51 protein-coding genes and 1 tRNA gene (1 of these 52 cut by a window edge) are annotated in these 57,671 nt (G+C 38.3%); 12 read left to right on the top strand and 40 right to left on the bottom strand.

Translation table 11 applies throughout. The features are described 5' to 3' along the window. Positions 1 to 1,284 carry the 5' portion of a murein L,D-transpeptidase gene (locus HMPREF1320_RS09025; protein WP_009418453.1) on the bottom strand. It extends 432 nt beyond the left edge of the window, so the window shows 1,284 of its 1,716 coding nt (coding positions 1-1,284); the start codon lies at positions 1,282 to 1,284; its stop codon lies off the left edge, out of view. Between the two features lie 583 nt (positions 1,285 to 1,867). Here HMPREF1320_RS09025 and ffh point away from each other — a divergent pair. Genes ffh through HMPREF1320_RS09000 form a run of 5 tightly spaced genes read left to right on the top strand, consistent with a single transcriptional unit; the run spans position 1,868 to position 6,806 of the window. After that, positions 1,868 to 3,199: a signal recognition particle protein gene (ffh, locus tag HMPREF1320_RS09020; protein ID WP_009411396.1), complete on the top strand. Its 1,332-nt coding sequence runs from the start codon at positions 1,868 to 1,870 to the stop codon at positions 3,197 to 3,199. A gap of 29 nt (positions 3,200 to 3,228) precedes the next feature. Then, positions 3,229 to 3,684: a DUF2750 domain-containing protein gene (locus HMPREF1320_RS09015; protein WP_009418326.1), complete on the top strand. Its 456-nt coding sequence runs from the start codon at positions 3,229 to 3,231 to the stop codon at positions 3,682 to 3,684. Positions 3,685 to 3,705: 21 nt separating this feature from the next. Beyond that, positions 3,706 to 4,581 (top strand): bifunctional methylenetetrahydrofolate dehydrogenase/methenyltetrahydrofolate cyclohydrolase FolD, encoded by an 876-nt coding sequence (gene folD, locus HMPREF1320_RS09010; protein ID WP_009418347.1) that lies wholly within the window; start codon positions 3,706 to 3,708, stop codon positions 4,579 to 4,581. Then, complete coding sequence (locus HMPREF1320_RS09005; protein ID WP_009418397.1) at positions 4,578 to 5,717, top strand: AAA family ATPase; 1,140 nt, start codon at positions 4,578 to 4,580, stop codon at positions 5,715 to 5,717. Before folD ends, HMPREF1320_RS09005 begins: the two co-directional genes overlap by 4 nt. Continuing rightward, entirely contained in the window at positions 5,718 to 6,806 is a 1,089-nt protein-coding gene (locus HMPREF1320_RS09000; RefSeq protein ID WP_009418341.1) for a CapA family protein, read from the top strand. Positions 6,807 to 6,907: 101 nt separating this feature from the next. Here HMPREF1320_RS09000 and prmC read toward each other — a convergent pair whose 3' ends face one another. The 7 genes from prmC to rho all read right to left on the bottom strand — a co-directional run bounded on the left by prmC (position 6,908) and on the right by rho (position 14,003). Further along, entirely contained in the window at positions 6,908 to 7,753 is an 846-nt protein-coding gene (gene prmC / locus HMPREF1320_RS08995) for a peptide chain release factor N(5)-glutamine methyltransferase (protein WP_009418378.1), read from the bottom strand. Next, a complete protein-coding gene (locus HMPREF1320_RS08990; protein WP_034554454.1) occupies positions 7,753 to 8,787 on the bottom strand; it encodes a glucosaminidase domain-containing protein in 1,035 nt (344 codons plus the stop codon). The genes prmC and HMPREF1320_RS08990 overlap by 1 nt, the downstream gene beginning before the upstream one ends. Beyond that, a complete protein-coding gene (locus HMPREF1320_RS08985) occupies positions 8,771 to 9,709 on the bottom strand; it encodes a 1-aminocyclopropane-1-carboxylate deaminase/D-cysteine desulfhydrase (protein WP_009418409.1) in 939 nt (312 codons plus the stop codon). Before HMPREF1320_RS08985 ends, HMPREF1320_RS08990 begins: the two co-directional genes overlap by 17 nt. A 2-nt stretch (positions 9,710 to 9,711) precedes the next feature. Continuing rightward, positions 9,712 to 10,953: an ABC transporter permease gene (locus tag HMPREF1320_RS08980; protein WP_009418268.1), complete on the bottom strand. Its 1,242-nt coding sequence runs from the start codon at positions 10,951 to 10,953 to the stop codon at positions 9,712 to 9,714. A gap of 3 nt (positions 10,954 to 10,956) precedes the next feature. Further along, positions 10,957 to 11,856: a lipoyl synthase gene (gene lipA / locus HMPREF1320_RS08975; protein ID WP_009418403.1), complete on the bottom strand. Its 900-nt coding sequence runs from the start codon at positions 11,854 to 11,856 to the stop codon at positions 10,957 to 10,959. A gap of 252 nt (positions 11,857 to 12,108) precedes the next feature. After that, positions 12,109 to 12,196, bottom strand: a tRNA-Ser gene (locus tag HMPREF1320_RS08970). Positions 12,197 to 12,353: 157 nt separating this feature from the next. Beyond that, positions 12,354 to 14,003, bottom strand: coding sequence for a transcription termination factor Rho (gene rho / locus HMPREF1320_RS08965; RefSeq protein ID WP_009418434.1), 1,650 nt, complete (start codon positions 14,001 to 14,003; stop codon positions 12,354 to 12,356). 673 nt (positions 14,004 to 14,676) lie between these two features. Here rho and HMPREF1320_RS08960 point away from each other — a divergent pair. Further along, positions 14,677 to 15,633, top strand: a complete 957-nt coding sequence (locus tag HMPREF1320_RS08960) for an acyltransferase family protein (protein WP_009418421.1) — start codon at positions 14,677 to 14,679, stop codon at positions 15,631 to 15,633. A gap of 23 nt (positions 15,634 to 15,656) precedes the next feature. On the opposite strand, the gene HMPREF1320_RS08955 is transcribed toward HMPREF1320_RS08960, so the two are convergent. The 9 genes from HMPREF1320_RS08955 to HMPREF1320_RS11495 form a co-directional block, all read right to left on the bottom strand. Continuing rightward, the gene (locus HMPREF1320_RS08955) at positions 15,657 to 16,385 is read right to left on the bottom strand and encodes a DUF4369 domain-containing protein (protein ID WP_009418454.1); all 729 of its coding nucleotides are present in this window, start codon (positions 16,383 to 16,385) and stop codon (positions 15,657 to 15,659) included. Positions 16,386 to 16,433: 48 nt separating this feature from the next. Continuing rightward, the gene (locus HMPREF1320_RS08950) at positions 16,434 to 17,501 is read right to left on the bottom strand and encodes an isochorismate synthase (RefSeq protein WP_009418302.1); all 1,068 of its coding nucleotides are present in this window, start codon (positions 17,499 to 17,501) and stop codon (positions 16,434 to 16,436) included. 28 nt (positions 17,502 to 17,529) lie between these two features. Further along, positions 17,530 to 19,275: an ABC transporter ATP-binding protein gene (locus tag HMPREF1320_RS08945; RefSeq protein ID WP_083835391.1), complete on the bottom strand. Its 1,746-nt coding sequence runs from the start codon at positions 19,273 to 19,275 to the stop codon at positions 17,530 to 17,532. A gap of 68 nt (positions 19,276 to 19,343) precedes the next feature. Continuing rightward, positions 19,344 to 19,973, bottom strand: coding sequence for a trimeric intracellular cation channel family protein (locus HMPREF1320_RS08940; RefSeq protein WP_002675733.1), 630 nt, complete (start codon positions 19,971 to 19,973; stop codon positions 19,344 to 19,346). 47 nt (positions 19,974 to 20,020) lie between these two features. Beyond that, positions 20,021 to 20,674, bottom strand: a complete 654-nt coding sequence (locus HMPREF1320_RS08935; protein ID WP_009418355.1) for a hypothetical protein — start codon at positions 20,672 to 20,674, stop codon at positions 20,021 to 20,023. Further along, positions 20,671 to 21,582 (bottom strand): DUF5655 domain-containing protein, encoded by a 912-nt coding sequence (locus HMPREF1320_RS08930; protein WP_002671599.1) that lies wholly within the window; start codon positions 21,580 to 21,582, stop codon positions 20,671 to 20,673. Before HMPREF1320_RS08930 ends, HMPREF1320_RS08935 begins: the two co-directional genes overlap by 4 nt. A 133-nt stretch (positions 21,583 to 21,715) precedes the next feature. Further along, positions 21,716 to 23,029, bottom strand: a complete 1,314-nt coding sequence (gene mtaB, locus HMPREF1320_RS08925) for a tRNA (N(6)-L-threonylcarbamoyladenosine(37)-C(2))-methylthiotransferase MtaB (RefSeq protein ID WP_009418425.1) — start codon at positions 23,027 to 23,029, stop codon at positions 21,716 to 21,718. 38 nt (positions 23,030 to 23,067) lie between these two features. Beyond that, positions 23,068 to 23,427: a hypothetical protein gene (locus tag HMPREF1320_RS08920; RefSeq protein ID WP_009418329.1), complete on the bottom strand. Its 360-nt coding sequence runs from the start codon at positions 23,425 to 23,427 to the stop codon at positions 23,068 to 23,070. Between the two features lie 300 nt (positions 23,428 to 23,727). Then, positions 23,728 to 23,913: a hypothetical protein gene (locus HMPREF1320_RS11495; RefSeq protein ID WP_157446764.1), complete on the bottom strand. Its 186-nt coding sequence runs from the start codon at positions 23,911 to 23,913 to the stop codon at positions 23,728 to 23,730. A 132-nt stretch (positions 23,914 to 24,045) separates the two neighbouring features. Between HMPREF1320_RS11495 and HMPREF1320_RS08910 the strand changes: the two genes are divergently transcribed. Continuing rightward, the gene (locus HMPREF1320_RS08910; RefSeq protein WP_034554450.1) at positions 24,046 to 26,181 is read left to right on the top strand and encodes a S46 family peptidase; all 2,136 of its coding nucleotides are present in this window, start codon (positions 24,046 to 24,048) and stop codon (positions 26,179 to 26,181) included. Positions 26,182 to 26,233: 52 nt separating this feature from the next. Further along, positions 26,234 to 27,622, top strand: coding sequence for an MATE family efflux transporter (locus HMPREF1320_RS08905; protein ID WP_009418279.1), 1,389 nt, complete (start codon positions 26,234 to 26,236; stop codon positions 27,620 to 27,622). Between the two features lie 90 nt (positions 27,623 to 27,712). Here the strand turns inward: HMPREF1320_RS08905 and HMPREF1320_RS08900 are convergent, their stop codons facing one another. From HMPREF1320_RS08900 to HMPREF1320_RS08880, 5 genes are all read right to left on the bottom strand, one after another. Further along, positions 27,713 to 28,321 (bottom strand): hypothetical protein, encoded by a 609-nt coding sequence (locus tag HMPREF1320_RS08900; protein ID WP_009418358.1) that lies wholly within the window; start codon positions 28,319 to 28,321, stop codon positions 27,713 to 27,715. 140 nt (positions 28,322 to 28,461) lie between these two features. After that, positions 28,462 to 28,830, bottom strand: coding sequence for a 3-hydroxyacyl-ACP dehydratase (locus tag HMPREF1320_RS08895; RefSeq protein ID WP_009418442.1), 369 nt, complete (start codon positions 28,828 to 28,830; stop codon positions 28,462 to 28,464). Positions 28,831 to 28,846: 16 nt separating this feature from the next. Continuing rightward, positions 28,847 to 29,452 carry a DUF3261 domain-containing protein gene (locus tag HMPREF1320_RS08890; protein WP_009418366.1) on the bottom strand — a complete coding sequence of 202 codons (606 nt, stop codon included), beginning with the start codon at positions 29,450 to 29,452 and terminating at the stop codon, positions 28,847 to 28,849. Continuing rightward, complete coding sequence (locus HMPREF1320_RS08885; protein ID WP_009418292.1) at positions 29,430 to 30,044, bottom strand: LolA family protein; 615 nt, start codon at positions 30,042 to 30,044, stop codon at positions 29,430 to 29,432. Before HMPREF1320_RS08885 ends, HMPREF1320_RS08890 begins: the two co-directional genes overlap by 23 nt. Further along, entirely contained in the window at positions 30,041 to 30,772 is a 732-nt protein-coding gene (locus HMPREF1320_RS08880; RefSeq protein ID WP_009418336.1) for a polysaccharide deacetylase family protein, read from the bottom strand. Before HMPREF1320_RS08880 ends, HMPREF1320_RS08885 begins: the two co-directional genes overlap by 4 nt. Positions 30,773 to 31,422: 650 nt before the next feature. On the opposite strand from HMPREF1320_RS08880, the gene HMPREF1320_RS08875 reads away from it, so the two are divergent. Continuing rightward, positions 31,423 to 32,349 carry a leucine-rich repeat domain-containing protein gene (locus tag HMPREF1320_RS08875; RefSeq protein ID WP_034554448.1) on the top strand — a complete coding sequence of 309 codons (927 nt, stop codon included), beginning with the start codon at positions 31,423 to 31,425 and terminating at the stop codon, positions 32,347 to 32,349. A 58-nt stretch (positions 32,350 to 32,407) separates the two neighbouring features. On the opposite strand, the gene HMPREF1320_RS08870 is transcribed toward HMPREF1320_RS08875, so the two are convergent. From HMPREF1320_RS08870 to dnaN, 10 genes are all read right to left on the bottom strand, one after another. Continuing rightward, positions 32,408 to 33,370, bottom strand: a complete 963-nt coding sequence (locus HMPREF1320_RS08870) for a beta-ketoacyl synthase chain length factor (protein WP_009418352.1) — start codon at positions 33,368 to 33,370, stop codon at positions 32,408 to 32,410. A gap of 54 nt (positions 33,371 to 33,424) precedes the next feature. Beyond that, a complete protein-coding gene (gene ccsA, locus HMPREF1320_RS08865; protein WP_009418311.1) occupies positions 33,425 to 36,169 on the bottom strand; it encodes a cytochrome c biogenesis protein CcsA in 2,745 nt (914 codons plus the stop codon). Between the two features lie 337 nt (positions 36,170 to 36,506). After that, positions 36,507 to 37,424 carry a UDP-3-O-(3-hydroxymyristoyl)glucosamine N-acyltransferase gene (locus tag HMPREF1320_RS08860; protein ID WP_009418324.1) on the bottom strand — a complete coding sequence of 306 codons (918 nt, stop codon included), beginning with the start codon at positions 37,422 to 37,424 and terminating at the stop codon, positions 36,507 to 36,509. Between the two features lie 2 nt (positions 37,425 to 37,426). Beyond that, the gene (efp, locus tag HMPREF1320_RS08855; protein WP_002671577.1) at positions 37,427 to 37,993 is read right to left on the bottom strand and encodes an elongation factor P; all 567 of its coding nucleotides are present in this window, start codon (positions 37,991 to 37,993) and stop codon (positions 37,427 to 37,429) included. Between the two features lie 39 nt (positions 37,994 to 38,032). After that, a complete protein-coding gene (gene lpxA, locus HMPREF1320_RS08850; RefSeq protein ID WP_002671575.1) occupies positions 38,033 to 38,827 on the bottom strand; it encodes an acyl-ACP--UDP-N-acetylglucosamine O-acyltransferase in 795 nt (264 codons plus the stop codon). 6 nt (positions 38,828 to 38,833) lie between these two features. Continuing rightward, positions 38,834 to 40,222 (bottom strand): bifunctional UDP-3-O-[3-hydroxymyristoyl] N-acetylglucosamine deacetylase/3-hydroxyacyl-ACP dehydratase, encoded by a 1,389-nt coding sequence (locus HMPREF1320_RS08845; protein ID WP_009418308.1) that lies wholly within the window; start codon positions 40,220 to 40,222, stop codon positions 38,834 to 38,836. 7 nt (positions 40,223 to 40,229) lie between these two features. Continuing rightward, positions 40,230 to 41,249 (bottom strand): UDP-3-O-(3-hydroxymyristoyl)glucosamine N-acyltransferase, encoded by a 1,020-nt coding sequence (gene lpxD, locus HMPREF1320_RS08840; protein WP_009418353.1) that lies wholly within the window; start codon positions 41,247 to 41,249, stop codon positions 40,230 to 40,232. Positions 41,250 to 41,409: 160 nt separating this feature from the next. After that, on the bottom strand, positions 41,410 to 42,627 hold the full coding sequence (locus HMPREF1320_RS08835; protein ID WP_009418299.1) for an HD domain-containing protein: 1,218 nt from the start codon (positions 42,625 to 42,627) through the stop codon (positions 41,410 to 41,412). Further along, on the bottom strand, positions 42,611 to 44,701 hold the full coding sequence (locus HMPREF1320_RS08830) for an LTA synthase family protein (RefSeq protein WP_009418437.1): 2,091 nt from the start codon (positions 44,699 to 44,701) through the stop codon (positions 42,611 to 42,613). The genes HMPREF1320_RS08835 and HMPREF1320_RS08830 overlap by 17 nt, the downstream gene beginning before the upstream one ends. Before the next feature lie 106 nt (positions 44,702 to 44,807). Further along, positions 44,808 to 45,932, bottom strand: coding sequence for a DNA polymerase III subunit beta (gene dnaN / locus HMPREF1320_RS08825; RefSeq protein WP_009418359.1), 1,125 nt, complete (start codon positions 45,930 to 45,932; stop codon positions 44,808 to 44,810). A gap of 569 nt (positions 45,933 to 46,501) precedes the next feature. Here dnaN and HMPREF1320_RS08820 point away from each other — a divergent pair. Next, on the top strand, positions 46,502 to 46,798 hold the full coding sequence (locus HMPREF1320_RS08820) for a thioredoxin family protein (protein WP_009418423.1): 297 nt from the start codon (positions 46,502 to 46,504) through the stop codon (positions 46,796 to 46,798). Positions 46,799 to 46,839: 41 nt separating this feature from the next. On the opposite strand, the gene HMPREF1320_RS08815 is transcribed toward HMPREF1320_RS08820, so the two are convergent. From HMPREF1320_RS08815 to HMPREF1320_RS08790, 6 genes are all read right to left on the bottom strand, one after another. Then, on the bottom strand, positions 46,840 to 47,895 hold the full coding sequence (locus HMPREF1320_RS08815) for a DUF3810 domain-containing protein (protein WP_009418391.1): 1,056 nt from the start codon (positions 47,893 to 47,895) through the stop codon (positions 46,840 to 46,842). After that, positions 47,895 to 48,506, bottom strand: coding sequence for a DUF2911 domain-containing protein (locus HMPREF1320_RS08810; RefSeq protein WP_002671558.1), 612 nt, complete (start codon positions 48,504 to 48,506; stop codon positions 47,895 to 47,897). The genes HMPREF1320_RS08815 and HMPREF1320_RS08810 overlap by 1 nt, the downstream gene beginning before the upstream one ends. Before the next feature lies 1 nt (position 48,507). Next, complete coding sequence (locus tag HMPREF1320_RS08805; protein WP_009418404.1) at positions 48,508 to 49,230, bottom strand: porin family protein; 723 nt, start codon at positions 49,228 to 49,230, stop codon at positions 48,508 to 48,510. A 17-nt stretch (positions 49,231 to 49,247) separates the two neighbouring features. After that, positions 49,248 to 49,982 (bottom strand): bifunctional demethylmenaquinone methyltransferase/2-methoxy-6-polyprenyl-1,4-benzoquinol methylase UbiE, encoded by a 735-nt coding sequence (ubiE, locus tag HMPREF1320_RS08800; RefSeq protein ID WP_009418459.1) that lies wholly within the window; start codon positions 49,980 to 49,982, stop codon positions 49,248 to 49,250. 106 nt (positions 49,983 to 50,088) lie between these two features. Beyond that, the gene (locus HMPREF1320_RS08795; protein ID WP_009418327.1) at positions 50,089 to 50,907 is read right to left on the bottom strand and encodes a 5'-nucleotidase, lipoprotein e(P4) family; all 819 of its coding nucleotides are present in this window, start codon (positions 50,905 to 50,907) and stop codon (positions 50,089 to 50,091) included. A gap of 14 nt (positions 50,908 to 50,921) precedes the next feature. Then, a complete protein-coding gene (locus HMPREF1320_RS08790; RefSeq protein WP_009418381.1) occupies positions 50,922 to 51,872 on the bottom strand; it encodes a 2-hydroxyacid dehydrogenase in 951 nt (316 codons plus the stop codon). A 179-nt stretch (positions 51,873 to 52,051) separates the two neighbouring features. Between HMPREF1320_RS08790 and HMPREF1320_RS08785 the strand changes: the two genes are divergently transcribed. Continuing rightward, entirely contained in the window at positions 52,052 to 53,170 is a 1,119-nt protein-coding gene (locus HMPREF1320_RS08785; RefSeq protein WP_009418282.1) for a formimidoylglutamase, read from the top strand. A 769-nt stretch (positions 53,171 to 53,939) separates the two neighbouring features. Beyond that, entirely contained in the window at positions 53,940 to 55,334 is a 1,395-nt protein-coding gene (gene glmM / locus HMPREF1320_RS08780; RefSeq protein WP_009418296.1) for a phosphoglucosamine mutase, read from the top strand. An 85-nt stretch (positions 55,335 to 55,419) separates the two neighbouring features. Here the strand turns inward: glmM and odhB are convergent, their stop codons facing one another. Next, positions 55,420 to 56,658, bottom strand: coding sequence for a 2-oxoglutarate dehydrogenase complex dihydrolipoyllysine-residue succinyltransferase (odhB, locus tag HMPREF1320_RS08775; protein WP_009418335.1), 1,239 nt, complete (start codon positions 56,656 to 56,658; stop codon positions 55,420 to 55,422). Between the two features lie 29 nt (positions 56,659 to 56,687). Continuing rightward, complete coding sequence (locus HMPREF1320_RS08770) at positions 56,688 to 57,644, bottom strand: DUF4299 domain-containing protein (RefSeq protein ID WP_009418277.1); 957 nt, start codon at positions 57,642 to 57,644, stop codon at positions 56,688 to 56,690. Positions 57,645 to 57,671 lie beyond the last annotated feature (27 nt).

The raw sequence follows: 57,671 nt of genomic DNA, 5'->3' as shown, positions 1-57,671 counted from the left end.
CGTCCAATCTACCTCTAAGGGGTCTATCACCTTGCCATTTTCATACATAGTATAACCTCTATTTTTGTATCTTTCGGGGTCTTCTTGCAATAGCATTTGAGGAATCATTTCTTTTCTGATAATACTTTGAGGCACAGACCACGTAGGGCGAAATTCTATTGAACGAATAGAATCGGTGAAAATGGGAGTTGAGCTTTGAGCTCGCCCTACCACTACTTTGGTTTGATATATTAATGAGTCCTTATGATATAAAAAAAGTTTATAATCAGGAATATTCACAATTATATAATCATCACCTAAATCATTATTGAAAACACGCATACGCTCCATATTGAGCCTAAGTAAATCGCGCTGGCGTGCTTTATTCATATTCAGACGATTGAGTGTTTGGATACCTAAGGAACCATCGGGAGTAAGCCCATTACTGCGCTGAAATCTTTTCAATGCCCATATAAGGGTACTATCTACTTCCTGAGGGTCGATTTTGGGAACTGACCCAAAGCCTTTTTTAGCTAAGGCATTGCGCAAGCTCTCAACCTCAGGATCGGTATACCCGTAAACAAAGTTTTTAGGGTCTGAAAACTTAATGACACGAATAGTGTCAAGAGGCTGATTTTTGAGTTGTATATACTTATATTTCATTCGTCTATACTGTTCTCCTTTGGGATAAAGACTTGCTAATTTTGCTTCTAAATCATCGTTATCTCCCAAATGCAAGAGCATATCAATATTCCGATATTTATATTTTGGTTTTATCCACGTGTGTTTTCCATAGGCTCTTTTAGAAAAGCGACCAGAGGTAAGGTGCTTGGCAAAAAGCAAAAAAGAGGCGGTAATTTGTTTATCTAAATAAGCCTTATAATCATTAGGGAGTTTATATTTATAGGTACTATCTACCACTTTTTTCAAAGCAGAACGCCTATAAGTTTCGGGGTTTAGACCATCTTCTTCAATACATTTTAAAGCTTCTATATATTGTGAAAAGATGCGAGAAGGGATATCTTCGAAGAGCCAACGAGTTTTTCCTCCATTTTCTGTATAATAACTATGGGTTTCGGACTGTATTCCTTTTCTATAAGTAGCATCAAGAACTGTAAGATTTTCAAATGAAGTTACAGAGGTATCTACTGCAATAGTAAGAGCCTCAGTATAAACCTCTTTACCAGCCTCATTTAATGAAGAATTGGGGTGAGAAGTAGTGGGAGTAGTTTTTCTACAGCTTTGTAAGATGATAAAAATAGCTATTAAAACTGCAATTTTTATCTTTAAATCAATATGAATCATATTAAAGACATATTTTGGGTGCAAAGATAAGGATAATTAGGGAATTAGCAAATGTGGAAATTAGCAAATGATGGAGAGAGATTAAAATAGTTATTTGATTGGTCGGAGGAAGATGGAACTTTCGGAAGGAAACGAAAAATATCAGAAGTACATTGAGAGTAATTTTGGAGAGAAAAGGCTCTTAGGAGGGTATGCTTAGCTTATAGGAAGCTTATAGGAAGCTTATACGAATCTTGGACGATTGGTATAGAAAGGGTATATAAGAGATTGATTAATAATACAATACAACAACGCAAAAAATGCTAAAAACGGGGTTACGAGGCGAAAGAAAAGGTAAGGTGAGATATTGGAGAAATATGGAGGAACTCTAAAAAACTCGGAGGCAAAATATGCTTAGCTTATAGGAATCTTATACGGAATCTTGTACGATTATTATAGAACAGCCTTTTAAACTTCTATAAAATAAGGAGTTATATTATAGAAAAACAGCTTATTAACCGTATCAATACACTTTTTTAGCTGTTTAGTTTTTAGTTTCCACTTTTTTTCAGTACCTTTGCACAACTTTTTAAAATAGACAAAAATGTTTGATAATTTAAGTGATAAATTAGAGAAAGCCCTACATAACTTAAAGGGACACGGTAAGATTACCGAAATAAACGTAGCTGAAACACTGAAAGAAGTGCGTCGCGCTTTGCTTGATGCCGACGTGAATTATAAGATAGCCAAAGATTTTACCAATAACGTAAAAGAAAAAGCCTTAGGACAACAAGTGCTCACTACCCTACAACCAGGGCAGTTAATGGTGAAGATTGTAAAAGATGAGCTCACCCAGCTGATGGGAGGTGATGCTGCTGGAGTGAACCTATCGGGGAATCCTACTGTTATATTGATGTCGGGGTTACAAGGTTCTGGTAAGACTACTTTCTCAGGGAAGTTGGCTAACTACCTCAAAAATAAAAGAAATAAAAAACCATTGCTCGTAGCGTGCGACGTGTATCGTCCTGCTGCGATAGACCAATTACATATTGTAGGAGAGCAGGTGGGGGTACCTGTTTTTTCGGATAAAGGCAATAATAACCCTGTGGACATTGCCAAAAAAGGAGTGCAATACGCCAAAGAAAACCACTTGAACGTGGTGATTGTGGATACCGCAGGTCGGTTGGCAGTAGACGAGCAAATGATGACCGAAATATCGAATATCCACAAAGCACTGAACCCACAAGAAACCCTTTTTGTAGTAGATGCGATGACGGGGCAAGATGCTGTAAACACGGCTAAAGCCTTCAACGATGTGCTGAACTTCGATGGGGTTATCCTTACCAAACTCGACGGGGACACCCGCGGTGGGGCGGCTATCACTATTAAATCGGTAGTGAATAAACCTATCAAATTCGTAGGTACCGGAGAGAAAATGGACGCTATTGATGTGTTCTATCCCGACCGTATGGCTGACCGTATCCTCGGTATGGGCGACGTGGTATCATTAGTAGAACGCGCTCAAGAGCAGTTTGACGAAGAACAAGCGCGTAAATTGCAAAAGAAAATTGCAAAAAACCAATTTGGATTTGACGACTTTCTTGAACAAATACAGCAAATTAAGCGTATGGGTAGTATGAAAGACCTCCTTGGTATGCTTCCCGGTGTAGGCAAAGCAGTGAAAGACCTCGATATCAAAGACGACGCTTTCAAGCACATCGAAGCGATTATCCATTCGATGACTCCAAAAGAGCGCAATACGCCTGCTATCATAGATTTAAACCGCAAAAAACGAATTGCCAAGGGTAGCGGTCGCGATATTCAAGAGGTAAACCAACTAATGAAACAGTTTGAGCAAATGAGCAAGATGATGAAAATGATGCAAGGTGGCGGTGGCAGAAAGATGATGCAGATGATGCAGGGAATGAGAGGTTAGATAAAAGGTAAAAGGCAAAAAATACAAATATGTTACAAGAATTCATTGAAACTGTAGTAAAGAACAAAGAAGTGTTTTACCTAGAAGTAGACGAATCGTTTGCTATGTGTGGTTCGCAAGCCTTCTACATTGAGGAAACCAAAGAAGCTATTCCTGTAGCCCTCTTTTGGGAAGACGAAAAGAAAGCAGTAGCTTGTAAAGCCGACGAATGGGCTAAGGGAATTGTAAAATCGGCTACCTTAGAAGAGTTTATTGAGATTTGCTTTGGAATGCAAGTAGAAACAATGGCAGTGGGTATTGGGTTCAACGCTGATTTATCAGGAGGAGAAGAACTCGTACCTGTTGATTTGATAAAAGCATTGATAAAAGAAATTGACAGAACGAAAACTGCGGTTACTTTTAGTGACTCGTTCGAATCATTAGCCCAAGTAAAACAACTTTTGAACCAAATAGAGCTTGACATCACCGATGAAGAAGCCCTTTAACCACTAAAAACACAATCAGTAATGACTATCTTAGACGGAAAAAAGACTTCAGAAGCCCTCAAACAAGAAATTGCTGAGGAAGTAAAGCAACTAAAAGCTGAGGGAAAGAAAGTACCACATTTGGCTGCCGTATTGGTAGGCGACGATGGGGCGAGTCTTACCTACGTGGGGAGTAAGGTGAAAGCTTGCGAACAAGTAGGCTTTGAGTCTACTTTAGTAAAACTTCCTGCTAACATCAGTGAAGAGGCGTTACTGCGAGAAATTGAAAAGTTAAACGCTAATTCTGAAATTGACGGCTATATAGTACAATTACCACTACCTAAACACATCGACGAGCAGAAAATACTTTTAGCCATAGACCCTACAAAAGATGTAGACGGCTTTCACCCTGCTAACTTCGGTAGAATGGCACTGGATATGGAGGCTTTTATTCCTGCTACACCTTTCGGTATTATGGAGTTGCTGAAACGCTACGAAGTGCCTACCAAAGGCAAACACGTGGTAGTAGTAGGACGCTCACACATCGTAGGTCGCCCCATCAGCATATTACTCAGCCAAAAGGGAGCACAAGGCAACGCTACCGTTACACTTACTCACAGTCATACTCCTAACCTCGCTGAGCTTACACGTCAGGCAGATATTGTAGTAATGGCATTAGGTATTCCTGAATTTCTAAAAGGCAATATGGTAAAAGAAGGCGTAACCGTGATAGACGTAGGAATTACACGTCTAAAAGACGATAGCACCCATAAAGGTTATCGCATAGTAGGCGATGTAGCTTTCGATGAAGTAAAAGAAAAAGCGAGCTACATTACTCCTGTACCAGGGGGCGTAGGTCCTATGACCATAGCAATGCTCTTGAAAAATACGTTATTAGCTTATAAATGGTATCGATGAAAATAAAAGAATCTAAATATTATCACCCTGTAAACCTCTTGCAGATAGACTCCGATGACCACGTAGAGGTGTACGATAAATACAAACTTCTGACTTTCAGCAACCCGTACCGTTGTTTGTTAGACGACTTGATGGCAAGAATTTATATAGGAGGAGAGGATTTGGTTATCCAACGGGACAAACTGAAACACTTTGTGAAATGTACTGACTATTACACCATAGAATACGCCTCCAAACAAAATGAGCTATACGAATCGGAAGAATGCTATTTTCACCCAGAGCTCGAAATCTTTTTGGTAATAGACAAAAATCTCTCGAACGAGTACGATAACCAGATTTTTGAAGACGGATTATACAAAGTAAACTCAGTATACTACCAAAATGACAATCCAAAGGCTAAGGAACACCTCAACACCTTGTTTTCAGAATATATAGAAAAGTATATCTCTAAAGAATCTAAGGTTTCTATACTACTAAAAACGCAAATAGGATTAGAAATCAAAACCCATAGCATCAAGCCTTACCGCATAGATTTTGAAACGATGTACAACAATGATTTCTTCGAAGTACATACTCGAGTGAAAAATGCGCTAACGAATGACAACAAGGGCGTGGTACTATTTCACGGGATTGCTGGTTCGGGGAAGACAAACTACATCAAATGGCTTACGAGTCAAATCCCAAATAAAAAATTTATTTTTGTACCTACTACAATGATAGGGTCGCTCACCGACCCTGCTTTTATTAGTCTGCTCATAGGCAATAAGAACTCTGTATTGGTACTCGAAGATTGTGAGAACTACATAGCTGAACGCACCGCCTTCAACAGTAATACCGATGTAGTATCGTCTATCCTCAATATAGCTGACGGTATGCTTTCTGATGTATTAGAATGCCAGCTGATATGCACGTTTAACTCCGATATTTCTAAGATAGACTCGGCATTATTGCGCAAAGGCAGATTGATAGCCGAGTATAAGTTTAAAGAGCTAACTGTTGAGAAGTGCAATAAGTATTTGCAATCTACGGATAGAGATTTTAGAGTAGATAAGCCTTACTCATTAGCAGAACTGACCAATATAGACATAAAGGAACTCAAAGAACAAGACAAGCAAACTAAAATAGGTTTCAAATAAATGATACGTGTATTTCTGACTTTTCTCTTCTTCTCGATAACTTTTGCCCAAGAAACAGGTAATCGAATGTCATTGCTTTTTATGGGGGATATAATGGGGCACGTGCCACAAATAGAAGGAGCTTACGATATTGAAACGAAGCAATACAATTATATGCCTGTATTTGACAAAATCAAGCATAAGTTTGCGCAGGTAGATTTTGCTATTGCTAATTTGGAAGTAACTTTGGCAGGAGAACCTTATACAGGTTACCCTCAGTTTTCGTCACCCGATGCTTTAGCAGTTGCTTGTAGAGATAGCGGAATAGATGTATTGGTAACTGCCAATAATCACACTTGCGATAGAGGCAAAAAGGGAATTATTCGTACTTTAGACGTACTCGACTCTTTAAAAATAGCTCATACAGGAACCTTTCGCAACAAAGCAGACTTTGAGAAACATAATTTATTGGTGCTTTCCAAAAATGGGATTTCAGTGGGAATACTCAACTATACTTATGGTACTAATGGTTTACCTGTGCCTGAACCTACCATCGTAAATAAAATAAATCTCAACCTAATGAAGCAGGATATTGAGAAAGCTAAAAAAGTAAATCTTGATAAACTGATAGTAGTGATACACTGGGGGATAGAATACCAGCAAAAGCAAAACAAAAAACAGGAAGAAGTAGCACAATTTCTTTTTGACAACGGAGTAGACATTATTATAGGAAGTCACCCACACGTCTTACAACCTATGTATTACTATCCGCAAACGGGACTTCATAAGGAACAGATGGTAGTTTATTCACTGGGTAATTTTGTATCTAACCAGCGCAAAAGCTCAACAGACGGAGGTGCGATGGTAGAGCTGACTCTCTTCAAAGATGCTTATGGCACTCGTATCCTTGATAAAGGATATTATTTAGTTTGGGTAAATCGCACTCCAAAAACTAATAAGAAATATCTTTTTGAAATATTACCTTGCAAAGAATACGAAACTACTCACTACAAAGACCTTACTGAGAGCGTTAAGGATAGTATGAGTATCTTCATAAACAACTCCCGAAAGTTATTCAAATCTAATATTTTAGTTAAAGAGAAACTATAGCTTATTACAACATTTCTTTTATGTATCAGCTTTAGAAAATAAATAAAGACTTTCTAATGATCATTATTTAGATAGCCTTTTCTTCTATATTACTTTTATAGCTACTTAGCTTTTATCATACGATCATTTCCAAAAAGGTCTTGACGTAAAGTTATCTCAGTAAAATGCTTTTGTTCTAATAATGTTTGCATTTCTTGCCCTAAATACTGATTAATTTCAAAGAAAAGACTCCCATTAGGATTTAAACTCTGCTGAGCAAGAGTAGCTATTTTATCGTAAAATAATAATGGATTATTATCAGGGACAAAGAGTGCTAAATGAGGCTCATATTCTAAAACATTATGGTGTATCTCTTTTTTTTCTAACTCACGTACGTAGGGCGGATTAGAGATAATGATATCATATTTATCAGAAAGAGTTTCTATTCGCAAGATATCTTGTTGTAAAAAATGAGTAACTACACTGTTTAATTCAGCATTACGCTTAGCTACTTTCAAAGCTTCTTCCGAGACATCTATAGCTGTTACTACGGCATTAGGAAGAGCTTTAGCAAGTGAAATAGCAATACAGCCACTGCCTGTCCCTACATCTAATATTTTGATTTTCTCGCTTTTGTCAGGATATTCTTGAAGTACCCAATCCACTAGCTCTTCTGTTTCTGGTCGAGGTATCAATACATTTTCATTTACGAAAAAACGATTAGAGAAGAACTCAGTTTCACCCAAAATATACTGTATGGGTTTCGCTGTTTGTAATTCTCTAATCGCTTGCAAAATAGGTTGTGCTATATCTTCAGTAAGTAAAGTATCAGAATTTGCTAATATTGTAGCTTTACTGTACTTCCCATAATGCTCTAAAAGAATAAAGTAAAACGCATTTATTTCACTCTTAGGATAAAGTATTTCTAATTTATGATGTACATACTCTCTTAGCTCACTAAAAGTCATTAGTTCACACGAATTTGTTGTCCTACTTTTAGGTTACTACTAGTCACATCATCAAAATTATTAAGCTTCATCAATTGTTGTACAGGTACTTGTTGCTCCCGTGCTATTTTATAAAGAGTGTCACCTGTTTGTACTTGATAATAGACTTCAGCAATAGCCTCTTTTTCAATGGTAGTGGTATCAATAGTATTAGTAGGTTTAACGATTGTTTTTGTTACAGTGGGTTTAGACACCGATTTAATGGCTGTAGCTGGTTTAGATACTTCTTTTTTAGGGGTTGAAACAGTTGCTACTTGGGTATTAGAAGAAGTTATATCTCCTCCTTTAGCTGCTATTACTTGATTGTCATACTGATGTAATTCAAACTTTTTGATAAGAGCTATCAATTTTTTTGCATAAGTAGGGTCAGTGGCATAACCTGCTTTTCTGAGCCCGTGTGCCCAACCTTCATAATCTGTAGGACTAAGGTCAAACAGTGCTTTATAACGATTGCGATTTACAAGAAATTGTGAATGGTCTTCAAACGATTCGTATGCATATCTATATTTGCGAAAACATTCGCTCTTCTCATCGTCGTCGTGGGTGATAGTCTTACCGTCCCAAGTAGCGTGACATTTAATTCCAAAGTGGTTATTGCCATAACGTGCCAAGCGTCCTTGCCCCGAGCCACTTTCTAAAATGCCTTGTGCCAAAGTAATACTCGCAGGAATATTGTAACGTTGCATCTCTACCATTGCAATATCTTTATAATCCTGAATATACTTTTGAGTAACGGCTGCCGTAACTTGCACCGCAGGAGTTATCTCGTGAAAGCTGTCTTCTGAGATATCTATACGATTGTGTTTTGAATCAGCTAAAGCCTTATTTCTTTGGGCTATCTCCGAATGGGTAGGCTTTTTCATCTCCACTCTCGGTGTCGGCTTTTGTCCTCGATAGATTACCGAATGAGAATTTCTCCCTTTCCTGTAAGGCTGATCAGAGCACGATGATATTATAAAGAGAATTAGCAATAGCAAACTAAATCTTTTCATCATAATTCAATATACTTTTATGTTTTTTAATTCGTTCGTTATTAAAACCTTTAATCCCTTGCAAACCACCAGTATGAATGGCTAATATACGGGTATTAGGTGCAAAATATCCCTGCTTTGTGAGGGCAAAGATAGCAAAAATCATCTTACCTACATATATCGGGTCTAATAAAATTTTCGTCTGACTGTTAAAATCATTTAAAAAATCTACTAATTCATCAGTTACTTTAGCATAACCACCAAAGTGATAATCGTGCACTAATTCCCAATTGTTTTTGGTTGTATATTGTTTGATTACCTCACTTAAAAACGCTCCTTTCAAAGCTGGAAAACCAATGACTTTCTGATGATTAGCACTTGCATTGATAAGCCCTGAAATCGTCCCACCTGTTCCTACGGCACTGCATATCACATCAAAAGCGTTGTCCTCAGGAGTAAGAATTTCTTCACACCCCTTCACTGCCAGCTCGTTAGTACCTCCCTCAGGGGCTATATAGATGTTTTGTCCATAGCGTTTCCTAAGATTTTCCAGGAACTCTGGCGTGTGTTTTCGTCGGTAAGCCTCTCTTGTAACAAAATAAAAATCCATACCACAAGATTTAGCAAACTTTAACGTAGGATTAACATCTATTTTAGAACTTAACTCATCGCCACGAATCACACCTATGGTTTTCAAACCTACTATTTGTCCCGCAGCCGCTGTCGCAGCAATATGATTGGAATAAGCTCCTCCAAAAGTGAGAATCGTATCCTTGCCTTCCTGTTGGGCTTGTGCTATGTTGTACTTGAGCTTTCTGAGCTTATTCCCTGATACAAAAGGGTGATTTTTGTCCTCTCGCTTTATTGTAAGAGTAATCCCATCAGGCAACGGGATATTCACGGGTTCGTTTTCTATATGTAAGTTATTGAATAATAAAGGTTGCATAGTTATTCATATCTCAACGCTTCTACAGGATCTAATTTCGAGGCTTTTACTGCCGGATACAATCCTGATATTACCGCTACTATAAGAGCTATACATATAGCAATAATAATAACACCCCACGGAATGGTAAAATCAAACTTAACGGCTTTAGATATCAAATATCCTAAACTGATACCTAATACAATACCCGTAAGTGCTCCCAATTGAGCTATTATTAGGGTCTCGGTAAAGAACTGTAAGGTAATAGATTTGCGTTTAGCTCCCAACGCTTTGCGAATGCCTATCTCCTTAGTGCGCTCGGTTACCGAAACGAGCATAATGTTCAATAGGGCGATTGAAGACCCCAAGATGGTAATAAGCCCAATCACAAAACCAGCAACAGAAAGGGTACCCGTAATACTACCTATGCGTTGCAATAAGTCGTCACTGCGTTCTATCCCAAAATTATTTTCTTGTAAAGGTGCTAAGCCTCTCAGGTTACGCATCACTATGGTAGCATCATCTATAAGTCCGTCCAACTGGTCTTTGCTCTGAGCACTTATTTTGAGTTGAAAATTAGGATTATCTATGGGGAAAATACTGCGTGCAATACCTAAAGGAATCAACACTTGAAAGTTTTCGTAATTGCCAAAGGAGGAACTTTGTTCTTTAAGTATACCTATGACTTTGAACTTATAACCACGTACCGAAATAGTCTTTCCTAATGGATTTACATCTTTAAGTAGTGTTTTCTTAAAATCCGGACCTATCACGCACACATAGCTATTGTTCTGTATATCGAAATCGCTAAAATTGTGTCCCTCTTCCACTTCTAACCCCGAATTGCCAACGTAGTACTCATCTACGCCTATCACTACGGCTAATGGATCAGTTTTTTTGTTCTCGTACTTCACCTCAGCTGAGGAAGCAACATTCATAGAAATACTCGTTTTTGCAAACGGATTATCTAACTGTTGTTTAAAAGCTACTGCTTCTTGATAAGTAATTAAAGGGTGTGGCTTTTGGGTGGTACCACTCCCCTCAGCTCGCTGACTGTATTGATACCTTGTAATCGAAAAAGTATTAGCTCCCATACTCGAGAAATTGCCTTCAAGCGTATTGCGCAAAGCAGTAATCACACTCAGGATTCCTACCAATGCCGTAATGCCAATAGCGATGATGAGCACGGTGAGAATTGTGCGCAATAGTTGCCCTCTGATACTGTCAAGAGCTATTTTTATATTTTCACGAATTACAATCCACACGGTTTATAACAAATGCTTATGAGCGCGGTAAGATGAACGTACTAACGCTCCACTTTCTACGTGACGAAAACCTAATGATAAGCCTATTTCTTTGTACTTGGCAAACTGCTCAGGAGTAACAAAATTCTTTACAGGAAGGTGCTGTTTGGAAGGTTGCAAATACTGACCGATAGTTACAATATCCACTTTTGACTCTTTAAGGTCGTGCAAGGTTTCTATCACCTCTTCCTCAGTTTCTCCAAGTCCTAACATAATCCCCGATTTAGTACGGTTTGCACCGTTTTCCTTTAAGTAACGCAACACGCCCAAACTTCGGTCGTATTTAGCTTGTATACGCACTTCACGAGTCAATCGGCGTACCGTCTCCATATTGTGCGAAATGATTTCAGGTGCAGCTTTCAGTATACGGTTTAAGTTGCGTTCTACTCCCTGAAAATCAGGAATCAAGGTCTCCATTGTAGTATTAGGGTTCATTCGGCGCACGGCTCTCACCGTCTCAGCCCATATAATGCTTCCCATATCCTTTAAATCATCTCGGTCTACCGAGGTCAGTACTGCGTGCCTAATGTTCATCAGTTTGATAGAACGTGCCACCTTTTCAGGTTCTTCCCAATCCAAACTTTCAGGTCGCCCTGTTTTTACGCCACAAAAGCCACACGAGCGCGTACAGATATTCCCCAATATCATAAAAGTAGCAGTGCCTTCTCCCCAACATTCTCCCATATTGGGGCAACTACCCGAAGTACAAATTGTGTGAAGGTTATATCTGTCCACCACACTCCTCAGTTCAGTATACTTTTTACCAGTGGGTAATTTTACCCGTATCCACTCTGGTTTATTGCTCTTTAAGGTAGTAGTGGTAGTGGTTCCTATTTCATCTACAGCAAGTGTTTCTGCATTCATTATTTTTTAATGTTCTATATAATTTTTTACAAAGATACTACAAAATTGATGATTACAAAAGTTTTTAGACCGAAAAAATATCTATCCCCTATCGGAAGTACTGATTATAAGTGAAGCACAAAAAGCTATTTCTTATATCTAACCCAAGTTTTACCAAGGTAAAAGCCTATTTTTTCTTATATGAGAAAAGGCTAAAACAGAAACAAACGTTCTATTTTAGCCTTAAAAATAATTTTATCAACATTCTGACTTTGGCGGAGAGAGAGGGATTCGAACCCCCGGAGGTGTTACCCTCAACGGTTTTCAAGACCGCCGCATTCAACCGCTCTGCCATCTCTCCAAGTGCACAATCACAATTGTTTTCTCAATTATGCGGGTGCAAAGGTACAACTATTTTTATTATCTGCAAATTTTAAAGGCAAAAAATTAGATATTTTTTTTATCCTTTCTATAATTTATTGTTTTACAGATATGAACTATATTGCCTTTGTAAAAAACTAATTGTTCATCGTTGCCAAAAACTCTTCGTTATTGCGCGTTAGCTTAATTTGCTTTTCCATAAATTCCATCGCCTCTATCGGGTTCATTTCTGCCAAATACTTGCGCAATACCCAAGTGCGATTAAGCGTGTTTTCATCAAGCAACAAGTCATCTCTACGAGTAGACGAAGCTATTAAGTCAATAGCTGGGAAAATACGGCGGTTCGAGATACGTCTATCCAATTGTAACTCCATATTACCCGTTCCTTTAAATTCCTCAAAAATTACCTCGTCCATCTTTGAACCTGTCTCAGTAAGAGCCGTAGCGATGATAGAAAGAGAGCCGCCGTTTTCAATATTACGTGCTGCTCCGAAAAAGCGTTTAGGTTTGTGTAAAGCGTTAGCATCTACCCCACCAGTAAGCACTTTTCCCGAAGCTGGTTGCACTGTGTTATAAGCGCGAGCCAAACGGGTGATAGAATCCAACAATATAACCACATCGTGACCACATTCTACCAATCGTTTTGCTTTTTCAAGTACAATATTAGCTATTTTCACGTGTTCGGCAGCTTCCTTATCAAAAGTCGAAGAGATAATCTCTCCTCGCACACTGCGTTGCATATCAGTTACCTCCTCAGGTCGCTCATCAATCAAGAGTACCATTAGGTACACTTCGGGGTGATTTTTGCTAATGGCATTCGCAATATCTTTTAAAAGCATTGTTTTACCCGTCTTAGGTTGTGCCACTATCATACCGCGTTGTCCTTTCCCAATAGGAGCAAAAAGGTCTATCAAGCGAGTAGAAACAGTAGAGCCTTTGCCTGCCAACTCAAATTTTACATCAGGGAAAAGAGGCGTAAGGTGTTCAAATAGTACTCGGTCGCGCACCACTTGGGGGTCAAGTCCGTTTATCTTTATAACTTTTAGTAGCGGATAATACTTTTCGCCATCTTTAGGCGGACGCACTTCTCCATATACAGTATCTCCTGTTTGCAAGCCAAAAAGTCGTATTTGTGAAGAAGATACGTAAATATCATCAGGTGAAGCCAAATAGTTATAGTCCGAAGAACGCAAAAAACCATAACCGTCAGAAGTGATTTCTAAAACCCCTTCACAATCTACCACGCTGTCAAATTCAAAATCGGGGGCGCGATAACGGTTTTTCTTTTCTTTATCAAAATTCTCATTATTAACAATAGTATTACCATTGTTCACATTTTGATTGTAATTACCATTATTGCCATTGCCATTTTGTACAGGGGAACTGTAGTTTTTTGTTGGAGTAGCATTATTCTGATGATTGTTAGAAACCACAGAAGTAGTGTTTTTCTTCTGATACGTTTTAGATTCATCTGCCGAAGAAGCCTTTTTAACGGTTGGTGTTTTTGAAGTCTTTTCTTGTTTAGAACTGCCTACTTTTTGAGGTACTTCTATTTTCTTTTTACGACTGTTTTTTTTGGGTTCAATTGTGTTCTCAGTTGTAATAATAGGAGAATTGTCTTTTTGAACTTCTTCTTTTTTGTTGGGGAGTTCTTTTTTTTGATTTTTTAGAATTAGGTCTATGAGTTCAGGCTTATTTACATACCGAAATTTAGGTATATCCAAATGTTTTGCTATTTCCTGTAACTCAGTTAGCTTTTTAGATTTTAACTCTACAATGTTAAGCATTTTAAATAGTTATTATTAAAGTAAGTGATTTTTTTCAGTAGTCAAGATAAGTGAAATTCCTCTTTTTATATAGTTAAGATGGGATATTATTGAAAGTATTTTTTAATCAGAGGTACTGAAATCGGGTGCAAAGATATAAAACATTTAGCAATTAGCAAATTATTTTCTTTTTTTTATTGTCCCGCCAATTCCATTATCAAGTGCATTTTTTTTATTAGCTTCTGATAGAATAAACCTTTTTGCTTTTCAAAATCTAATACTTTTCTTGCTCTATACAAGTTCCCATCGCTACATTACCTTTGTCATTCGTCACCCGTCATTCGTCATTCCTTCCTTTTTCTTTCGTTTTAACATTTTCTACTACACACTCTTAATCATTCATTCCCAACTACTTAAATACCTTTTCTATACCAATCTTCCAAGATTCGTATAAGCTTCCTATAAGCTTTCTATAAGCTAATCCCATCTTAAAAGCACTTTCACACCTGCTACGATACCCTTCGTTTCCTTCCGAAAAGCCCCAATATGCCACTTTTGTAGTACACACTTTGTTAAAGTTTTTTTATTGCCTCAGGTATTTCGGCATTATTGGCATTATTGGCATTTCTGGTATGAATCAATTATTTTGTAGTATCAAAAAAAGAATGTATTTTTGCCTCATAAAGAAGTAACTATGAAAGAACGTAACCCTCTTATCGATGTGCTCAAAGGTTTTGCTATCATCTTGGTAGTGATAGGGCACGCTTCGCAATGGTTTTTGGGTGATGACCGCACCAACCCCTTGTATGTAACCATTTACGCTTTCCATATGCCCCTTTTTATGTTTCTTTCAGGCTATGTAAACTTCAATATTCGTGGCGAACTGAACCTCAGCAAACGCTTTCAGGTGTTGGTGATTCCTTTCTTTGTTTGGTTTTTAATTTCCGCCACCTATCACGGTTATATCCTCGATATAGAAAAAGTATGGGAACATCTTTGCGTGCTTATTTATAAACCCACACAAGGAATGTGGTTCTTGTGGTTGCTATTTTGGGAGTGTGCCTTGCTCTATCTGGCTTTGAAGATTAATAAACATCGTGAAATATGGGTGATGATAGGTCTCTGGAGCATTCTCATCTTCTTGCACCGAGTTACAGGAGCACAACCTATCTTTTATGGATTGCCCGAATTGTGTTGGTATTTCATCTATTTTTCATTGGGTTACGCCACACACAAGTACAAACCTCAAGCACTGAAAATCCTCCGCCCTATGGGTTGGGTGAGCCTTATTGCCTTTCCGCTCCTATTGCTCTTCCCTGTTGATAAAGCCCATTACATACTCCACTCTCTCCGTTTGTACGCTTTGGCACTTACGGGTATCGCTGCTTCTTATGTTTTATGGGAATGGTGCTGCCGTTCAGAAAATAAGGCAACACAATGTTTGAAGTATTTAGGAGGTATTTCTTTAGAAATATACGTCACCCACTATTATATGCGCTTCTTAGTAGTTTACATCAAAGAATATATAAGCGATAATTTCTATTTGAACGTAGCTATATTTACCGTTTTAGCCATCATCGCTTGCGATATAATACAACGATTGGTACAGCACGTAAAATGGCTAAGAAGAATACTCTACGGCAGATTTTAGATAGGTGAAAAACTCTTAACTTTTCACTTCTCCATTTCTTTTTCTGCCTTGCGAGCTTCTTCTATATAGTTTTTGAACTCTTTGCCGTATTTAGAATTGGCAACCTCTTTATTGAGCTTTCCATAAATAGAATCTAAGTATTTTACGCGAGTATTGGGGGCATCAACCAATACCACATAAGGGGTGATATACGAATCGGGGTGCGTGAGGGCATAGTTCAGCACAAAGAGGTGACGACGGAAGTTATTTTTCTCCGATGCTGCATTCAGCGAGTCGGCTAAGGTAGTATTACCCGCCTTAAAAGCATTCACTTGCTGTTCGAGGAGTTCAGCATTGCGCATTCCGAACTGTCGCATAGTGTGGGCATACTCTCCATAATCCTTTTGCGATTGTGAACCACTGATATTGGCTTTCACTTCAAACATATCATAAGAGCTGTTGATAGTAATCTGCTTAGGTTCACCAAAGAACATTAGGCGGTCACCGAGGTCGGTACCTGCTTGTTTTTTTAAATCGAGGTAAATAAAAAACACTTCAGGACTCTCTAAATGTCGCTTGAAGGTAAACTTACCATTGCCATTGGCCACTACCGAATCGATATTGGTGAGCTTATCGTTTACGAATTGTTGTAGGTAGATAGTACCTACTTTCAATCCGTCGATATTTCCTTCCACAATCATTGTGTTTTTGTCGTCCTTCTTGCAAGCTACTATCATTAATAGTGCTGAGACTACCATTACTATTCTTTTCATTATTGTTTAGTTTTTAGTTATTAAAAAGAGAGACAATTTTGCCAAAGTTTATATGATTGTCATCATTGTCATTGCTTTATTTTGTGTTTCTTCGTATTCTTTTTCAGGAATGGAGTCTTTGGTAATACCTCCACCTACATACAAATAGGCTTCGTTATCAGTGATTTGCATACAACGCAAATTCACATAGAATGCTTGGTTATTGTTGGACACCCAGCCACAATAGCCTGTGTAATATTGCCTTTTATAAAGTTCGTTTTCTATAATAAAAGTACGTGCTTCCTCAGTAGGATAACCACAGACGGCTGGTGTAGGGTGCAGACGTTTTATTAACTCATATACTTTATCAGGAGCTATCTTCCCTTTTATTTTAGTACATAAATGCATCAGACTACCTGCTCGCACAGTTTGAACTGCTGAAACTTCAAGTTCATTAACATACTCTTGTAACTGCTGCACGATGGTATCAGTAACTATTTGCTGTTCTTCTTTTTCCTTAGTATGCCAATGTATCTCACCTTCTTTAAAAGGTTGTGTACCTGCCAATGCCATTGTGCAAAAATCTTCGCCATTACTGCGGAAGAGCGTTTCGGGTGTAGCAGCTAGCCAAGTCCCTACTTTTGGGTGATAAAACAAATAGCAAAATGCCGAAGAATATCGTGTTACCATATTGGCAAAGCTCTTAAACGGATTTACGACTTCTTTGATAGTTATCTTGCGCGAAAGAACCACTTTCTCAAAATGACCTCTGTGTATCTCATCAATAGCTCTGGTTACTAAACCTATGTGCTTTTGTTTTTCAGCTTCGGTATCTTCTAAAATATCAATATTAGTATTTTCTACAATCGATTGTGTAGGCAAATGGCTTACGGTAACTTTGTTAGGAGTGATGATAACAGCAGGTTCATTAGCATCGAAAGGAGCGAAAACAAATCCCTCTTGTTCTTCTTTATCAGTGTTAAAAAAATGAAGTGTATCATCTTCTTGTTCCAACAATATTACTGAAGTGTGATGAGGGGGCTTGTAGCACACAAAAGGTAAGTGTTCAGCATATTTGTGCTGTACTTGTTTTAAAAGTTCTTCAAATGAAATATAATCTTCGGTTTTAATCTTCATATAAATAAAATGCTTGCCATACTACGGCTTATATCGTTTGTGAATCATAAAAAGCTTTAAAAACACCATTTTGTACCAATAGCTCATCTTTGGTACCTTGTTCTACTAATTTTCCTTTGTCGAGCATCAGTATTTTATCGGCGTATTTAGTGATAGACACACGATGACTCACTATAATTACGGTTTTGCCTTTTAAGGTATCGCGCAAATTAGTTAAAATCTTCTCTTCGGTATCGGTATCTACGGCTGATAAACAATCGTCTAACAAATAAATTTCAGCTTCTTTGAGCAATGCTCTTGCGATGGCTACCCGTTGGCGTTGCCCGCCACTGAGTGATACCCCGCGCTCTCCAAGCACCGAGTCGTATTGATGGGTGAACTCTGTAATATTGTTGTGTACCACTGCTTTTTGGCAGACTTGTATTATCTGTCCTTCGGTAGCATTTTTATTGCCAAAGCGCAGATTGTTGCGAATAGTGTCCGAAAACAAAAAGTTCTCTTGTGGCACTACCGAAATAGCTCTACGTAAGCTGTGTAGATTCAATTCTCTTATGGGTTTGCCTCCTATCAGTACTTCACCCTGATTTGCATCGTACATACGTGCAATGAGATCTAACAGTGTAGTCTTACCACTACCGGTTTTGCCTATAACGGCTACTGTTTGTCCTGCTTCTATATGGAAAGATACGTCTTTGAGAGCTTCTATCCCCGTATCTTCATAACGGAAAAATACTTTATCAAATGTAATATCTCCTTTAATAGGCGTAAGCTCTCCTACCTGATTGCGTATCTGAAGTACTTCGGAAAGAAACTCGTTAATGCGCTTTTGCGAGGCTTCCGCTTGCTGTACAATAGAACTTACCCAGCCCACTGTAGCCACAGGCCAAGTGAGCATCATCACGTAAATACTGAACTCTACAATTACTCCAATAGATTGTATTTCACCGGTATAATAGAGCTTTCCCCCAATAAAGATTACAAAAATAAGACTCAACCCTATCATCAGTATCATTGTAGGGATAAAGAAAGCCTGTATCTTAGCGAGCTTGATGTTTTTCTGACGACCATCTTCGGCGAGTACTACTAATTGCGCATCGGTAGCCGCCTCGTTATTATACGATTTTATCACTCCAATACCCGAGAAAGTTTCTTGCGAGAAAGTAGAAAGGTCGGATAGGTAGGCTTGTACCTTCATCGTTTCGATATTAATCTTTTTGCTCATTTTGTAGATAAGCAAAGAGAGAATAGGCAATGGGATAAGGGTGTAGATAGTAAGTTTGGGAGAGATGATAAACATTAGCGGAATTACGCAAGCAAAAAGTGTAATAGTCTGCACGCTGTACATAATAGCAGGACCTGCGTACATACGCACTTTCGATACGTCCTCGCTGATACGGTTCATCAGGTCACCTACTCGGTTGCGTTTGTAGAAGCTAAGCGATAGCTGTTCGTATTTTTTAAATATCTCGTTTTTCATATCATATTCGATATAACGAGATACATTGATGATAAGCTGACGCATAAAGAACATCAGCACCGCCGATATGATAGTTGTACCGATGATAATAAGCGCGTATTCTATAAGTAAGGAAGTCATTTGTGAGGCATCTTTGTTAGTCGATTTAGCAAAGTCCTCAATGGCTGCGATAGAGTTTTTTACATATCGCGGCATAAAGAGTGAAAACACTCGCGACACTATGGTAATAAGTATCCCAAGTAGTAAGTGGTATTTATATTTATAAAAATATTTACGTATATGTCTCAGATGTGCCATTGGCTTAAATTCTCAATCAGAGTGCAAAAGTAATAAATAATGAGCAAATAACAATAGAAACTCAACTATTAAAACTTCGGTAACTCCCAATGGTATTTTACCGATAACAATCGCACAGCTATAACTACCATTATGGTAATGAATACTACTAAGTTGTGATTTACAAAGTTATCAATAAGGAAATAAACAGTACCTCCTGCTATGCAAGCTGTTGCGTAAATCTCTTTGTGGAAGACAGCAGGTAGTTTGTTGGCTAATATATCCCGAATAACTCCTCCGAAGCTACCTGTCATCGTACCTAAGATAATAGCAATAGTAGGCGACAAGCCAAAACGCAATGCTTTTTCTATCCCGATGATAGTGAACACCCCCAGCCCAATAGTATCAAACACCATCAGCGATTTGCTCCAATGCTCAGAGAATTGCTTTTTGAAAACAACGGTAATCACTACACTAATGACTATCATCAATATATACGTAAGGTTGTTCATCCAGAATACCGGTACACTGCCTATCATAATATCGCGAAGCGTCCCCCCTCCTACCCCTGTTACAAAGGCTAAAATGAGCATTCCAAATATGTCCATACGGCGTTCTAACCCCACTAACACGCCCGAAATACCAAATACAGCCGTTCCTATTAAGTCCCAGAGATAAATCTGGTCTATCTGCGATAGTACATTGATAAAATCTTCCATTCTAAGTTTTATTTTAATTTCTGTGACTTGCCACACTTCTCTTAGCATTAATGCCAAATCTCCAAAAGTCGCCAAGTATCCCCTACTGGTACAAACACAAACGCAATAGCTTTTTCCGTATTTTTACAACATACCCCATCGGGATAATAACTAAAAGTATAGGTTTGCAGAGCGTTGATATCATCGGTGAGTAACTCTTCTTCGGTAAGAAGTACACTGCCGTCTTTCTGTACCAACAAACGCATTAAAGGCTCTGCCAAATGCTGTTGCCTAAACGCCATATCAGTAGTAAATTGCTTGAAGAAAGCGGGGAACTGCTTTTGCTGGTCTACCAGCTGTTTAGTTTGCTTTTCCATTTCGGCATAAGGTAATAAGCTACCGTCCTTTTGCTGTAAGAATACCTGTTTACAATCATCTTTAGCCACACAAAAGCTGTACAAATGTATATCGGCATAAGGCAATTGGCTCATTAACTGATAGCGGTAATACGCTTTACTATCTTGTTGCAAGCTATCTTGCACCCAATAGGTGCGATTACTACCCGCAAGATTTTCTATCTGTTGTATTTTCCCTTTTACTTCTGCTAATTCAGCAACCGTTTGTTTAGCGGTCTCGGCATTACAGCTCTTTTTTAAGCTAATAACAGGGTTATCGCAAGCTAAAAACAGTAGTGAAAGGGGTATTGTTAAAAGAAATTTCATTTAAGAATGGCTTGTTTGATAAGACTCATTATATATTCTATATTTTTAGTATCTGTAACAGAAATTTGATAGTCACCATTCCCCCAGTGCCCAATAGATGATATATCTCGCATTAGCTTTTTAGGATCTTCTAATTCACCTCTTTTTACATTAATGGAAATCTTCAATTTCTTACTTTGTATCTCAATATCTGTTATATTATTCTTACCTATTTTAAAGGCAAGATAAAGTTTTTGAGGTACAATTTCTATCTCTGGTGAAAGATTAAGAATGGCTTGCTTAAAATCATTGTAAAGCTCTATCACTTCATCAGATTTTCCTTCTAAAAATTCTTCTTCACTATATGATTTTATCTGTTTGGCAATCTCAGTAAGTTCTGAATCTTCTTTTTGTGGTGTTTGCTTAATACTTGGTGAAGCTGCTGATTTCTTTACCCCATCAATAACTACAATATCATTCTCATATCGTTTTACTTCCCAAAGTTCTATATTGAGGTCTTTAAAATCAACTGCTTGTTTTTGATTTTGATTGAATGCAGGACTTACAAAAACAATCCTGCTTTGAGACCAATCCACATCATCTTTCTTCAAACTTTTACCTAAGGTTTCATTATACTCTAACACAAAATCTGCTTTATACTTCAACAATGTATTTAAATATGAAACTCCTTGGTCAAATACACTATAATTATGTCCTCGCTTATATTCTATTATCACGAACGACTTGTTTTCAGTGTCAAAAGCTAAAGTATCCAAACGTTGGCTCTGTATTGAAAACTCCGATTTCACAAACTCTAATCCTGTAATTTGTGTTAAATTTTTCTCAAATAGGTTTTGCATTTCTCGCTCTAACTTAAATGGTTTTTCTTTTAAGTCTGTGAACCCATTTCTATTTTGAAATAATTGCATAGTACTTTTATTTATTGATATTTTTTCAACTTAGCCAAAGATGCGTGCCACACAGGCAATTTGAAACTTTGGCAAACTTTACGACGTATTCTTTGCTCAGCTTGCACCTCCCTTTCGGGACGGGGAACGGGGGTTAGGATTTTACAAATTCAAATCTTACCATTCCGTCTGCATCTATCTTAGTGAGCTTTACTTTGTGCAATGTATTCACTAAGGAAGGATCCCACGGGGCTTTTACCTTTACGTAGTTCTCTGTAAATCCGTGAATGTAACCCTGTTTGTTGTCGCTCTCAAAAAGCACTGTCTTCTCTTTTCCCAGCTGACTCGTATAAAAGGCATTGCGTTTCTTTGCCGAGAGTCCACGTAACATCTTACTGCGCTTAGCGCGTACAGCATCGGGCACTACCCCGTCCATTAGCACCGCCTCAGTATTATCGCGCTCGGAATAAGTAAATACGTGCAGATACGAGATATCCAAATCATTCAGGAAGTAATACGTTTCCAAGAAGCGCTCATCGGTCTCCCCCGGAAAGCCTACAATTACATCTACCCCTATGCAAGCATCGGGCATCACTTCGCGTATTTTGGCTACTCTACTCACATAAAGCTCACGCAGGTAGCGGCGTTTCATCTTTTTGAGAATTTCATTACTTCCACTTTGTAACGGAATGTGAAAGTGAGGCACAAAGCTGTTAGATTGTGCTATAAAGTCGATAGTTTCGTCCTTAATGAGATTCGGCTCAATCGATGAGATACGCAGGCGTTCTATGCCTTCAACCTTATCAAGGGCTTGCACAAGTTCCAAAAAGGTATGCTCGTGCTTTTTGTTACCAAATTCCCCCTTGCCGTAATCACCTATGTTCACGCCCGTAAGCACAATTTCTTTGATACCTTTATCCGAGATTTTCTTAGCATTAGCAATGATATTTTCAATAGTATCACTGCGCGAAATACCACGTGCCATCGGTATGGTACAGTAAGTGCATTTGTAATCGCAACCGTCCTGCACTTTTAGGAAAGCCCTCGTACGGTCTCCAATAGAGTAGCTCCCCACATAGAAATCAGTTTCCGAAATCTCACAGGAGTGTACCACACCCTCATTATTTTTGGTAAGGTCGTCGATATATTGGGTAATGTTGAACTTTTCTTTTGCTCCCAACACCAAATCCACCCCATCTACCGAGGCGAGTTCTTCGGGTTTCAGCTGGGCATAACAACCCACTGCCGCCAAGAATGCCTTAGGGTTTGTTTTCAGTGCTTTACGTACGATTTGTTTGAATTGCTTGTCAGCATTTTCAGTTACTGAACAAGTATTGATTACATATATATCAGCGGGTTCGTCAAAATCTACGCGCTGGTAGCCTTCTTCTTCAAAGCTCCGCGCAATGGTTGAAGTCTCCGAGAAGTTGAGTTTGCAACCCAAAGTATAAAATGCTACTTTCTTCATTTAGTCATTAGTTTTTTTTACCTTTTACCTCTTACCTTTTATCTATCAAAAAATTCTCTCTCTAAAAAATACCGTACAATGGCTTTTTTCATCAGTATGGTTTGTTCACCAGGCTTTAGGTCAGGGAGGTTTTGCATCAAACGGTAATGAGGCCAGCCGTCAGGGTCTGTAAATTCGTATTGGTAATAGCCAAAGGGTTCTAAGAGCTTACAAATGCCAATGTGCATCAAGTCTACTTTCTCATCTTTGACGTAAGTGCGTCCCAATTGTCCCAATTCTTGTACCCCGATGAGGTAGATAATCCCATCTATCCCCAATGTTTCTCCTTCGGTAAAAGTATCAGAAAGGCGTTGTACCACCTCTTCCCAACGGGCTTTTAGTAGCTCGTGTTCGGTCATAATAAATTCATTTAGGGTGCAAAAGTACAAAAAAAAATCATATTGCAAATTCGTGCTACATTTGCCTTACCTCCATCTTATTCCCTCTTTAGTTCCGCCTTATCGTCGTTATTTGTTCGTTATTTGTTCGTCTTTACGTCGCTATAGTTCCCCCTTTGGAGGGGGTTAGGGGGAGGTTTTCTTCGTTCTTTCTTCGTTCTTTCTTCGTTCTTTCTTCGTTCTTTCTTCGTTCTTTCTTCGTTCTTTCTTCGTTCTTTCTTCGTCTTTTGTTCATTCTTTGTTTGTCTCACTTTTCCGTTACTACACTCCCTCTCCTTGGGAGAGGGATGGGGTGAGGATATTTTCTTCGTCTTTTCTTCGTCTTTTCTTCGTCTTTTGTTTATCTGCCCGTGCGGCTCGCACCGTCTTTTGTTCGTCTTTTGTTCGTCTTTTGTTCGTCTTTTGTTCGTCTTTTGTTCGTCTTTTGTTCGTCTTTTGTTCGTTCATTGTTTGTCTTTTGTTTGTCCTTTTTACTAATTCTCTCATTTTCTAATTAATCTGCGTACACGACTCGCACATTTGCTAATTTGCCAATTATTCCCTATCTTTGCACCCTAATAAATCATTATATCATTTTTTATGAAGAAAATCAGTCTTATACTGTTGGCTTTTTTATTGCTCATTCCCATAGCAAAAGCCGACGAAGGAATGTGGTTTTTGATGTTCATCGAACGTCTCAACCAAAGAGATATGCAGAAGTTAGGCTTACAACTCACTGCTCAAGAAATTTATAGCATCAATAATAACAGTCTCAAAGATGCTATCGTACAATTTAATGGAGGTTGTACTGCGAGTATCATCTCCAAAGATGGCTTAGTGCTCACCAACCACCATTGTGGCTATGGCAATATCGCTCAGCTCTCCACACCTGAAAATAACCATCTAAAAAATGGATTCTGGGCACGCTCTCACGCCGAAGAACTTTCACCTAAGCAATCATTCGTGCGTTTCTTTGTGCGTATGGACAATGTAACCGACCGTATGCTATCAGTGGTAAAACCTTCAATGAACGAAAAAGAACGCGAAGCTGCTCTCAACCAAGAAATGGCTAAAATACAAAAAGAGAACAGTGAAGGGGGTAAATATGTAGTTTCAGTACGTCCATTCTTCCAAGGTAATGAATATTATTACTTCGTATACCAAGATTTTAAAGATGTACGACTTGTAGGTACGCCTCCTGAAAGCATTGGAAAATTCGGTGGCGATACCGATAATTGGGAATGGCCTCGTCAAACAGGCGACTTCTCGCTTTTCCGCGTTTATACTGATAAAGACGGTAATGCCGCCGACTATTCACCTAATAACGTACCTCTTAAAGCAAAACGCTATCTTAAAGTGAGCCTTAAAGGCGTGCAAGATAAAGATTTTGCAATGATTATGGGATACCCAGGACGTACCAACCGTTGGGAAAGCTCTTATTGGGTAGACCAAAACGTAAAATATGCCTATCCTGCGTGGGTAGAAGCCTCTAAAACAGCTATGGACGCAATGAAGCGCTTTATGGATAAAGACGATGCTGTACGCTTGCAATACGCTTCACAATATTCAAGCATTGCCAATTATTGGAAAAACCGCCAAGGTATGATTGATGCACTTACGGCTCATAAAACAGCAGCTACTAAGCGCAAAACCGAAGCTATTTTCGCCAAATGGGCTAATAAAGCTGAAAATAAGGCTGAATATGGCGACGTGCTGAACACTTTATCTAATTTCTTTGAAAAAACCAATGCTAAATCAGCCGATGAGAATTATTTGGGTATGCTATGGCGTGCTTCTTTCTTTATAAAGATGCCTGTACGCTACATCAGTATTGTAGATGGAGCTAAACGCGGAGGTATGCCCGCTGAAGAATTGCAAAAAAGAGTTGATGACTTGTTAGCCGATTATGACAAAGTGAATTTAGAGGTTGAAAAGGCTATCCTTGCCGATATGTTACAGCTCTATGTTAACAAAGGTAACGAAGTTCCTTCTCAGTTGAAAGATATCAAAACAAAATATAATGGTAATTTCCATAAATATGTAGAAGAACTTTTGGCTAATAGCATTTACCGAAGCAAAGAAACAGCGAAAACAGGTACTCAACAAGATATCACACAATTAGCACAAGACCCTATTTTGCAACTCTCCGAAGTGCTTTTCAACAGTTACCGCAACCCTTCTCAAGAACTTATAAACTTAGAAGACAGCTATGCCAAAGCCTTCCGCAAGTTCGTAAAAGGTATGCGCGATTCTAAAATCAGTACTATCTTGTATCCCGATGCCAATTCTACTCTGCGTCTTACCTATGGTACGGTCATTCCATTGGCTGCCGATAAACGCAACCCCGATGTAAAAAAGAACTACTATACTACCTTCAATACCCTAATGGCAAAGTACAAAAAAGGCGATGCCGAATTTGATATGCCACAGCGTATGCTCGACCTTTATAAGAAGAAAGAGTTTGGAAGGTATATAGACAAAGACGGTTCTATGCACGTAAACTTCCTTACTAATAACGATATCACAGGTGGTAACTCAGGTTCGCCTGTAATGAATGGTAAAGGAGAACTCATAGGGCTTGCTTTCGACGGCAATATCGAAGCAATGGCAGGCGATGTAATCTTCGACAAACAACTACAACGCACTATCAACGTAGATATTCGCTACGTCCTCTGGGTAATCGATATTTATGCCGGAGCCAAGAATATTATAAATGAAATAGAAACAGTACAGTAGAAAAAAGAGTTAGGAGTTAGCATATAAGCTAATTCCTAACTCCTAAAATAGAATGAGCCTATCAAGTTATACAAAAGAATTCAAATACAACTTTAAAATTGCTTACCCCATCATATTAGGAATGCTTGGGCACACCCTTGTTGGGTTCGTAGATAATGTAATGGTAGGTAAAGTAGGTATTACCGAACTCGGAGCAGCTGCTCTGGGTAATACCGCTATATTCATTGCAATGTCGTTTGCCATTGGTTTTTCTGTTGCTAGTACTTCCTTAGTAGCAATGGCTGATGAAGCAGGTGATAAACCAACTGCTCAGTCTATTCTCAATCACGGAATGGTACTCAATGTAATATTAGGAGTAGTACTCTTCCTTTTATTGTTTTTTGTAGAACCTGTGATGCGCTATACAGGACAAAGCGAGAAAGTAATAGAGTTGGCTGTACCCTACACCCATTTGGTAGCTTTCTCGCTTATTCCGTTGGGTGTTTTCACTACCTTCAAACAGTTTGCCGATGGCTTATCAATGACCAAATATGCTATGTATGTTACTATCTTAGCAAACTTGCTAAACGTCTTTCTAAACTATCTTTTTATTTATGGTAATTGGGGTTGCCCGAAATTAGGAGTGTTAGGTGCTGGTATTGGCACCTTAGTATCACGAATTGTAATGCCTATAATGCTTTTCTTTATGCTGAAAAACTTAGAGAAGTCGCGTGAATATGTTATGAGTATCAGTTTTAAGAATATGCAACAAGCAATGTACAAAAAGATAACTGCTCTCGGACTCCCTACCGCTATGCAAATGATTTTTGAAACAGGTATATTTACCGCAGCTATTTGGATAAGTGGTATGCTGGGCGAAAATCATTTATCAGCAAACCAAATTGCGCTCAACTTATCGAGTATGACTTTTATGGTTGCTAATGGCTTAGGAATTACCGCTATGATACGTGTAGGGAATCAATTAGGAGCGAGAAACTATGCCAATTTACGCAGAGTAGCTATTTCGGTATTTCTGTTAGTACTCTGCACACAAGTATTTTTTGCCCTTCTTTTAGCGGTATTTCGCACTTGGTTACCGTCATTGTACTTAGAGATGGATAACATAGAAAAATTAGCTAATAATACTCTAGTAATAGGCGAAGCTGCCAATCTCTTACTCATTGCAGCTATTTTTCAAATATCCGATGGAATGCAAGTAACAGCTCTTGGTGCTTTACGTGGAGTACAAGATGCTAAAGTGCCTATGTACATCACCTTTGTTGCTTATTGGCTGATTGCCTTCCCTATTCTTTATGTGTTAGGCGTTTATACCAATTTAGGTACTATGGGCATCTGGATTGGCTTGCTTACCGGTCTCACCGTCGCTGCTGTCTGCCTCTTGTATAGGTTCAACCGTATCAGCTTACAGCTGATAGCCAACAGACACCAATATACTTTTTAAAGCTCTTTTGTAATTCATAAACAACAAAGGGCTGTTCAATGTACATTGAACAGCCCTCATATTTTTATTATAATAATTTATAAACCAATTTTAATCTTCCTCTTCTCCATCCCAGTATTCCAGAAACTCTTTTATGAGCTTGGCGGGGTTGGCTTTCTTTGTCCAAGAAATAGGCGTATCTTCAAAATCCCGCTGGTGAATAATGATAGGAATATTACGCCCAAATACCTTTTCTACCTCTCCGTCGTCCAACAATCGTTTGGCGAGAACTATCACCTCTTTGATAAAGTCTTTACCAAACTTATCACCTTTTTTGAGGAGTTTGTCGTAAAGTTCTTCATCTTCTTCTATAGCGCGGTCGTTTTCCTCATCAGAATAGAAATAAGGAGTTTTAGCAAACCACTGTTTCAGCAATTTGTCTTTTTTACCTCCTACGGTTTCCACTTCTGTTTGTAACCAATAATCAAAATTCCACTTGGCATCTTCTTTTGAAGTGGCGTTGTAACTTTCTTCTTTTACATTTGAAAGGGTATTATAGCCCAGTGTAATTTTAGGAAATCGCAAGTCATCATCGTCACACGTATAACAAAAAGACAGTGCATAGACTTCTTTTTTATCCTCTTCATTTGCAATTTCTTGAATTGCATTTTTCAACTTCTCGTAACTCTTCTCCGTAAAGTTTTTTAGTTCCTTTTCCACTATAAAATATTGATATTTTAATTCTATTTGCTTTTAATGATTTTTTCAAAATGTCTGCAAAAGTAACTATTTTATTTTACATAGCGTAATTTTTGAGCTATTTTTTTTCATTTCAGATAATGAATAAAGAAACGAGCTTTTTAAGATACTATTTTATACAAATTCGTAAGTTTTAGTGCTACCGTTTCATCAAAGGAAGCCGTATTCTTCACTTGTATGTCGGCGTCTTTATGCTGAATGGTGAGTGTGAGTTGCAAAATAGGGTGAGTAATGGGGTTGATAAGCGCCATAAACTTCACATTGGTAGTTTTGGCTAAAAAGAGTTTATGCCCTGTAATTTCCTCAGTAAGGTTCTTGATTATTTGCATCATACACACTCCTGGTGTAATAGGATTACCAGGAAAGTGCCCTTTGAAGATAGCGTGTTGAGGGTTGAGGGTAAGGGTGCAGAGATAGTTTTCTGCGTCTTGCTTTTCTAAGCTATTGAGGGTATAAAATTCTTTTAACATTTTTGAGAATAAGCAATTAATGATTTATAATTAAGGGTTCTAAAACTATTTTAATAGTAAAGGTGTGATGTTCTATGGTTATGTTGTTGCTATTATAGGTAAAAGTAGTGTATAGTTTCTTACCTTGCATATTGAGCTGTTTGGAGAGGTTGGTTCCTGAGGTAAACAAATAAACGGCATCATTCCCATCTTTGCTTTGTTGTACTTCGATAGTACCATTGGTGTATTTTTGAGTAACCTGCCAATGGGTTTTAAGAAGGTGCTTAAAGTCAGTGGTGAGGGTACGAATGATGATTTTCCTATTGAGGTCGGGGGTTATATAGTTGGTTTTTATCTTTCCGCTTTGGTTTTCAAAATCGAAAAGCGTATTACCAAAGTCGGTAGTAAGGGCTACTCGCCACGTATTATCCGCGGTAATTTTAGCTACTAAGAGTCCGCTAAAAGTATGACCATAAGCGGTAATGGTAGCACGATAGAGGTACTCCTCCCCTACCATTATGTGGGGATTGGCTATCGTTGTTGGCGTTGTAGCCATTGATTGGTATTCAGCAGGGAGGTTATAAGAAGGTGAACAGCTGCCGAGCCATATAACAAACAGACTACATTTTAAAATTTGCTTCATCAATTTTTGTATTTAGTTTTTTATTGCTGAATAAGATTTCAGTGTAGTCTTTAGAAGGTTCAATGAGTTTTACACGTTCCACGACACTATCAACATCAAAATACAGATGAATTTCACTCACATATTTTAAGAGAGTCTTATCCTTAGGCAATAGTTTTACCAATGTACTTTTGCCCGATTTAGCAAAGGTCATAGCAAATTCTTTCTCGTTGAACATATCACCACTGATAGAACTCACTATCAAGTTGTTTATTTTTTTGAAGACCTTATTATCGGCTTTCATCTGTGAGACATTACCTGCATCGTTCACCGTGATTTTATCTTTCTGAAAAATAATGCGATACTGGTAAGGTTTAGTGTATTGCCAATTCAGTTTATCGGGTTTAGCGAATGCCATTTTTCCAAAAGTCTCAATGTCCTTACTCATAAAATCCAAGTGTTTTTTCTGAGTAAAATCGGCTTGCATTGTTTGGATTGACTTGTTTTTAGCAATGGTTTGAGTTTTGAAGTCGCGTATTTGGACTTCGGTAAGAGCTTGAGCACTGATTGTTAAAGGTGCAACACAAATAAGGAATATTAAGAGTTTTTTCATTCTAAATTATTTATAATTGTATAGTTATTTTCTTTGAGATACTGCAATAAGCGTTCCAAAACGGTGAGGGTATGAGGCAGACGGTCGTGCATCAGGATAATATTGCCGTTGGTAAGTTTGCGCACGATGCGATGAAAAAGCTTGTCTTCATCGTGTATTACGGTGTCTAATGAGCGTACATCCCAGCCTATAGCTTTTTTAGCTGTTGCCCGAATTGCTCTAGCAACGGGTGGTGAGGTGATTCCGTATGGAGGTCGGAAATATGGGGTAACGATATCCAAGTGCGCCAATGCTTCATCGGTATGGCGAATTTCGTTGGCAAGGGCTTTTGCGTGTAGAATATTTTTAGGTTGATGGGTGAAGGTATGGTTTGCCACTAAATGACCTTCAGCTTGCATACGTTTGACGACCTCTGGATACTTTTGTATTTGTTCACCTACACAAAAAAAGACTGCTTTGGCATTGTATTGCTGCAAAAGGTCTAAGAATTGTGGTGTGAGTTCTGAGGGACCATCATCAAAAGTTAGTGCTATTGTTTTTGCTGGACGCCCCTTTAAGAAGTATTGTGTTTTAACAAAATAAGAGAGGCGGATATCGAATACGCCCCAAGAGATAATGCCTAAAAACAACACTATTAATAATACATATACCCACCAAGGAGCATTTTGTATAAATGCTGTTACAAGAGCACTGATAAATATTGCGATTGTAAAAAGATATTTGTTCAATGTTTAAATGATATAGAGTTGATATTTTATTAAGCAAAACCTCGTACGGATTTCACGGATTTACACTAATTTGATTTGGCTTAAAATACTTTACAATGTATTTACTTACGAATGTCTTAAGTGAATTAAATATTTTGTATTAGTTTTTTTATACAATGAAAGTATATTTATATTAAGCACGGCAAAAATAACATACATTTTACTTCCTTACAAATATTTTAATTACTTTTTCTCTAAACGTAGAAATTCAGTTTTTACTAAGGAAATTTTATTTTTATTTTTTTGATGTAAAATTTTCTTCGTTTGAAAATAAGTTGTACATTTGTCGCGAATTTAAAAATTGTTTAAACACTTTTTAAAAGAAACCAGAAAAAACAATTACATAAAAACATAAATTAGCGTTTCGCTTTACAATTTTCCTTTCATAGAAAACGACCAATTTTTAACAGCAAGGAAAGTGAAGTGGAAATGCCTGCGTTATAGCGTGGGCATTCCTTTTTACTTTTGCTGTATGCCTTTGGTCGGGCTTCTATGAGAAAGTAATAGGGAATGTGCCCGCGTTTTTTTTATGTGCTTATGTGAACGGTAAAGGCGGAAACCGAAAAGCCTGTAAGAGAGTAGGAATGACAAACTTTTTTTTTTACTAACAAATGAGAAAAGTAATTTTAATGACAGTAGTAGTGCTGATAGCACTAACTGTAAGTAATTGTAGAAAGGAAACAGAAAAAATTATTGAAAGAGTTGAGGTGCAAAAAGGCAATCAAATTCTTTCAGGGAATGATGTACCAACGACTTCATTAGGAAGTGTAGGAGACTATTATCTAAACAAAACTACAATGGAACTCTACGGACCTAAAACAACTGAAGGATGGGGGAATGCTATAGGTCTAAAAGGAGCTCAAGGGGAAAAGGGAAAAGTTGGAGCAACTATTCTATCTGGAATTACAGCTCCTACTACTTCACAAGGAAAAGTAGGAGATTGGTACATTGACACTCAAAACAAACATCTTTACGGACCTAAAACAGAAAGTGGTTGGGGCACAGGAATTAGCTTAATAAGTAATAGCAGTAGCACTACCCAAAAAACAGATTTTTTAGTAAGTGACGATGGTACTACACTATTGCAATGGAGGAATAAAAACTCTGTAAATATTGATATGACAACTATCCCAGAATTAGCCAATGTTACTAAAATAGGAAATGGTGCTTTCACATATTGTTCAGATCTTACATCCATAAAACTATCTGAAAAAATTACTCTTATAGGACATTATGCTTTCTCAAGTTGTGATGGCCTTACAGAATTACATATTCCTAAAAATATAACAAAACTTGGGAGTCGTTTGCTTGATGGTTCTCCTAACATAAAAGATATTTATGTAGAAGCTATAACTCCTCCTACCATTAGTACTTCTTGGGGATATGGTACTTATGTTAAAAACATTTATGTTCCTGCAAGTAGTTTAAACGCTTATAAGAATAATGCTCAATGGAAAAAACTTACTGATATAATAGAGTATGACCCTAATACCCATCAACAAGTGGTAACAGGAAGTAAACTAAAAGCTATGCCTTAATTTTCATCAATAATAGAAACAAAAACTGCAACACCTACTTATTGTAAGTGTTGCTTTTTTATTTCTTCAACAGTACAAAACTAAAATCTTTGCCTCTATATGAATTTACTAATAAAATATATTGTATAGGGGTGGAGAGAGTAAGCTCGCAAATGGCAGGAAGGGTTTGCTTTTGTAGTACTTGACAAGCAAGCCAAAGTCCGAAAGCTGAAGCTGTGTAATACTCGCTACTCAGGTTTTTGTAGTGCAAGGTAGGGCGTTGCCAAGAACGGTTTTCTGCTTCACCAGTAAGTATCAAATCTATATTAGAGAGGGTAAGATGGTGGCGAGAAAGAAAGTCGTTTAGGGCTGTTTGTTGTTGCTCGGGGGTGAGTTCATTGTACAAAGCCACATCCACAAGTTCTCCATAGGTATTGGGAGTAGCCTCTACTGATAAAGCAAAGAAACTTGCGCCTTCTCCCTTTTGGTCAAGCCCTACTAAATCATATAAATACAAAGTGTGCGGACTGTGTTCATCTACACCTCCTACCAAAGCCGTATTGATAGTATCTTGCTCCATTTGCATTTTAGCATCTAACAAAGCCGATTCAAATGATACAGCCCCATTTACATAGGTAAAGTTTTCTCCTTTGCACTGCAACAAAAGGGCTATCTGCCCCGCAACAGTATTATGAGTAGATTGTATAAAAGCCGTGGGAGTGAGGTGCTCCTCGTTGTCGTTAATAAGCGCTGTAAGGAATTTTTCAGAATCTTGTAGGCACCCCATACCGGTACCCACCAAAATAGCGTCAGGGGTAGTGATATGCGCTTCTTTAAGGGCTTCAGTAGCTGTGGCTATACCCATTTTTACGCCTTTAGCCATACGACGACTGGCATTAGGGGCAATATATTCTTTATAAGAAGGTTCTTGAGCGTAACACACTTCCTCTGGAGTAACCTTTAGGGCTTCATCAAGGAAATGAGGTGTTAAGAAAGTAGGTTGAGCCGATATGCAGGCTATTCCATTGATATAAGACTTCATTCAATTAACAATTTACAATTAATAATTAACAATTTAGGAGTTAGAAATTAGAGATTAGGAATTAGTATTAGAGTTCGGCAAAACTTGTGATGCTTTTTTCACTCTCAAATACGATACCAGTCCTAACAACAGCACTATCCCCACAGCATAATACACAAAAGCAGGGGTGATAATTTTATCGCCTGTAGCATAGCTGTGCATCCCTGTAAGGTAGAAATTAACACCAAAATAAGTCATCAAGATACTGTCAAAGGCAACAATACTCATAAAGTTGAACGCCCATCGTCCGCGCCAATGGGGTATCAAGCGCAAGTGTATCACCAACGCGTAAACCATAATACTAATCAATGCCCAAGTTTCTTTGGGATCCCATCCCCAATAACGTCCCCAGCTTTCGTTTGCCCACATACCACCCAAAAAGTTGCCTATGGTGAGCATTACGAGCCCCACTGTAAGAGCTAATTCGTTTACGATAGTGAGTTCCTGTTGTATGAGGTTGATTTTATGAGCATTCTTGCGGGTGGTAACTATCATCAATAGGAGGTTGATTACACCTAAGAGCATTCCTAAGGCAAAAGGTCCATAACTACCTACAATCACGGCAACGTGTAGCATCAGCCAATAGCTATTGAGTACGGGTTGGAGGGTACCAATAGCAGGATCCATCCAATTCCAGTGGGCAATCATCAGTATCATAGCGGTTACAAAAGCGGTAGCAGCAACCGTAAGAGGGGAACGTCGCGAAAAGAAAAGTCCTACCCCAATAGCCGACCATCCTACATATATCATACTCTCATAAGCATCGCTAAAAGGTGCGTGACCTGAAAGATACCAACGTACAGCAAGTCCCACAGTATGCAGGATAAAACAAATCCACAACAAGGCTATCCCTATTTGAGTAAATCTTCTAAAAATTTGTTTTGGCATAAAAATATGCCATAATAGTACTATAAATAACACTGTACCAAGATACAAATACGCTTGAAAGAGTTGTTCAAAAATATTGATGCGATTGTACCATAATTCAGTTTGTACTTTGGCTGGAGAGGGCAATACCTCAGCCGAGTAAAACTCTTGTTGTAATTTGATATTGTTGAGCACCTTGTCGGCTTTGCTATAATCTCCTGTTTCAGTGGCTTGTTGTAGCAAAATAAGGTAAGCAGGCAGTGCATTTTTTACAAATTGCTTGTACAGTGGGTCGGTGATTTGGAGGGTGTCGTTTAGGTAATCTAAGTGCGAAATCCACTTATGATTAGGGTCATTAGGTACAGGGAAGACCTTAAAAATATCACCTTGTAGTGCTCTGTTAAGCAAGCCAATACGTTGGTCTACTTCCTTAAAATCTTTTTGAAATTGGTTAGGAGTATTTGTGTTGTAAATATCTTTCAATAAAGGGGCGAGTTTGTACTGACCTTTTGCATCAAAAAAATCTTTAGGTTTCACCCATTTGGTTCCTTCGGGGACTCCCAAAAAGTGATGTAAACTGTCATTAGCTCTCTTCACATAGATAATGTCCGACTCATACCACGCTTGCGGACTGAGGAGCATAGAAAGCAAAACTTGATCGGAAGTGAGCCCTTTATAAGTATCGTGTTTACTAAGTTTGCGTAAGAGTTCTGAAGAGAAGGTATTCACGGGCTTAAAACGCCCATCATCTTGAATGAGCATTGCACCAAACTTTTCAGCGTGCGCTTTGTTGGGTACTACCATAGGAGTTTGGGCAGTAGCCAAAGAGCCAAAACATAATGCTAAAACTATTGCAACCCTTTTGGCTTGTAGGTCTTTAAGTTGCTGATTGAGTTTCCTAAATCGGGATTTGCCTACAAACATAAACGCCAACATACTACCGAAGAGCAGTATATAACCTATGTAAGTGATGAGGGTACCCCAAAAGTCGTGGTTTACCGATAGTATAGTACCTTGTTCATCGGGGTGAAAAGAAGATTGGAATAAACGATAACCTTGATAATTGAGAATATGGTTCATCTCAATATCATAAGGAAAAGTCTTCCCTCCCCCACTCACGGTTACTTTGCTTTTAAAGGAAGCGTAACTATTCTCTGTGCCAGGGTATTTTTCGGCTATAAAATCGTTGAGGGTAAGACTGAAAGGCAACTTCTCTTCACGTGCTCCATAGCTTAGATGAAACTGCAAGCCGTTCAAAGTGATAGTAGTAGGAGGGTGCTGTACGCCACGTTTGCCCTTTACTGTTACTTCTTTGCGCTGATTACCTGAAACAACTTCCAATACTAAGACATTCATCTCCTTGCCTATGCGTTTAAACGATTTATAGGTAATGCTAAAAGGTTTGCCTTTAAAGTCAGACGACCACTGATAATGATTAGAGGTATATGAAGAAAAAAGCACCTCTTTTTGTTTCTTTTTGCGCAAGGGAGCTCCTTGATAAGTGCCATCTACCATTACAGTGATATAAGTGCGATCGGAGAGGTAAGTATTTGTAGTTTCTCCTTCGCGTAGAGAAATCATACCTTCATTGCCAAAGTAGCGCGTAACCCCAGCCCCTACGATGATAAACACCCACGAGAGGTGCAATACCAGCACTGCCCAATTCTCTTTTTTGAGCAATCGATAGCGGGAGATATTCCCTATAAAATTTACCACAAAAAGCCCCATTATCGCCTCAAACCACCAAGTGTTATACACCCAAATACGGGCGGTATCGGTATCATAGTCGTTTTCTACGAAAGTACCCACTGCCATAGCTATGGCAAAAGCAATGAAGAGAATTGCCATCAGCTTGGTGGAATAGAGGAAAAAGATGAATCTGCGTACTATCATAATTGGGGGCAAAGGTAGTGAGTAATTAACAAATTAGCAAATTCTTCAATTAACTAACGAAGAGAGCTGAGAATCCGGAAGAAAACAAAAAGGTTCGGAAGATGTTTTTTAGTGAAAAATTAAAAAATAGCTTCTGGAGGAATATAGTTAGCTTATACAAAGCTTATAGGAAGCTTGAACGAATCTTGGACGATTGGTATACAATAGCTATATAAAAAGTTGAGAATTAGTAGTTAAGAATTAAGATAAAGAAGAGTTTTGAGCGAAGGTAAAGTGATGAAAAACGAAAGGAACTACCTAAAAAGGCAGTTCCTTAATTGTATAACTATAAAATTACTTATTTACAATTGATAAGCTGTTTGAGTGCACTCATTTCTTTATATTTCTCACGGGCTTCCCCAGCAGGATAACCAAAGTAAGTTTGTCCACCCTCCAACGATTTAGAAATACCGCTTTGAGCTAAAATCACCGCTTTTTCACCTATGGTGATACCGCTGGTTATTCCTACTTGTCCCCAAATAGTTACTTCGTTTTCTATCACTACACAACCAGCAATCCCTGTTTGTGAAGCAATGAGACACTTCTCTCCTACTACCGTATCGTGACCTATATGCACTTGATTATCTATCTTTGTTCCTTTTTTGATAGTGGTATCACCTGTTACTCCTCTATCAATGGTACAAAGAGCACCTAAATCCACATTGTCCTCAATTACTACACGTCCACCTGACTTGAGTTTATCAAAACCTTCGGGGCGTTTTTTGTAATAAAAAGCATCTGCTCCGAGCACTGTGCCGGCGTGAATAGTTACGTTATCACCTATCACACAATCGTCGTAGATACTCACATTAGAATGAATACGGCAGTTGTTTCCTATTACTACATTGTTACCCAAAAAAGTACCTGGTTGCACTACTGTATTTTCACCTATACGAGCTGAAGGGGCTATAAGTGCAGTTGCTTTTTGAAAAGGTTTAAAAAAGTCGGTGAGTTTATTAAAATCGCGAAAAGGGTCATCGGATATTAAAAGGGCTTTCCCTTCAGGGCATTCTACTTCTTTGTTGATAAGTACAATAGTAGCCTTAGAATGCAAAGCCTTCTCGTAATACTTAGGATGGTCTACAAAGACTATATCACCTGCTTGTACTACGTGAATTTCGTTCATTCCAAGTACGGGAAAATCTTCTGCACCTACGTATTTCGCATTGATGATAGTAGCTATTTGCTTAAGGGTATAAGGCTGTGAGAAACGCATAATTAGTCTTTCATTCTTTCGACGTAAGTACCCTTTTCAGTTTCTACCTTAATACGGTCACCTTCGTTAATGAAAAGAGGTACATTCACGATAGCTCCTGTTTCGACAGTAGCAGGTTTGGTAGCATTAGTAGCTGTATTACCTTTTACTCCTGGTTCTACGTGTGTAACAGTAAGGATAACGTTAGCAGGCATTTCAACTGAAAGCGGTGTTTCGTCTTCGGCATTGAAGATTACCATCACGGTTTCACCTTCTTTAAGTAAATCGGGATAATCAAGCATATCTTTGCGAATATGCACTTGGTTAAAGTCGTCGTTGTTCATAAATACGAACTCATCGCCTTCGGCATACAAATATTGGAAAGAACGAGTTTCGACACGTACATCTTCAATCTTGTGACCAGCAGAGAAAGTGTTGTCAAGAATTTTACCTGTGGTAACACTTTTGAGTTTAGTACGTACAAAAGCAGGCCCTTTCCCCGGTTTTACGTGTAGAAATTCAATAATTTTGTAGATATCGTGATTGAAGCGAATGCACAATCCTTTTTTAATGTCTGCGGTTGTTGCCATTTATTTTATTTTAAGTTATTTGTTTTTAGTTTTAAGTTCTTACTCTTTTATTAATTCACCGTGATAGCCTTTCATAATACCGTGCTGTGAGCGACGCACGAATTGCAATATCTCATCGCGTTCTACAGTGGCTTCCATTTCAGCTTCTATATAGTCCAAAGCGTGAGAAGTACTAAGCTTCTTTTGGAAAAGTACACGATAAATATCTTGTATCTCACGTATTTTCTCAGTAGTAAATCCACGACGATGTAACCCTATAGAATTCACTCCTACATAAGAAAGTGGATTGCGTGCGGCCTTTACATAAGGAGGAACATCTTTACCTACGAGCGAACCTCCTGTTACAAAAGCATAACTCCCTATAGAACAAAACTGATAAACAGCAGTCATTCCTGCCATTACAGCACAATCACCTACAGTTACGTGTCCTGCAAGAGTAGTACCATTAGAGAAAATACAGTTGTCCCCCACAATACAATCGTGAGCGATATGAGAGTAAGCCATTATCAAGCAATTGTTGCCTACTACAGTTCTCATACGGTCGACAGTACCTTTATTGATGGTTACACACTCTCTGATAGTAGTATTATTGCCTATGTGAGTAGTGGTTTCTTCACCTTTATACTTGAGATCTTGTGGAATAGCTGAAATTACAGCTCCAGGAAAAATTTTGCAGTTCTTCCCTATACGCGCTCCCTCCATAATGGTTACGTTAGGTCCTATCCAAGTGCCCTCACCTATTTCTACATTTTTACTGATAGTAGTAAAAGGCTCTATCACTACATTTTTAGCGATTTTGGCATCGGGGTGGACATAAGCCAAAGGTTGAATCATATACTTTTATTTTACTTTAACAATTTGAGCCATTAGCTCAGCTTCGGTAGCTAACTTACCATTCACATAAGCGTAAGCTTGCATATGGCAAATACCACGGCGAATAGGTGTTAGCAATTCTAATTTGAATATAAGGGTATCTCCTGGCACTACTTGCACCTTAAACTTCACATTATCTATTTTCATAAAGTAAGTAAGGTAATTTTCGGGGTCGGGGACGGTACTGAGTATCAATACGCCTCCCGTTTGTGCCATTGCTTCTATTTGGAGCACTCCAGGCATCACAGGAGCTCCTGGGAAGTGCCCTACGAAGAAAGGTTCATCCATTGTTACATTCTTTAAACCTACGACGTGTTTGTCAGAAAGTTCAAAGATTTTATCTACCAACAAGAATGGCGGACGGTGAGGTAACAACTTCATTATATCAACAGTATTGAGTAACGGCGGTTGATTGATATCTATAGAAGGAACGTTGTTACGACGTTCATTTTTTATAATCTTAGAAAGTTTTTTAGCAAATTGAGTATTGGTGAAATGCCCAGGTTTGGTAGCAATTACTTTACCACGAATGCGTGTACCTACCAATGCCAAATCACCTATTACATCCAATAGTTTATGGCGAGCAGCTTCGTTGGGGTAATGCAAAGTAAGATTATCGAGCACTCCGTTAGGTTTCACTGAAATATCTTCTTTGTTGAAAATCTTTTTGAGTTTCTGCATCGTACTATCAGAAATTTCTTTATCTACATATACGATAGCATTATTTAAATCTCCTCCCTTGATAAGACCGTGGTCAAGCAAGGCTTCAAGCTCGTGCAAGAAGCTAAAAGTACGAGCATCGGCTATTTCGGTTTTAAATTCGGAAATCTTATTGAGGTAAGCGTTTTGAGTACCTAATATCTTAGTACCAAAATCTACCATTGTAGTCACTTGGTATTCTTCGGCAGGGATAAGGGTAATCTCACTACCTGTTTCTTCATTTACGTAAGTAATTACTTGTTTCACTATATACTCATCGCGATCTGCATCTTGAGCAGTGATACCAACTTTTTCTATAGCTTCTACAAAGTATTTAGAAGAACCATCCATAATAGGAGGTTCTGACGAGTTGAGCTCAATAATCACATTATCCAAATCCATTCCCACGAGAGCTGCTAAAATATGCTCACAGGTTTGGATTTTCACCCCTTTTTTCTCTAAAACAGTGCCACGTTCTGTACTTGACACATAGGTAGCATCTGCTTCTACTACGGGGCTACCTTCTAAATCGGTACGTACAAAAGTAAAACCATTACCCACAGGTGCAGGCTTGAGTACCATTTTTACTTGTTTACCTGTATGTAACCCAATACCTTCTAAGGTAATTTCTTTGGATAAAGTATTTTGCTTTACCATAGTGTATTTATTTTAATTTTTTCTCTAATTCTTCTAAGCGTTTTAGCAAGTTTGGTAACTTTCTAAAAATCACATAAGCTTTATTGTATTCAGCGTGACCTAAAGCAGGTGAACCTTGAATAGCCTCATCATCTTTGAGATTGCGTCCTACTCCTGTTTGGGCTTGTATTTTTACGCGGTTGCCTATGACCAAGTGTCCTACAATTCCCACTTGTCCTCCTATCATACAATTTTCGCCTACTTTAGTTGAGCCAGCGATACCTGTTTGGGCAGCAATCACTGTATTTTTACCTATTTCTACATTGTGGGCAATATGTATTTGATTGTCTAACTTTACTCCCTTACGAATGATAGTAGAACCTAAAGTTGCACGATCTATAGCTGTTTCTGCACCTATATCTACAGAATCTTCAATAACGACATTACCTATCTGTGGCACTCTGCTGAACTCTCCTTTTTCATTGGGCTGGAAGCCAAATCCGTCAGCACCTAATACTACTCCACTGTGGAGCATACAATCTTTGCCTATGACAGTTTCGGAATATATTTTACAGCCTGCAAAAATAGTAGTCCCCTCACCTACTGATGAGTTATCACCTATGTAAGTGTTAGGATAGATTTTCACATTATCGCTTATCACTACATTTTCGCCAATATACACAAAAGCTCCTATATATACATTTTGTCCTATTTTAGCAGACGAAGCGACAAACGAAGGTTGTTCTATGCCTACTTTATTCATCTTCACTTGATTGTAGAACTCTAAGAGTTTAGTAAAAGCTGCATAAGCATCGTCTACTCTCACTAAAGTTGCTGATATTTTATCTTCAGCCTCAAAGTCCTTATTTACAATCACTATAGATGCTTGAGTAGTATAGATAAAATGTTTGTATTTAGGGTTTGCCAAAAAAGATATACTCCCTTCACTTCCCTCTTCAATTTTTGAAAGTTTATAGACTTCAATTTGGGGATTTCCTTCTACTTCACCGCCGAGTACATTGGCTATTTGTAATGCTGTAAATTTCATTTAATTAGTTTATAATCAAAACGATATAAAGCAATATTTATATGTTTTTGTCTTAAAAAAAGGTTGTTTTTCGCAACAAAAATATAAAAATTATTTCATATAGCACTCTTTTTACTATTTTTTTTCTCTATCGGGTAATTTTACTCCCTCCTTTTCTACCTTACTTTGGATAGCAAATATAGTATCGTTCGGTTACTTGTGAAAGAGGTTCTAAATTGATGGCTTCAGAGGTTTTAGTAAGATCTACTACTCTTCCATTTTTGGTAAGAATCTTAATTATTTCCTTTCCTGGATTATACGCTCTGTTAGTCATCACTCCTGTAAAGACAAAGTACTTCATATCTTTTTCGCCTACTCCTTTGGCAATTGATAGTTTCTGCAGTCTCTTTATCTTCTGTTCTTCAAAATCGTTCAATCTGACTTTTATTTTTAGCAAATCGCGGTTGAGCAACATTTTGCTGAGTTTAGAAAGGACTACATCGGGGTGGAACTGCCATTCTTTCATTGCTGAAATAATATCTGTATCGTCTAAACGAGCAAACATCTCAAGCACTTCTTGTGAGAAATTATCTTTGGATATCTTGTTTTTTACAAAAAAAGCTAAGGCGGTGGACATAGTCAGTTCTTGTCCTTGTTTTACCAACTCTTTGGCGCGATTGAGCAACCTGATGAGTATCTGCTCGGCTACTACGCTAGTTTTGTGCAGATACACTTGCCAATACATTAAGCGGCGGGCTATTAGGAATTTTTCTACCGAGTACAAGCCTTTTTCTTCGACTACTAATTCGTCGTTGCGTACGTTAAGCATTGAAATAAGGCGTTCAGAATTTATATTCCCCTCGGCGACTCCTGTGTAAAAACTATCGCGTTTGAGGTAATCGGCTCTATCCATATCCAACTGACCAGAGATGAGTTGATGCATAAACTTACGAGGGTAAGTACCTTGAAATATTGCTATAGCGGTATCTAATTTGCCATTGAATACCTTGTTAAGCTCTTGCATAAAGAGAAGAGAGATTTCCTCGTGAGAAATACCTTCGACAATGCTGTGTTCCATTGCGTGAGAAAAAGGTCCGTGCCCTATGTCGTGCAACAATATGGCAATATAGAGTCCTTCAGCCTCTTTTTCAGAGATTTGTATTCCCTTGAAACGGAGCATCTCTACTGTTTTCTGCATCAAGAACACACACCCCAATACGTGCTCAAAACGAGTGTGTTTAGCCCCAGGGAACACCAAATACGAAAGTCCCATTTGGTTAATGCGTCTGAGTCGCTGGAAATAAGGGTGCTCAATAATGTCGAACACCAAAGTGCTGGGGATATGGATAAACCCATAAATAGGGTCGTTGATAATTTTTAGCTTATTTCTTGACCGCATTGAACTTTTTGTTTTTTAACCACTCGGCAGTAGCTTGATATGCCCCTATACAAGCATTTGCTTGCTCTTTGTTCACATTGTTTTCTTTTATTTGCTCATAAAACAACGGATACTCTTGTGAGGGTTGTTCGGTTTCTTTGCGCAAACTGTATTGAGTGGTTTTTCTCAAAGGTGATATAATAGTGAGTTTATCAGGGGTTAAATAACCTAAATCCTGATAAGTAGCAATATAAGCACGCGGTTGATAGCCTTCTTTTAGCACATCTTGTCCTATGAACTTAGAGGTATAATTGAAATTTAGCAAACCAAAAACGGTAGGCATCACATCTATTTGTGATATCATTGTATCTACTTTTTTAGGAGTGATAAAATCGGCAACAATAAAACAAGGAATGCGATAACCATCTAAAGGCAATTCGGTACTACCTGCACTCGATGCACAGTGATCGGCCACAATCACAAAAAGAGTATTTTTATACCACTCTTGTTGTTTTGCCATCTCAAAGAATCGCTTGAGCGCATAATCGGTATATTTTACTCCACCTGCACGTCGTTTTTCGGTAGGAGAAATATCAATTTTACCTTCAGGATAAGTAAACGGACGGTGATTGCTCACGGTCATCCAGTGATTGAAGAACGGTTTGCCAGCTTTAGCTTGTTCGTTCATCACTTTTATAGCTTTGTTTGCCATATCTTCATCGCAAACACCCCATATATTGGAAAAAGTTACTTCTTCTGGAGTAAAGCTCTTGCTATCTACAATATCGTAGCCATTACCCACAAAGAAGTCTTTCATATTATCAAAATAACTATCACCTCCATAGAGATATTTCACATCATACCCTTTGCTTTTGAACACACTACCTGTGGTAAACTTATTTTTATTGTCTTTGCGCTTCACCACGCTTTCCCCTGGAGTAGGTGGTATGCAAAGGGTTAGGGCTTCCAATCCTCTCACAGTACGGTTACCTGTAGCATACAAATTAGTAAAAAACAAGCTGTTATTAGCTAAGCTATCTAAGAAAGGTGTACGGTTATCGGCATTGCCATACATTGTGAGGTATTCTGCCGAAAGACTCTCTACTGAAATGAGGAGCACATTGCGGTGTACTTCGGTAGTATCGCCTACAATTTTTCGTTCGAGGGCAGGCGCATTGAGTTGTTTGAGCACAATGCTTTCAGCTTCTTTTTCTGGCAAGGTAGGATAAAACTGAAAAAAGTCTAACTCACTATGGGTAAAAGCATAATAAAACTTGTAAACACCATTACTTTGTATTTCTTGAGCAAAAGTATTTTCGGCAGTCATAGCATCAAGCTGGGGTAATCTCCACATTCCTATAAGTACTAACAGTAAATAGGGCACTACTATAATCGTTTTTTCAAAGAGGGTGGGTATTGTTTTTAGCACACTCTTAGTCTTGTGAAATAAATATATCGTAATTGCCAATACTACTACAAACACTCCTGAAAACAAAGGTACAACGGGGTAACTCTCCATTATATTGCCTATTACCTCATTGGTATAGATAAGGTAATCTACCGCAATAAAGTTATAACGAATCCCGAACTCATTCCAAAAGAAATATTCGCTTACTGCATTCATCACTATGGCAAATACATAGATAGCCAACGTAATAAAATACAATGCATTGCGCAGTTGGCCTCTGTACTTAGGTAAAAAGAGCAAAAGAGCAAAACACAACGTTTTAAAACCGAAGAAAGCTAATGCGATTTCGGGAATCACGCCCCCATATTGTGCAAATATATTGTTAGGATAAAACTGTATGTAGAGTAGTATGAGGATAAATGCTCCTAAAATAATGCCACCATAAGGTTTTTTGTACTTTACATTGGCAATAAATAGGAAATAAAGCATTAAAATACTACTTGCCAATACTATCACAAAAGCGTCGGATAGTAAGCCTATGAAAAGCATCTTAAACACACTCCACACCGAAAATGTGGTAGCAGTAATAGGGTGCACCATAAAAACGATGCGCATCACAAACGATACGATTAGGTATAAGGCAGCTATATAAGTAAAAGGCTTTATTCTTTCTAAAATGGACTTCATAGATAGTTATTTTTGAATGATAAACATTGTGATTTCTCTCTTAAAAAAAGAAACGCCTTAAAAAGACTCATAAGGCGTTTCATTTTAAAAATGAAAAATTCTTTATTTATTGATTTGTGTTGAGCATAATTGGCATTGCCAACATTAGCACTTTCTCACCCTCATCAAGTCCATCAACAGGCGTGATAAGTCCGGCGCGATTTGGCAACGACATTTCTATCAAGATTTCATCAGAGTCTAAGTTATTAATCATCTCTTTCAAGAACTTAGAGTTGAAGCCTATTTCTAAATCGTCTCCCTGATAGTTGCAAGTGAAACGCTCCTCACCTTTATTGCTATAATCTACGTCCTCAGCTGAAATTACCAAGCTAGAACCAGCTATTTTCAAGCGCACTTGGTGGGTAGTTTTATTTGAAAACAACGATAAACGGTTAATAGAACTATAGAATTGCGAACGATTTAAGATAAGTTTGTTAGGATTTTCTTTAGGAATTACCGCATCGTAATTAGGGTATTTACCATCTATAAGGCGACAGATGAATTCCATATCGTCAAAAGAGAATTTTGCATTGCTCTCGTTGTATTCTATTGTTACTTCTGTTTCGCTACCTGCTAAAATACCTTTGAGAATGTTCAACGGTTTTTTAGGCATAATGAAATCAGCCGCTTCATTAGCTTTGATGTCTAAGCGTTCGTATTTCACTAATTTATGAGCATCAGTACCTACAAAGGTAAGTCCGTTTTCACTGAATTGGAATAAAATACCGCTCATTGTAGGACGTAAATCGTCATTTCCTGCTGCGAAGATAGTCTTTTGCACGGCAGTTGCTAATACATCGCCTATCATCGTTACTTTGCTTGCTTCAGGCAAAGCTACAGGGCGAGGGAACTCCTCTCCATCTAAATAAGCTAACGTATAATTACCGGTAGTAGAGCTAATTTCTATTACATTATTCTCTTTTACCAAAAAGGTAAGGGGTTGTTCTGAAAAGGTTTTAAGAATATCTATCAATAATTTAGCTGATACTGCTATGCTCCCTTCTGAATCTGATTCTACTTCCAAAGTACCTCTTACAGTAGTTTCCAAATCGGAAGCAGAGATAGTTAAAGAATTGGTAGACAGTTCAAACAAAAAGTTATCGAGTATAGGCATTGTATTGTTGTTATTGATTACACCGCCAAATACTTGTAACTTCTTTAATAAGTAAGAACTTGATACTATAAACTTCATATTTTTATATATTTTAAATGACAAAACTTACCCCTTTGCGGAGTAATAATGGCAAAAGTAGAAAGAATATTTGTTACTACCAAATTTTTTTAGATATTTTTTAATTTTAATATGAGTTCGACATAAGAGATAGTATGACTTACACTACAGAAATTCTTAGCACGACAAGCAATTACAAATAGGTAGTTTCGCTGTTTTTTTTAATCTCCTACGAATTCCAAAAAATAGAAACTTTGCCAACAATAGAAAAACGAATCTATAAACAACAAAGAAAGACAGTTTTTGTTTGAAGCAATCTTATACGTAGCTTATACGAATCTTATAGGAAGAACGAACAGTGAGTGGCTCTACAGTGGGTCTACAGTGGCTCTACAGTGGGTCTACAGTGGCTCTACAACGAACAAAAGACGAACAATGAACGAACAATGAACAAAGAAATGCTAAAGGAAAGAGGAAAATAAAATAGCGTTAATAGCTTTTTAAAAATAAAAAATAATATATTTTGTTTATTTCTATTTGTAATTAAAAAAAACTTTGTATTTTTGTGCCATTATTTTAAACATAAAATTATGGAGAAATTTGGTGATATCATCAATGTAAATACACCTGTGCTCATTTGTTTTTATTCTGAAGGTATTGAAGTTTCACTACATATGAATGCTGTATTACGCGAAGTAGTTACTATTTTGAAAGATAGAGTAAAGGTTGTGAAAGTAGATATTAACAAGAATAAAGAATTAAGTAAGGCATTGAAGATAAGTGCCTTGCCTACTGTTATTATCTTTAATAATATGAATCTTATTTGGCGGGGAGAAGGCTTTCAAGACAGTGAAGTTTTACTAATGGAACTTAACAAATTTCTGTAATTAATGATTAAAGGTCAATAATTAATGGTTAGTTCTAATTCCTAATTTCCAGCATAATGAGGAATTAGGAATCCTACCACTAAATCATAACTATTGATGCCTTGTGATTGTTTATTTGCTTTCAAGAACGCATCGTAGCTTGCTTTAAAAACAGGCTCAGCTTTGTTCTCATATTGTTGCCAAAACAAACGCACTTCTTTATAGTTTTCAAAGATACCTTTGTGAATTTGAGAGCGAAGGCTTTCATATTCAGTAGGGGCTACTTGAGCTACTTCATTGAGAAAATAGCGCAAGGCAAAGAGTTCTGCACTGTATTTAAAATAAGGATTATCAGTTTTTAGAGCTGCCAAATACCCTAAATAATTTGCTTCTTCTTCGGCAGCATACCCCATTTGATGTGCTATCTCGTGGCAAACAGTAATAGGCACACTATAACCTATCATCTTTCTGTTTACTTGGGCTTCATTAGTAAACGGATTCAAATACCCACTATATCCCATATAGGTAAGCAATTTACTGTAAAGAGAAGGTTTTACACTTTTCATTGCTTTAAAGTCTGTAACACCTTGTTTCCCCAAAGGATAGCCGTTATAAGCAATGCGATATATTTCTTTTTGTGAAAGCCAAAAGTCTACTTTAGTAGTATCATTGGTTGCTAATCGAGAATGGATTGAGTTGGCTCTGTCAATACACGTTTGTGTAGCTTTCAGCAGTTGGGCTTGGGTATATTCTTTAGAAATGTGCAAAGATTCCGATAAAGGTACCCTAAAATAGTTGAACCCCCAGAGGAAGAAAAAGGCAAAGGCAATACGTATTATTTTTGAAATTATTTTATCTAAGATTTTTAAGGGGTCTTGCCATAACTTTTTGAAGTGTTTTACTACGACAAAAAATATACCTATAATGAACAACGTGTATAGAATATCACCCATAGAAAAAGGTATCCACCCGAATAAAAAGTGCAACACTTTAGCTATATACGGGTAGATACCTTTACTATAAATATGTTCTGTAACGGTAGGGAGGGTACGAAAAACAAGCCAAATAACTATGTAAATAGCAAAAACACTATATTTCCATACTTGTTTCCTTTCCATTATTTCTTATCGTCTTTACCTTCCAAGTCTCTCTCAAATTGTTTTACTTCTTTGAGTTGCTCTATAATCTTATCAATAGTTTCTTTTTTGTCTATTTCAATAGGGATTTCCACTTTAGTATATTCCCAACGAATTACTAAATTTACTTTTTCATTAGAAATGTTCTCGAATGAGAACTCTAAAGCTTCTTGTAAATCTTTGGTTTGAGTAACGGGCACTGTAAATTCAATAGCATTCTCATTAGGGTCATAGCTATAAGCTCCCCACGCATCGGCATCGTAATTGAGAACTACCGTCCACTGGTGAGCTTCAGGAGTTACAAAAATAGCATAATCGCCCTTCTTTACCGACTTGCCTCCAAATTTTACAGGCTGAAGGAAACTAATACTCGTAGCTTGATTAGCTCCTAAACGCCAAATCTTCCCATAGGGAACTAATTCGCCAAATATTTTACGCCCTCGCACACTTGGGCGACCGTAATCTACTGTAATTTGACTCACAGAAAACTGTTGTGTGATTACCTGACGTGGACTTGCCATAGGGTAGCTAAAGTTCTGCGCATAAGACGCAAGACTTATCAAAAAAACTACTATAAGGATTAGTTTCTTCATATTATTCGAAGTTTAGATTTAATAAGAACCCACGACTCTTTAAACCATTAAGGTTACTTGTCCAAGGGCTATTGGGATTATTATCGGGTATCAACTCATTATTAACTGAAAATAAGGCCCTCAGAGAAGGAGAGACTCTAAAATAAGGAGTGTAGAAGTCAATACCTAAACCTAATTCATAGAAGAAAACATTTCTTGTAGCACGGAAAGTCTTTTCGGAGTTATCGACATTTAGATTCGCATTACTACTCAAGTTAAACACCATCGAAGCTCCTGCCGTTACGTACGGTTTTACGTTATACCAGCGCTTAGCGCTATACTTTAGCAATAACGGAATATAAATATATGTAGAAGGAACATCGCGCATCGAATCTCTAGAATCGGAGAATCCAGGGAAGATAAGAATACGCTTGTTGTACACCAAACCTGGCTCAATTCGCAAATCGAGATATTTCACTAAGCGTACAGAGCCTGTAAGACCTACGTTAAAACCTAATTTACGGTCAGTTTGTATTTCTCGCAGATTAGCTGTGCGATAATTTAAGTCGCGGTAATCTATTTTGAAGTCAAACACATTGGTACCAAAATAGTATCCCCATTGAAAGCGTTTGTCATCAAAATGTTCTAAGTTCATAATAGGCTCTTTGATTTGCCCATACAAATTCAATGCTCCTAAAAATAAGAACAACCCTATAAGACTCTTTTTAAATGTTTTCTTATTCATTTTTTATTGTTAAAGTTCTATTTATTAGCTATGTAAATGGTGACTACTCCACCTAAGGTTTTAGGATAATATTCAGTTTTCTGATAACCTACCTTATCTAATATCTCTTGAAACTTCTTCCCGTAAGGAAAATGGATAGCCGAATCAGATAAATACCGATAAGCCGACCTGTCTTTAGAAAAGAGTTTGCCAATGAGGGGCATCATATAATTTGTATATAGATGATACCCTTGTTTAAAAGGAAACTTTTTAGGTACAGAAGTCTCTAATACCACCAAGCGCCCCTTAGGTTTCAGCACTCTGAGAATTTCACTTAGTCCCTTTTCTAAATCTTCAAAGTTGCGTACTCCAAAGCCTACCGTTACAACATCGAAAGTAGCATCAGCAAAAGGTAATTGCTCACTGTCTCCGTGTACTAAATTAATACGGTCAGTAAGTTTTTTTTTAGCTATCTTTTCACGCCCTACTTCCAACATTCCTTCTGAGATATCTAATCCTGTAATCCTCACATTTGGAATAGTAGTAAGAGCAATTGCTAAATCGGCTGTGCCCGTAGCTACATCAAGCACCGTAGTAGGGTGTATCTCTGCTACTTTTTGTACTACAAATTTACGCCATTTTACATCTGAGCCCCACGAAATCAAACGGTTCAAACCATCATAAGTATCTGAGATAGTGTTAAACATTTGGGTAACTTGTTCTTTTTTACCCTGTGCTGAATCTTGATAGGGCGTAACAGTGTTCTTAGGCATATAGTGCTTAATTTTTTGCAAAGATAGAAATTAATTTTCAATTGACAATATTTTTGTCTCTTATTCACATACACGCCAATTCCAGAACCCTAGCTTTACCTCTTACCTATTTAAATGCCTTTGTATTATTCTTAATAATCGCTTCTTTCTCGGCTTCTGGAATAGAGTATTTATGACCATAAGCAGCTCCTTCCCAATCGCCGTAAGAATAGTTAGGGAACACAATAAAACGCTTGCCAAACTCTGTTTTGTTCTTATGTACTGCCTCTGAACGTTCTTTTGGAGTACCACCATCGAAATCTTTGGAAAAGTCGGAAAGGTTGTCGCCCATCAAGAGCACGATGTCGTAGTCTTTTGCAATTTGTAATCGACGGTTTTCTTTACTCTTCTCAGCAGAACGCAAGATAAGCCGATTGTCTGAAGGCAAAGGAAAATTGTACTTGCGCAAGTTCTTGGTCGTACCTTCACGTTCGTTGTCACGACGATTAGTCACATAGAAAATAGCTACTCCCTTGCTATCGGCGTATTTAAAGAACTCTAACGCGCCTGTTAGCGGTTTGGCATCGCCTAAAACTGTCCATTCTTCCCACGCTTTTTGTGAATAACTAATACCCTGTTTCGCACAATAGGCTTCAAAGGGCGAATTGTCCAAAAAGGTTTCATCTATATCGGTAACAATTGCCAGCGGTTTATCGCCCTTTTTAGCAAGGGCTTCGTCTAATCGCAATTGTGCCATGTTGAAGGCTTGCAAACACAAAGCTTCATATTCAGCAGCGTTTTGCTGAAAGTAAGACGACCACAATTTGCCGTTGGCAATGAGGGCACTTTCTTGCGTAGTAGTTTGCGTTGTGGTAATGTTTTTAGTAGCACAGCAACTGCCGAGCAGTAAAGCTACTACTCCAATGAGTAAATAATTCTTTTTCATTTCTATTTAATTTATCAATTTGCTAATTTTCCAAATTTGCTAATTATCTTGTCTACTATTATCTGCGCAAGCTTTTCTTTACTTTCTAAAGTCCAGCCTGCAATATGAGGAGTGAGAATCACATTATCCACTTCCAATAGGTATTTAAACGATTTGGGCATTTGTTCGTCGCTAAAGAAGTCTTCAAACGATGCCTTTTCATATTCTAACACGTCTAAGCCTGCCCCTAATACTTTCCGGCTTTGCAAGGCGCGTACCAAATCATCGGTAACTACGCTCTTCCCACGTGCAGTATTTAAGAGCCAAAAACTCTTAGCAAAACTATTGATAAACACTTCATTCACCATACCTATAGTTTGTGGAGTTTGAGGTGTGTGCAAGCTCACTACATCTGCCTGGCGAAAAAAGTCTACTAAGGTTACTTGCTTGGCATTCTCGTCACCTTTGTTGGGGAGTATATCGTAGCAAATCACACTACAGTCAAAACCGCGCAATTTCTTAGCAAAACTCTTTCCCATATTGCCGTAGCCTATGATGCCTACCGTCTTGCCGTCGAGCTCCCAACCTCTGTTCTCCTCTCGCAACCATTTGCCGTTTTTAATTTCGTTATTGGCTTTCTTAAACTTGTTCAGCAATGCCAGAAGCATACCGAGTGCGTGTTCGCCTACTGCATTTCTATTGCCTTCAGGGGCTGCGATGAGCGTTATGCCTTTACTTTCGGCATAAGCTACGTCTATATTTTCAAGCCCTGCACCTACTCTACCTATAAATTTCAATCGGGTAGCCTTGTCTAAAAATGTCCTGTCTATGGTAAAACGACTGCGGATAATAATTCCGTCGTAATCAGCTATTTTAGCTTCAATAGACTCTTTAGAGCTTGTATAGTCTTCGTAATTTTCAAAACCCTGTGCTGCGAGTTGTGAAAGCATCAAGGGGTGGTTTTTGTCTATATGTAATATCTTCATTTTAAAGTGAATCCTTTTTTATCTTTAAATATAAAGAGCCTAATAGAGGTCTTAATTTTTTGCAAAAATAATAAATAATTACGAACTACAAGTGAAGAACCTCAAATAATTTGCTAATCCTCAAATTTGCTAATTTGCTAATTATCCCCTACCTTTGCCGTCTATTAATAAGAAAAATTATGTCACTATCCTATTTACAACCCGTTGATGAAGCTTTCACCTTAGACGATTACAAGCCACAACAAGTGGGTTTCCAACTCCATAAACACCTCCCCTCCCTTGGTTTACCTGACCTTACCAACGTGAAAATTGCCTTTTTCTGTATCGAAACAGAAGGACAGTCATTCTATCGCTTCCGTCAGCATCTGTATTCTCTCTTTATGGGAAATTGGAATTTTACCATTGCCGATTTGGGTAACTTGCCCTTAGGCGAAACCGACGACGATACTCATTTTGCTATCAAAGAAATTGTAGCCGAGCTTATTAAGCAAGACGTTATCCCTGTGGTACTGGGCGGTTCGCAAGACTTTACTTATTCCCTCTACCGCGCTTTCGATAGTCTCGAACAAATGGTGAATGTAGTGTGTGTAGATGCTAAGTTCGATTTTGGCGATACCGAAGAACTCTTTGTAGAGAGCTCCTATATGAGCAAACTCATTTCAGAACCTCCCGTGAATTTACTCGATTTTACCAATCTCGGCTATCAGTCTTATTACGTAGCTCAAGAAGAGCTCGATTTGCTCGAAAAAATGTGTTTTGAAGTACACCGCTTGGGCAATATAGTGAATGATTTGAAGATTATCGAGCCCGCAATGCGTGATGCCGATATCGTGAGCGTCGATATGACCTGTGTGCAGGCAAAAGATATGTTAACTGAAGGGAATGTAAATGGCTTCAATAGTAGGGAAATATGTGCTATCACGCGTTATGCAGGTATCAGTAGTAATGTACAAGTGGCAGGTATTTTCGAGATTCCCAATACCGATTTGGCAAGTCAGCTACTCGCCGAAATGCTTTGGTATTTCTACGAAGGATTTAACTTCCGTATCAAAGAACTACCTGTGATAAACGACGAGAATTACACTAAATACATCGTTCCCATTGAAGATATCCAAATAGAGTTCTTCAAAAGTACGCAAACCGAACGCTGGTGGATGAAACCCGGAGGCGATAAATACTCCGGACCTCAAAACCACATACCCTCCGGACTTATTCCTTGTCTACCTCAAGACTACGAAGAAGCCATTAGCGGCACTATCCCCGAACGTTGGTGGCGCTCCTATCGCAAATCAGTATAAGCAAATTTCTTTTCTATAAAGCTATACAAAATCGCAATTTCATTTACTTTAAATTCGCTTTTTGTTCATTTATTCTTTATCCACCCTTGCGGATCGTACCGTTATTTGTTCGCTTTAGGTTTACTTTAGCTTCGCTTTCTCTTCAAATAATTCTTGTCTTTCAGATTGATAGTCTTCACTAATTTCTCTTTAAGGCTTGTCCCCCTTCGGGGGTTCGGGGGCTTTCGTCATTCGTCATTCATCTTTTCCTTCACTTTTCCTTCATCTTTCCTTCGTTCATTGTTCGTTCATTGTTCGTCTTTTCTTCGTTCATTCTTCGTTCATTCTTCGTCTTTTCTCTATCTTCCCGTGTAGCTCGCACCGTCTTTACGTCACTATACTCCCTTTTCCAGTATGGACTTTGCCAAAGTTTCAGACTTTGGCAAAGTTAAAAGCTCCCAATAGTCTCTTTCTTACCTCCATTATTTCCTTATTTTGAATTTGTCTTTTGTTCATTCATCAAGCATTCTTAAACCACTGTAGACCCACTGTAGACCCACTGTAGAACCATTCTTTCTTCGCCTGTTGTTCGTTTATCCCATAAGCCTTCTTTAATTTAACCATTAACCATTAACTATTAACCATTAACCATTAATCATTAACCACTAACCATTAATCTTTATGATTTCAAATTTTTATATATCATTTTTTTATCCTATTTTTGTCGCGAAAAAACACTCTCTCTTCTATGTTATCATTATTTTTTGAAGAGAGTATAATCACTTAAATTATGTCATTAATCAAATCAATCTCAGGTATTCGCGGTACTATTGGAGGTGTACCCGATGAAAATCTAACCCCTATCGATGCCGTGAAATTCGCTGCCGCTTATGGTACGTGGCTCAAAGAAAACCTCAACAAAGCAAATATAAAGGTGGTTGTAGGAAGAGACGCACGTATTTCGGGCGAAATGATACAGAACTTAGTACAATACACCCTTGTAGGATTAGGCATTAATGTAGTGGATATCGGGCTAAGTACAACTCCTACCGTCGAAGTAGCTGTTACAATGGAAAAAGCCGATGGGGGCATTATTCTCACTGCAAGTCATAATCCTAAACAGTGGAACGCCTTAAAACTTCTCAATAATAAGGGAGAGTTCCTCAGTGCTAAAGAAGGCGAAAGAATTCTAACCATTGCTCAAGAGAATAAGGTGGTTTTTGCTGACGTAGAAGATTTAGGACGCATTTCTCACGATAATACCTATATTCAAAAACATATTGAGGCAGTGTTAGGGTTGCTAACATCATCTACTATCGAAGCCATACGCAATTGTAAATTCAAAGTAGTTGTTGATGCGGTGAACTCCACAGGAGGTATTGCAATTCCAAAGTTATTAGAACGTTTTGGCGTAGAAGTAGTTCGTTTGTATTGTGAACCAAACGGACATTTTCCTCATAACCCCGAACCTTTAAAAGAACATTTGGGAGACATCTGTAAAAAAGTACTTGAAGAAAAAGCCGATTTTGGTATCGTAGTAGACCCCGATGTAGATAGATTAGCTTTTATTACGGAAGAAGGTGAAATGTTCGGCGAAGAATATACTTTGGTTGCTTGCGCCGATTATATTTTAGGAAAAACCAAAGGAAATGTAGTCTCTAACCTCTCTTCTTCTCGTGCATTGAGAGATATAGCCGAAAAGCACGGAGTACAGTATGCAGCAGGAGCTGTAGGTGAGGTAAACGTAGTTGCTAAAATGAAGGAAGTGCACGCAATCATAGGTGGTGAAGGCAATGGAGGTATTATCTATCCTGAACTACACTATGGTCGTGACGCTTTGGTAGGTGTAGCGTTATTCCTTTCCTTACTTGCTGAAAGAAAATGCAGTGTAAAGACCTTGCGCAATAGTTATCCTGCTTATTATATGAGCAAGAACAAAATACAACTTACCAAAGACATTAACCCCGATAATATCCTACGTGAAATGCAAAAGAAGTACGCACACGAGCAAATCAATACTATCGATGGCTTAAAGATTGATTTTCCTCAAAGCTGGGTACATTTGCGAAAATCTAATACTGAACCTATTATTCGCATTTATACTGAAGCTAAAAGTCAAGCAGAAGCCGATAAACTCGCTCTGCGTTTTATTGAAGAAATGAAAGCCGTTGCTTTTGTAAAGTAACTGATTCATAATTTACTAATTATTAAAACTCCCTATAAAGCTGTTAGCTTTATAGGGAGTTTTCTATATCTTTTTCTCTAATTCCTTAGAGCTCAAGAGCTTGTTTAGGATTGCTATTCATTAGAATTTCTACAGGATTTTCAAGTGCTTCTTTTACAGCTACTAAAAATCCTACTGATTCACGCCCATCGATGATACGGTGGTCGTATGAAAGAGCGACATACATTACAGGAGCAATCACTATCTGTCCGTTGCGCACGATAGGACGCTCTACAATGTTGTGCATACCCAAAATCCCTGATTGTGGCGGATTGATGATAGGGGTAGAAAGCATAGAGCCAAACACGCCCCCATTAGTAATCGTAAAAGTACCACCAGTCATTTCATCTACCGTAATTTGTCCATCGCGAGCGCGGGTGGCTAAGCGTTTTACTTCGGCTTCCACACCTCTAAACGAAAGGTTCTCGGCATTGCGAATCACGGGAACCATCAAGCCTTTAGGTCCTGAAACGGCTATAGAGATGTCGCAGAAATCGTAAGTTACCTTGTCTTGTCCGTCAATCATCGAATTGACATCGGGGAAGAGTTTAAGAGCACGCACGACGGCTAAAGTAAAGAACGACATAAAGCCGAGGCTCACATTATGGCGCTCTTTGAAAGCGTCCTTATATTTGGCGCGCAACTCGTAAATAGCCGTCATATCCACCTCATTGAAAGTAGTGAGCATAGCGGTTTCATTCTTAGCACTCACCAAACGTTCGGCTACTTTTCGGCGCAACATACTCATCTTAGTACGCACTTCTTTGCGAACGCCACCCGTAGGAGTCCCCATCGAAGGTTTGGAGGCTTTAAGTGCATCTTCTTTGGTAATCCGACCTCCTTTACCTGTACCCACTACTGCTGATGCAGGAATCTCGCGTTCTGCTAATATTTTACGAGCTGCAGGACTTGGAACTTGCTTTGCAGAAGATGCAGGTGCTATAGGAGCTGTGGAAGGTGCAGGAGCTGTAGGTTTGGGTGCCACAGGAGCTTCCTGTTTAACTGGTTGTGATGGTGAAGTACCTGCTGATGAAGCTCCTATTGGTGCTTTTGCTTCAGTATCAATCAAGCATACCACTTGTCCTACTTTTACGGCTTCGCCTTCTTCGGCTTGCAATGTAATAATTCCGCTAGCTTCAGCGGGAAGTTCAAGGGTTGCCTTATCGGAATCTACTTCGGCAACAGCTTGGTCTTTGGTTACATAATCACCCGTTTTTACAAGCCAACGGGCTATTTCTACTTCGGTGATAGATTCCCCAGGTGAAGGGACTTTCATTTCCAACATATCGTTTAGTTTTAGGTGTTAGGTATTAGTTATTTCGTCGTTAAAAAGTTTTTCAATTTTGCTAAGAATCCTTTGCGTTCTTGCTTGTCGTTTTGTAAAAGAGCTTCAAGTTCTTGTCGGTTGAGGGTTATAAGCATATAGTGACCATCGAGTTTTTGTATTTTCTCTTGAGGCAATCGCTCTAAAAAGGTTTGGTAATCGAGCCCATCGAGTACCTCATAAGCATCGGGGTCGTTTTCATCGCCGTTGATAACTACCAAACTAATGCGCCACAATTTAACATCATCTTGACTGAGGTTTACTTGGGTGAAATCTACAAAAGGCGGATATTCATATGGCAAGATAGTAGGAACGCCCTCTGTAAGAGCATAAGCTCCCATAACCTCTCCTTTGTCATTTCTAAAAAACTGCTGACGTGCGATATATGCATCAGGATGTTCATATAGTTGTTTTTCTATAAGCTGACTAAAGGCTTTTACCTTATCTTCGGCAGCTAATAACCGTTTTATCATTTCGTCTGACAAACATATAGGACGATAGACACCGAACAGATAAGATCCTCCTTTTTCACCTTCATAACATTTGACACCAAATTTAATATCGTTTCTATAATCGTACGTAATGGCATTAGGTTCATAAACTTCTCCTTCTTCATCAACTACTTTGCTACCCAATGCGGTGGCTACTTTGCCAATAAACTCGTACGCACCTAACCAATCGGCTTCGGTACTGGGAGTAAAGACGCGCACACCGTAGTCTTGGGTTTCGGTGTCGTAAGAGACCTCAAAACCGCGACCACTGATGCCTTCTTGTCCCATCAGCATATAGCCCCAATCACTAAGCGGTGCGTTCATCACTTGGGAGTAATGCTCATCGTTATCATCAATAGAGTATTGTACAAATCCCTCACGCTGGAGGTCGAGCAATTGCTGAGGAGTCATTTCTTCAGGTGCTTGTGTGTTTTTAATGTAAAAAGTTCGACTCATTTTTTTAGGTGTTATGTGTTAGAAAGC

Source organism: Capnocytophaga sp. oral taxon 335 str. F0486 (genome assembly GCF_000277665.1).
GTDB lineage: Bacteria > Bacteroidota > Bacteroidia > Flavobacteriales > Flavobacteriaceae > Capnocytophaga > Capnocytophaga ochracea.
This window is presented reverse-complemented; position numbering and strand designations above follow the sequence as displayed.

What these genes read in the sequence shown, in the direction of transcription:
- HMPREF1320_RS08910 (WP_034554450.1), top strand. Translation starts at nt 24,046, where the DNA reads ATGAAGAAAATCAGTCTTATACTGTTGGCTTTTTTATTGCTCATTCCC.
- mtaB (WP_009418425.1), bottom strand. Translation starts at nt 23,029, where the DNA reads ATGAAGAAAGTAGCATTTTATACTTTGGGTTGCAAACTCAACTTCTCG.
- HMPREF1320_RS08815 (WP_009418391.1), bottom strand. Translation starts at nt 47,895, where the DNA reads ATGGAAAGGAAACAAGTATGGAAATATAGTGTTTTTGCTATTTACATA.
- HMPREF1320_RS08830 (WP_009418437.1), bottom strand. Translation starts at nt 44,701, where the DNA reads ATGAAGTCCATTTTAGAAAGAATAAAGCCTTTTACTTATATAGCTGCC.
- HMPREF1320_RS08940 (WP_002675733.1), bottom strand. Translation starts at nt 19,973, where the DNA reads ATGGAAGATTTTATCAATGTACTATCGCAGATAGACCAGATTTATCTC.
- HMPREF1320_RS08805 (WP_009418404.1), bottom strand. Translation starts at nt 49,230, where the DNA reads ATGAATAAGAAAACATTTAAAAAGAGTCTTATAGGGTTGTTCTTATTT.
- HMPREF1320_RS08790 (WP_009418381.1), bottom strand. Translation starts at nt 51,872, where the DNA reads ATGAAGATATTACATATAGACAAAAACCACCCCTTGATGCTTTCACAA.
- HMPREF1320_RS08960 (WP_009418421.1), top strand. Translation starts at nt 14,677, where the DNA reads ATGAAAGAACGTAACCCTCTTATCGATGTGCTCAAAGGTTTTGCTATC.
- HMPREF1320_RS08930 (WP_002671599.1), bottom strand. Translation starts at nt 21,582, where the DNA reads ATGCAATTATTTCAAAATAGAAATGGGTTCACAGACTTAAAAGAAAAA.
- ubiE (WP_009418459.1), bottom strand. Translation starts at nt 49,982, where the DNA reads ATGCCTAAGAACACTGTTACGCCCTATCAAGATTCAGCACAGGGTAAA.
- HMPREF1320_RS09000 (WP_009418341.1), top strand. Translation starts at nt 5,718, where the DNA reads ATGATACGTGTATTTCTGACTTTTCTCTTCTTCTCGATAACTTTTGCC.
- HMPREF1320_RS08820 (WP_009418423.1), top strand. Translation starts at nt 46,502, where the DNA reads ATGGAGAAATTTGGTGATATCATCAATGTAAATACACCTGTGCTCATT.
- HMPREF1320_RS08905 (WP_009418279.1), top strand. Translation starts at nt 26,234, where the DNA reads ATGAGCCTATCAAGTTATACAAAAGAATTCAAATACAACTTTAAAATT.
- HMPREF1320_RS08935 (WP_009418355.1), bottom strand. Translation starts at nt 20,674, where the DNA reads ATGAAATTTCTTTTAACAATACCCCTTTCACTACTGTTTTTAGCTTGC.
- HMPREF1320_RS08895 (WP_009418442.1), bottom strand. Translation starts at nt 28,830, where the DNA reads ATGTTAAAAGAATTTTATACCCTCAATAGCTTAGAAAAGCAAGACGCA.
- ccsA (WP_009418311.1), bottom strand. Translation starts at nt 36,169, where the DNA reads ATGATAGTACGCAGATTCATCTTTTTCCTCTATTCCACCAAGCTGATG.
- glmM (WP_009418296.1), top strand. Translation starts at nt 53,940, where the DNA reads ATGTCATTAATCAAATCAATCTCAGGTATTCGCGGTACTATTGGAGGT.
- HMPREF1320_RS08920 (WP_009418329.1), bottom strand. Translation starts at nt 23,427, where the DNA reads ATGACCGAACACGAGCTACTAAAAGCCCGTTGGGAAGAGGTGGTACAA.
- HMPREF1320_RS08870 (WP_009418352.1), bottom strand. Translation starts at nt 33,370, where the DNA reads ATGAAGTCTTATATCAATGGAATAGCCTGCATATCGGCTCAACCTACT.
- HMPREF1320_RS11495 (WP_157446764.1), bottom strand. Translation starts at nt 23,913, where the DNA reads ATGAACGAACAAAAGACGAACAAAAGACGAACAAAAGACGAACAAAAG.
- lpxD (WP_009418353.1), bottom strand. Translation starts at nt 41,249, where the DNA reads ATGAAATTTACAGCATTACAAATAGCCAATGTACTCGGCGGTGAAGTA.
- HMPREF1320_RS08785 (WP_009418282.1), top strand. Translation starts at nt 52,052, where the DNA reads ATGTCACTATCCTATTTACAACCCGTTGATGAAGCTTTCACCTTAGAC.
- HMPREF1320_RS08875 (WP_034554448.1), top strand. Translation starts at nt 31,423, where the DNA reads ATGAGAAAAGTAATTTTAATGACAGTAGTAGTGCTGATAGCACTAACT.
- odhB (WP_009418335.1), bottom strand. Translation starts at nt 56,658, where the DNA reads ATGTTGGAAATGAAAGTCCCTTCACCTGGGGAATCTATCACCGAAGTA.
- ffh (WP_009411396.1), top strand. Translation starts at nt 1,868, where the DNA reads ATGTTTGATAATTTAAGTGATAAATTAGAGAAAGCCCTACATAACTTA.
- HMPREF1320_RS08810 (WP_002671558.1), bottom strand. Translation starts at nt 48,506, where the DNA reads ATGAAGAAACTAATCCTTATAGTAGTTTTTTTGATAAGTCTTGCGTCT.
- dnaN (WP_009418359.1), bottom strand. Translation starts at nt 45,932, where the DNA reads ATGAAGTTTATAGTATCAAGTTCTTACTTATTAAAGAAGTTACAAGTA.
- HMPREF1320_RS08990 (WP_034554454.1), bottom strand. Translation starts at nt 8,787, where the DNA reads ATGATGAAAAGATTTAGTTTGCTATTGCTAATTCTCTTTATAATATCA.
- lpxA (WP_002671575.1), bottom strand. Translation starts at nt 38,827, where the DNA reads ATGATTCAACCTTTGGCTTATGTCCACCCCGATGCCAAAATCGCTAAA.
- prmC (WP_009418378.1), bottom strand. Translation starts at nt 7,753, where the DNA reads ATGACTTTTAGTGAGCTAAGAGAGTATGTACATCATAAATTAGAAATA.
- HMPREF1320_RS08835 (WP_009418299.1), bottom strand. Translation starts at nt 42,627, where the DNA reads ATGCGGTCAAGAAATAAGCTAAAAATTATCAACGACCCTATTTATGGG.
- folD (WP_009418347.1), top strand. Translation starts at nt 3,706, where the DNA reads ATGACTATCTTAGACGGAAAAAAGACTTCAGAAGCCCTCAAACAAGAA.
- HMPREF1320_RS08890 (WP_009418366.1), bottom strand. Translation starts at nt 29,452, where the DNA reads ATGAAGCAAATTTTAAAATGTAGTCTGTTTGTTATATGGCTCGGCAGC.
- HMPREF1320_RS09005 (WP_009418397.1), top strand. Translation starts at nt 4,578, where the DNA reads ATGAAAATAAAAGAATCTAAATATTATCACCCTGTAAACCTCTTGCAG.
- HMPREF1320_RS08845 (WP_009418308.1), bottom strand. Translation starts at nt 40,222, where the DNA reads ATGGTAAAGCAAAATACTTTATCCAAAGAAATTACCTTAGAAGGTATT.
- HMPREF1320_RS08955 (WP_009418454.1), bottom strand. Translation starts at nt 16,385, where the DNA reads ATGAAAAGAATAGTAATGGTAGTCTCAGCACTATTAATGATAGTAGCT.
- HMPREF1320_RS08885 (WP_009418292.1), bottom strand. Translation starts at nt 30,044, where the DNA reads ATGAAAAAACTCTTAATATTCCTTATTTGTGTTGCACCTTTAACAATC.
- lipA (WP_009418403.1), bottom strand. Translation starts at nt 11,856, where the DNA reads ATGAATGCAGAAACACTTGCTGTAGATGAAATAGGAACCACTACCACT.
- efp (WP_002671577.1), bottom strand. Translation starts at nt 37,993, where the DNA reads ATGGCAACAACCGCAGACATTAAAAAAGGATTGTGCATTCGCTTCAAT.
- HMPREF1320_RS08795 (WP_009418327.1), bottom strand. Translation starts at nt 50,907, where the DNA reads ATGAAAAAGAATTATTTACTCATTGGAGTAGTAGCTTTACTGCTCGGC.
- HMPREF1320_RS08950 (WP_009418302.1), bottom strand. Translation starts at nt 17,501, where the DNA reads ATGAAGATTAAAACCGAAGATTATATTTCATTTGAAGAACTTTTAAAA.
- HMPREF1320_RS08770 (WP_009418277.1), bottom strand. Translation starts at nt 57,644, where the DNA reads ATGAGTCGAACTTTTTACATTAAAAACACACAAGCACCTGAAGAAATG.
- HMPREF1320_RS09015 (WP_009418326.1), top strand. Translation starts at nt 3,229, where the DNA reads ATGTTACAAGAATTCATTGAAACTGTAGTAAAGAACAAAGAAGTGTTT.
- HMPREF1320_RS08945 (WP_083835391.1), bottom strand. Translation starts at nt 19,275, where the DNA reads ATGGCACATCTGAGACATATACGTAAATATTTTTATAAATATAAATAC.
- HMPREF1320_RS08860 (WP_009418324.1), bottom strand. Translation starts at nt 37,424, where the DNA reads ATGCGTTTCTCACAGCCTTATACCCTTAAGCAAATAGCTACTATCATC.
- rho (WP_009418434.1), bottom strand. Translation starts at nt 14,003, where the DNA reads ATGCTTAACATTGTAGAGTTAAAATCTAAAAAGCTAACTGAGTTACAG.
- HMPREF1320_RS08985 (WP_009418409.1), bottom strand. Translation starts at nt 9,709, where the DNA reads ATGCAACCTTTATTATTCAATAACTTACATATAGAAAACGAACCCGTG.